This is a genomic window from Rhizobium sp. CCGE531 (assembly GCF_003627795.1).
GTDB lineage: Bacteria > Pseudomonadota > Alphaproteobacteria > Rhizobiales > Rhizobiaceae > Rhizobium.
Genome location: NZ_CP032684.1, coordinates 669,967 through 726,169 on the forward strand (window position 1 = coordinate 669,967; position 56,203 = coordinate 726,169).

General features: G+C 61.7%; 51 protein-coding genes, 1 tRNA gene and 1 riboswitch (2 of these 53 running past the window's edge). Of the genes, 31 read left to right on the plus strand and 21 right to left on the minus strand.

Annotation, left to right across the window (positions count from 1 at the left end):
* A protein-coding gene (gene apaG, locus CCGE531_RS03345) for a Co2+/Mg2+ efflux protein ApaG (RefSeq protein WP_120662911.1) crosses the window boundary here: on the minus strand, positions 1-223 show its 5' portion. The gene continues 170 nt to the left of window position 1, outside the view; the window shows 223 of its 393 coding nt (coding positions 1-223); the start codon lies at positions 221-223; its stop codon lies beyond the left edge, outside the window.
* A gap of 613 nt (positions 224-836) precedes the next feature.
* On the opposite strand from apaG, the gene CCGE531_RS03350 reads away from it, so the two are divergent.
* Positions 837-1,550 (plus strand): DNA helicase, encoded by a 714-nt coding sequence (locus CCGE531_RS03350; protein WP_120662912.1) that lies wholly within the window; start codon positions 837-839, stop codon positions 1,548-1,550.
* Positions 1,551-1,617: 67 nt separating this feature from the next.
* On the opposite strand, the gene CCGE531_RS03355 is transcribed toward CCGE531_RS03350, so the two are convergent.
* On the minus strand, positions 1,618-2,805 hold the full coding sequence (locus CCGE531_RS03355) for an O-succinylhomoserine sulfhydrylase (protein ID WP_120662913.1): 1,188 nt from the start codon (positions 2,803-2,805) through the stop codon (positions 1,618-1,620).
* A gap of 43 nt (positions 2,806-2,848) precedes the next feature.
* Positions 2,849-2,927: riboswitch (SAM riboswitch) on the minus strand.
* Between the two features lie 171 nt (positions 2,928-3,098).
* Between CCGE531_RS03355 and CCGE531_RS03360 the strand changes: the two genes are divergently transcribed.
* Complete coding sequence (locus CCGE531_RS03360) at positions 3,099-4,193, plus strand: 2'-deoxycytidine 5'-triphosphate deaminase (RefSeq protein ID WP_162943841.1); 1,095 nt, start codon at positions 3,099-3,101, stop codon at positions 4,191-4,193.
* Positions 4,194-4,251: 58 nt separating this feature from the next.
* A tRNA-Gly gene (locus CCGE531_RS03365) sits at positions 4,252-4,325 on the plus strand.
* Between the two features lie 11 nt (positions 4,326-4,336).
* Here the strand turns inward: CCGE531_RS03365 and CCGE531_RS03370 are convergent.
* On the minus strand, positions 4,337-5,239 hold the full coding sequence (locus CCGE531_RS03370; RefSeq protein ID WP_120662914.1) for a LysR family transcriptional regulator: 903 nt from the start codon (positions 5,237-5,239) through the stop codon (positions 4,337-4,339).
* A gap of 101 nt (positions 5,240-5,340) precedes the next feature.
* On the opposite strand from CCGE531_RS03370, the gene CCGE531_RS03375 reads away from it, so the two are divergent.
* From CCGE531_RS03375 to CCGE531_RS03385, 3 genes are all read left to right on the plus strand, one after another.
* Positions 5,341-6,567, plus strand: a complete 1,227-nt coding sequence (locus CCGE531_RS03375; protein ID WP_120662915.1) for an MFS transporter — start codon at positions 5,341-5,343, stop codon at positions 6,565-6,567.
* A gap of 114 nt (positions 6,568-6,681) precedes the next feature.
* The gene (locus CCGE531_RS03380; protein WP_120662916.1) at positions 6,682-7,257 is read left to right on the plus strand and encodes an acyltransferase; all 576 of its coding nucleotides are present in this window, start codon (positions 6,682-6,684) and stop codon (positions 7,255-7,257) included.
* 158 nt (positions 7,258-7,415) lie between these two features.
* Positions 7,416-8,261, plus strand: a complete 846-nt coding sequence (locus CCGE531_RS03385; protein WP_245459059.1) for a transporter substrate-binding domain-containing protein — start codon at positions 7,416-7,418, stop codon at positions 8,259-8,261.
* Positions 8,262-8,326: 65 nt separating this feature from the next.
* Here CCGE531_RS03385 and CCGE531_RS03390 read toward each other — a convergent pair whose 3' ends face one another.
* From CCGE531_RS03390 to CCGE531_RS34725, 4 genes are all read right to left on the minus strand, one after another.
* Entirely contained in the window at positions 8,327-8,740 is a 414-nt protein-coding gene (locus CCGE531_RS03390; protein WP_120662918.1) for a tellurite resistance TerB family protein, read from the minus strand.
* A gap of 182 nt (positions 8,741-8,922) precedes the next feature.
* Positions 8,923-10,002 (minus strand): thermonuclease family protein, encoded by a 1,080-nt coding sequence (locus tag CCGE531_RS03395; protein WP_120662919.1) that lies wholly within the window; start codon positions 10,000-10,002, stop codon positions 8,923-8,925.
* Positions 10,003-10,017: 15 nt separating this feature from the next.
* On the minus strand, positions 10,018-10,683 hold the full coding sequence (locus tag CCGE531_RS03400) for a helix-turn-helix transcriptional regulator (RefSeq protein ID WP_120662920.1): 666 nt from the start codon (positions 10,681-10,683) through the stop codon (positions 10,018-10,020).
* Positions 10,684-10,825: 142 nt separating this feature from the next.
* Complete coding sequence (locus CCGE531_RS34725) at positions 10,826-11,221, minus strand: hypothetical protein (RefSeq protein WP_245459061.1); 396 nt, start codon at positions 11,219-11,221, stop codon at positions 10,826-10,828.
* Between the two features lie 138 nt (positions 11,222-11,359).
* Between CCGE531_RS34725 and CCGE531_RS03410 the strand changes: the two genes are divergently transcribed.
* Positions 11,360-11,716, plus strand: coding sequence for a DUF952 domain-containing protein (locus CCGE531_RS03410; RefSeq protein ID WP_120662922.1), 357 nt, complete (start codon positions 11,360-11,362; stop codon positions 11,714-11,716).
* Positions 11,713-12,801 carry a quinone-dependent dihydroorotate dehydrogenase gene (locus tag CCGE531_RS03415; protein WP_120662923.1) on the plus strand — a complete coding sequence of 363 codons (1,089 nt, stop codon included), beginning with the start codon at positions 11,713-11,715 and terminating at the stop codon, positions 12,799-12,801. Before CCGE531_RS03410 ends, CCGE531_RS03415 begins: the two co-directional genes overlap by 4 nt.
* Here the strand turns inward: CCGE531_RS03415 and CCGE531_RS03420 are convergent.
* Genes CCGE531_RS03420 through CCGE531_RS03430 form a run of 3 tightly spaced genes read right to left on the minus strand, consistent with a single transcriptional unit; the run spans position 12,777 to position 14,914 of the window.
* On the minus strand, positions 12,777-14,096 hold the full coding sequence (locus CCGE531_RS03420) for an MATE family efflux transporter (protein ID WP_245458964.1): 1,320 nt from the start codon (positions 14,094-14,096) through the stop codon (positions 12,777-12,779). The genes CCGE531_RS03415 and CCGE531_RS03420 overlap by 25 nt on opposite strands.
* Positions 14,097-14,142: 46 nt before the next feature.
* Positions 14,143-14,646: a CAP domain-containing protein gene (locus CCGE531_RS03425; RefSeq protein ID WP_120662925.1), complete on the minus strand. Its 504-nt coding sequence runs from the start codon at positions 14,644-14,646 to the stop codon at positions 14,143-14,145.
* A gap of 1 nt (position 14,647) precedes the next feature.
* Positions 14,648-14,914 carry a DUF6460 domain-containing protein gene (locus CCGE531_RS03430; protein ID WP_120662926.1) on the minus strand — a complete coding sequence of 89 codons (267 nt, stop codon included), beginning with the start codon at positions 14,912-14,914 and terminating at the stop codon, positions 14,648-14,650.
* Between the two features lie 143 nt (positions 14,915-15,057).
* Between CCGE531_RS03430 and CCGE531_RS03435 the strand changes: the two genes are divergently transcribed.
* Both CCGE531_RS03435 and CCGE531_RS03440 read left to right on the plus strand, forming a co-directional pair.
* Entirely contained in the window at positions 15,058-16,002 is a 945-nt protein-coding gene (locus tag CCGE531_RS03435) for a methyltransferase (protein ID WP_120662927.1), read from the plus strand.
* A gap of 107 nt (positions 16,003-16,109) precedes the next feature.
* The gene (locus CCGE531_RS03440) at positions 16,110-16,745 is read left to right on the plus strand and encodes a YitT family protein (protein WP_120662928.1); all 636 of its coding nucleotides are present in this window, start codon (positions 16,110-16,112) and stop codon (positions 16,743-16,745) included.
* 24 nt (positions 16,746-16,769) lie between these two features.
* Here the strand turns inward: CCGE531_RS03440 and CCGE531_RS03445 are convergent, their stop codons facing one another.
* Positions 16,770-16,961: a DUF2735 domain-containing protein gene (locus CCGE531_RS03445; protein ID WP_120662929.1), complete on the minus strand. Its 192-nt coding sequence runs from the start codon at positions 16,959-16,961 to the stop codon at positions 16,770-16,772.
* Between the two features lie 443 nt (positions 16,962-17,404).
* Here CCGE531_RS03445 and CCGE531_RS03450 point away from each other — a divergent pair, with 443 nt between their 5' ends.
* A complete protein-coding gene (locus tag CCGE531_RS03450; protein ID WP_120662930.1) occupies positions 17,405-18,445 on the plus strand; it encodes a glutamine synthetase beta-grasp domain-containing protein in 1,041 nt (346 codons plus the stop codon).
* A gap of 363 nt (positions 18,446-18,808) precedes the next feature.
* Here CCGE531_RS03450 and CCGE531_RS03455 read toward each other — a convergent pair whose 3' ends face one another.
* Positions 18,809-19,270: a carboxymuconolactone decarboxylase family protein gene (locus tag CCGE531_RS03455; RefSeq protein WP_120662931.1), complete on the minus strand. Its 462-nt coding sequence runs from the start codon at positions 19,268-19,270 to the stop codon at positions 18,809-18,811.
* Between the two features lie 16 nt (positions 19,271-19,286).
* Positions 19,287-19,805 carry an Rrf2 family transcriptional regulator gene (locus CCGE531_RS03460; RefSeq protein ID WP_120662932.1) on the minus strand — a complete coding sequence of 173 codons (519 nt, stop codon included), beginning with the start codon at positions 19,803-19,805 and terminating at the stop codon, positions 19,287-19,289.
* 388 nt (positions 19,806-20,193) lie between these two features.
* Between CCGE531_RS03460 and CCGE531_RS03465 the strand changes: the two genes are divergently transcribed.
* Positions 20,194-22,704: a ligase-associated DNA damage response DEXH box helicase gene (locus CCGE531_RS03465; RefSeq protein WP_120662933.1), complete on the plus strand. Its 2,511-nt coding sequence runs from the start codon at positions 20,194-20,196 to the stop codon at positions 22,702-22,704.
* An 81-nt stretch (positions 22,705-22,785) separates the two neighbouring features.
* The gene (pdeM, locus tag CCGE531_RS03470) at positions 22,786-23,529 is read left to right on the plus strand and encodes a ligase-associated DNA damage response endonuclease PdeM (protein WP_205586468.1); all 744 of its coding nucleotides are present in this window, start codon (positions 22,786-22,788) and stop codon (positions 23,527-23,529) included.
* Positions 23,530-23,632: 103 nt separating this feature from the next.
* Here pdeM and CCGE531_RS03480 read toward each other — a convergent pair whose 3' ends face one another.
* Positions 23,633-24,187 (minus strand): dihydrofolate reductase family protein, encoded by a 555-nt coding sequence (locus CCGE531_RS03480; RefSeq protein WP_120662934.1) that lies wholly within the window; start codon positions 24,185-24,187, stop codon positions 23,633-23,635.
* 113 nt (positions 24,188-24,300) lie between these two features.
* On the opposite strand from CCGE531_RS03480, the gene CCGE531_RS03485 reads away from it, so the two are divergent.
* The gene (locus CCGE531_RS03485; RefSeq protein WP_120662935.1) at positions 24,301-24,804 is read left to right on the plus strand and encodes a helix-turn-helix domain-containing protein; all 504 of its coding nucleotides are present in this window, start codon (positions 24,301-24,303) and stop codon (positions 24,802-24,804) included.
* On the opposite strand, the gene CCGE531_RS03490 is transcribed toward CCGE531_RS03485, so the two are convergent.
* The 3 genes from CCGE531_RS03490 to CCGE531_RS03500 all read right to left on the minus strand — a co-directional run bounded on the left by CCGE531_RS03490 (position 24,805) and on the right by CCGE531_RS03500 (position 30,507).
* Positions 24,805-25,614, minus strand: a complete 810-nt coding sequence (locus CCGE531_RS03490; RefSeq protein ID WP_120662936.1) for a TIGR02186 family protein — start codon at positions 25,612-25,614, stop codon at positions 24,805-24,807.
* On the minus strand, positions 25,611-26,534 hold the full coding sequence (locus CCGE531_RS03495) for a sulfite exporter TauE/SafE family protein (protein WP_120662937.1): 924 nt from the start codon (positions 26,532-26,534) through the stop codon (positions 25,611-25,613). The genes CCGE531_RS03490 and CCGE531_RS03495 overlap by 4 nt, the downstream gene beginning before the upstream one ends.
* Positions 26,535-26,823: 289 nt before the next feature.
* The gene (locus CCGE531_RS03500) at positions 26,824-30,507 is read right to left on the minus strand and encodes a peptidoglycan-binding protein (RefSeq protein ID WP_120662938.1); all 3,684 of its coding nucleotides are present in this window, start codon (positions 30,505-30,507) and stop codon (positions 26,824-26,826) included.
* Positions 30,508-30,986: 479 nt separating this feature from the next.
* On the opposite strand from CCGE531_RS03500, the gene CCGE531_RS03505 reads away from it, so the two are divergent.
* The 4 genes from CCGE531_RS03505 (at position 30,987) to CCGE531_RS03520 (ending at position 37,861) form a co-directional block, all read left to right on the plus strand.
* On the plus strand, positions 30,987-32,783 hold the full coding sequence (locus CCGE531_RS03505) for an acyl-CoA dehydrogenase C-terminal domain-containing protein (RefSeq protein WP_120662939.1): 1,797 nt from the start codon (positions 30,987-30,989) through the stop codon (positions 32,781-32,783).
* 97 nt (positions 32,784-32,880) lie between these two features.
* Positions 32,881-34,089, plus strand: a complete 1,209-nt coding sequence (locus CCGE531_RS03510; protein ID WP_120662940.1) for an acetyl-CoA C-acetyltransferase — start codon at positions 32,881-32,883, stop codon at positions 34,087-34,089.
* Positions 34,090-34,102: 13 nt separating this feature from the next.
* Positions 34,103-36,313, plus strand: coding sequence for a 3-hydroxyacyl-CoA dehydrogenase NAD-binding domain-containing protein (locus CCGE531_RS03515; RefSeq protein ID WP_120662941.1), 2,211 nt, complete (start codon positions 34,103-34,105; stop codon positions 36,311-36,313).
* A 276-nt stretch (positions 36,314-36,589) separates the two neighbouring features.
* Entirely contained in the window at positions 36,590-37,861 is a 1,272-nt protein-coding gene (locus CCGE531_RS03520; RefSeq protein ID WP_162943842.1) for a hypothetical protein, read from the plus strand.
* 6 nt (positions 37,862-37,867) lie between these two features.
* Here the strand turns inward: CCGE531_RS03520 and CCGE531_RS03525 are convergent, their stop codons facing one another.
* A complete protein-coding gene (locus tag CCGE531_RS03525; protein WP_120662943.1) occupies positions 37,868-39,070 on the minus strand; it encodes an MFS transporter in 1,203 nt (400 codons plus the stop codon).
* A gap of 138 nt (positions 39,071-39,208) precedes the next feature.
* On the opposite strand from CCGE531_RS03525, the gene CCGE531_RS03530 reads away from it, so the two are divergent.
* From CCGE531_RS03530 to galE, 4 genes are all read left to right on the plus strand, one after another.
* Positions 39,209-39,775 (plus strand): TetR/AcrR family transcriptional regulator, encoded by a 567-nt coding sequence (locus CCGE531_RS03530; protein WP_120662944.1) that lies wholly within the window; start codon positions 39,209-39,211, stop codon positions 39,773-39,775.
* A gap of 254 nt (positions 39,776-40,029) precedes the next feature.
* Entirely contained in the window at positions 40,030-40,455 is a 426-nt protein-coding gene (gene mscL, locus CCGE531_RS03535) for a large conductance mechanosensitive channel protein MscL (RefSeq protein WP_120662945.1), read from the plus strand.
* Between the two features lie 142 nt (positions 40,456-40,597).
* On the plus strand, positions 40,598-41,764 hold the full coding sequence (locus CCGE531_RS03540; RefSeq protein ID WP_120662946.1) for a pyridoxal phosphate-dependent aminotransferase: 1,167 nt from the start codon (positions 40,598-40,600) through the stop codon (positions 41,762-41,764).
* 409 nt (positions 41,765-42,173) lie between these two features.
* Complete coding sequence (gene galE, locus CCGE531_RS03545) at positions 42,174-43,211, plus strand: UDP-glucose 4-epimerase GalE (protein ID WP_120662947.1); 1,038 nt, start codon at positions 42,174-42,176, stop codon at positions 43,209-43,211.
* Between the two features lie 2 nt (positions 43,212-43,213).
* Here galE and CCGE531_RS03550 read toward each other — a convergent pair whose 3' ends face one another.
* Positions 43,214-44,140, minus strand: a complete 927-nt coding sequence (locus CCGE531_RS03550) for a LysR family transcriptional regulator (protein WP_120662948.1) — start codon at positions 44,138-44,140, stop codon at positions 43,214-43,216.
* 172 nt (positions 44,141-44,312) lie between these two features.
* On the opposite strand from CCGE531_RS03550, the gene CCGE531_RS03555 reads away from it, so the two are divergent.
* The 8 genes from CCGE531_RS03555 (at position 44,313) to mmsB (ending at position 52,660) form a co-directional block, all read left to right on the plus strand.
* Complete coding sequence (locus tag CCGE531_RS03555; protein ID WP_120662949.1) at positions 44,313-45,521, plus strand: ABC transporter substrate-binding protein; 1,209 nt, start codon at positions 44,313-44,315, stop codon at positions 45,519-45,521.
* A 15-nt stretch (positions 45,522-45,536) separates the two neighbouring features.
* Positions 45,537-46,319, plus strand: coding sequence for an ABC transporter ATP-binding protein (locus tag CCGE531_RS03560; protein WP_120662950.1), 783 nt, complete (start codon positions 45,537-45,539; stop codon positions 46,317-46,319).
* Between the two features lie 2 nt (positions 46,320-46,321).
* Complete coding sequence (locus CCGE531_RS03565; RefSeq protein ID WP_120662951.1) at positions 46,322-47,023, plus strand: ABC transporter ATP-binding protein; 702 nt, start codon at positions 46,322-46,324, stop codon at positions 47,021-47,023.
* Positions 47,024-47,026: 3 nt separating this feature from the next.
* A complete protein-coding gene (locus CCGE531_RS03570) occupies positions 47,027-47,914 on the plus strand; it encodes a branched-chain amino acid ABC transporter permease (RefSeq protein ID WP_120662952.1) in 888 nt (295 codons plus the stop codon).
* Position 47,915: 1 nt separating this feature from the next.
* Complete coding sequence (locus CCGE531_RS03575) at positions 47,916-48,899, plus strand: branched-chain amino acid ABC transporter permease (RefSeq protein ID WP_120662953.1); 984 nt, start codon at positions 47,916-47,918, stop codon at positions 48,897-48,899.
* 163 nt (positions 48,900-49,062) lie between these two features.
* Positions 49,063-50,658 carry a GMC family oxidoreductase N-terminal domain-containing protein gene (locus tag CCGE531_RS03580; protein ID WP_120666445.1) on the plus strand — a complete coding sequence of 532 codons (1,596 nt, stop codon included), beginning with the start codon at positions 49,063-49,065 and terminating at the stop codon, positions 50,656-50,658.
* A 39-nt stretch (positions 50,659-50,697) separates the two neighbouring features.
* The gene (locus CCGE531_RS03585; protein WP_120662954.1) at positions 50,698-51,756 is read left to right on the plus strand and encodes an enoyl-CoA hydratase/isomerase family protein; all 1,059 of its coding nucleotides are present in this window, start codon (positions 50,698-50,700) and stop codon (positions 51,754-51,756) included.
* Between the two features lie 22 nt (positions 51,757-51,778).
* Positions 51,779-52,660, plus strand: coding sequence for a 3-hydroxyisobutyrate dehydrogenase (mmsB, locus tag CCGE531_RS03590; protein ID WP_120662955.1), 882 nt, complete (start codon positions 51,779-51,781; stop codon positions 52,658-52,660).
* Between the two features lie 92 nt (positions 52,661-52,752).
* On the opposite strand, the gene CCGE531_RS03595 is transcribed toward mmsB, so the two are convergent.
* Positions 52,753-54,822, minus strand: coding sequence for an ATP-dependent helicase (locus CCGE531_RS03595; RefSeq protein ID WP_120662956.1), 2,070 nt, complete (start codon positions 54,820-54,822; stop codon positions 52,753-52,755).
* Positions 54,823-55,089: 267 nt separating this feature from the next.
* Here CCGE531_RS03595 and CCGE531_RS03600 point away from each other — a divergent pair, with 267 nt between their 5' ends.
* Positions 55,090-55,965, plus strand: coding sequence for an SMP-30/gluconolactonase/LRE family protein (locus CCGE531_RS03600; protein ID WP_120662957.1), 876 nt, complete (start codon positions 55,090-55,092; stop codon positions 55,963-55,965).
* A gap of 112 nt (positions 55,966-56,077) precedes the next feature.
* Here the strand turns inward: CCGE531_RS03600 and secD are convergent, their stop codons facing one another.
* On the minus strand, positions 56,078-56,203 hold the final stretch of the coding sequence (gene secD, locus CCGE531_RS03605; RefSeq protein ID WP_120662958.1) for a protein translocase subunit SecD. 2,433 nt of this gene lie beyond the right edge of the window; 126 of the gene's 2,559 nt are visible here — the last part of the coding sequence; its start codon lies beyond the right edge, outside the window — the gene reads right to left on this strand; it ends in the stop codon at positions 56,078-56,080.

Sequence of the window (56,203 nt, forward strand, 5' to 3'; positions counted from 1 at the left end):
GCGGCTGCTCGCCGACCACGCCGGGGCCTGTCACCTCATCCACGATGCCGTTCATGTCGGTGATGTGCCAGTAGCGCGTTACCAGCTTGACGGCCGTTTTGGAATGATTGGAGATGACGATGCGGTATCCCCAGACATAGCGGTCGTCGTCCGGATCGGATTGCTCCTCCAGATAAAAAGGTTCTACGACCACCTCGATGTCGCGTGTTAGGGCGCGATACATGCCTGATACCTTGCCACTGCCCTGAAGTGTCGAGTGCTTCTTCAAGCCTCATTGCCGCTTCAGCATTTCCAATGCTCGCGGCATATTATCCGCTTTCCACCACACCCGCAAAGTGCAGGACGTCTAGCGGTATCCTATAACCAGCTCGTTCCGTCAAGGAACGGCGTGATGAAAACTTGCGTGAACGGGTAGAGCATCCCGGCACTTAGCTATTACAGCTAATAACGAAGGTTAACGAGGCGTAGAAAGAAGTATCTAAAATGGCCTATCATTTGGTCTTGTCTACCACAAAGCCGCTCTTCCCGTCTTTGGCGAGCGGAAACGCTTGCCGCTATCAAAGGTGCACTTGCAGGTTTCCCATCGTATCTGCAGCCCGCTGACCAAAATCTCCAGCTCATATAATTCCTGAATTCGTCTTATGTTCCCTTGCAAGGGCATGACCGTAATTTTCCTCGGAAAGGATTTCGGCTATCATCTGATTCTGGCATCGCCCGTGCCTCCCCCCTCCATTCGGGAAAGTATATTTCATGCGGGGCCGTCGATAACCGAACCGACTGTTTGAGCGCCTGGCATAAGGAGGGGTTGCGGTCACTGCTCGCAATAGGAGGTTTATATGAGGCTTTCAGTCCCTGTTTATCATTTGAAGCGTAAGGCACGGCTTTTGTCGCGCCAACAGAATATCCCCCTGCATGCTGCATTGGATCGCATCGCGGCCGGTGAAGGTTTTGGAGGCTGGAGCTTGCTTGCAAGCAAAACCAACACAGCCGTACCCGTCGGCGAGTTGTATTCGCGTTCAAGCCCGGGTGATCTGGTGCTGATCGGTGTTCGGCGCGGTCACGGCAAGACCCTGATGAGTCTAAGGCTCGCCGTCGAAGCCATGAAAGCTGGCAATCGCGGTGTCTTCTTCACGCTGGAAGACACGGAAAAGGTCGTTCTGGACCGTTTTCCTGTCATCGGTGCCGATCATGCGGAATTCGCTGATCTATTCGATTTCGACAATTCGGATGCCATCAGCGCCGACTATATCGTCGAGAGGCTGGCCGGGGCGCCGCGCGGCACGCTGGCTGTGGTCGATTTTCTGCAACTGCTCGATCAGAAGCGGGAAAAGCCGGAACTGATGATCCAGGTTCAGGCGCTGAAGGCGTTTGCGCGCGCCAGAGGCGTGATCGTCGTCTTTGTCTCACAGATCGATCGCGCTTATGATCCGGCGCAGAAACCCTTGCCCGATCTTTCGGACGTCCGCTTGCCTAATCCGCTGGATCTCAAGCTGTTCGACAAGATGTTCTTCCTGAACGACGGTCTGGTTGAGTTCAAGGCCGCCAGCTGACGAGCTGTCATTGCCCGATGAGGGCAGGTCGAGCCGCCCAGAGAAAATCTGGGCGGCTCGATTGATATCAGGCGGAAACCTGCTCGAGGGCACGAGCGAAATCCTCGACCAGATCCTGGCTGTCCTCGATACCGGCGGAGAAGCGCACGGTGCCCGGCGAAATGCCGAGCTCGGCGCGGGCCTCGTCGGTAAGGTTCTTGTGCGTCGTGGTGGCCGGATGGGTGATCAGGCTCTTGCTGTCGCCGAGATTGTTGGAGATCTTCACGATGTCCAATGCGTTCTGCAGCTTGAAGGCCGCTTCCTTGCCGCCCTTGAGCTCGAAAGCCACCAGCGTCGAGCCGCCGCTCATCTGCTTGGCGATGATATCGGCCTGCGGATGGTCCTTGCGGCCGGGATAGATCACGCGGGCGACCTTGCTGGTTTGCTCAGCGAGGAAATCGGCAATCTTTGCAGCATTTGCCGTCTGCTGGGCAACACGCAGCGGCAGCGTCTCGATGCCCTTCAGCAGCGTCCAGGCGGTGAAGGGAGACATGGCCGGGCCGGTATGGCGGAAATAGTCCTGCAGGTTCTCGTCGATCCACTGCTTGTCGGAGAGGATGACGCCGCCGAGCGAGCGGCCCTGGCCGTCGATATGCTTGGTGGCGGAATAGACGACGATATGGGCGCCGAGTTCCAGCGGTTTCTGGAAGAGCGGGGTCGCGAAGACGTTGTCGACCACGACCTTGGCGCCGATCTGGTTGGCGAGCGTGGCGACGGCAGCGATATCGACCACTTCCAGCGTCGGATTGGTCGGGCTTTCGAGGAAGAAGAGCTTGGTGTTCGGTCGAACAGCCTTTTCCCAGTTCTCGACGAAGCGGCCGTCGACCAGCGTGCATTCGATGCCGTATTTCGGCGCCAGTGTTTCGACCACCCAACGGCAGGAGCCGAAGAGGGCGCGGGCGGCAACGATATGGTCGCCGGCCTTCAGCTGGCAGAGAATGGCGGCGGTGACGGCGGCCATGCCCGAAGCCGTGGCGCGGGCATCTTCAGCGCCTTCCAGCGCGCACATGCGCTTCTCGAACATGTCGTTGGTGGGGCTGCCGTAGCGGGCGTAGATGAAGCCGTCCGTCTCACCCTTGAAGCGGGCTTCCGCGGCTTCCGAGGTGTCGTAGACGAAGCCCTGGGTCAGATAGATTGCTTCGGAGGTCTCGCCGAATTGCGAGCGGAGTGTTCCGCCGTGAACGAGCTGGGTTGCGGGGCGCCAAGTCTTGCTCATGCCATCACCACTTTCAAAACAAAAAAACCGGCCGCGAAAGCAGACCGGTTTCAACCCGGTCTTTTTAGCCACTTGTTTAACGTGGCTGCAAGCCGACCGGCCAAATCACCACGGGATAAGTTGCAATACTGCCGTTGACCGCTTGCGTCAATTCCCCGAGTTTGGTTTTGTCTGCGGCAAATTACTGGCCGCGCATCCGTCTGGATGCGCAAAAGCCGCAGTAACATTTCGAACGGCGCTCGGCCTGGCAGATCTATTCTCGACTTGCCGGCTTATGCGGCTGGGAAAGAGGCATGATGGCTCGCAATACTGGAATTCTGGCCGATCGCGCCATCGCCGCGCTCTTTGAAACCGGGCGGCTGACGAGCGAGAGGGAACTGGACGTCGATCAGATCCAGCCGGCAAGCCTTGACCTCAGGCTTAGCGCCCATGCTTTCCGCGTCCGCGCCAGCTTCATGCCCGGTCCCTCGCATCTCGTTGCCGACAAGCTCGACCGGCTGAAGCTGCATGTTATCGACCTTTCCGAAGGCGCGGTGCTGGAAACCGGCTGCGTCTATATCGTGCCGCTGATGGAGCGCCTGGACCTGCCCGAGGACATGTCGGCCTCCGCCAATCCGAAGAGCTCGACGGGCCGTCTCGACATCTTCACCCGCGTCATCACCGACCGCGCACAGGAGTTCGACAAGATCCCGGCCGGCTATTCCGGCCCGCTTTACCTCGAAATCAGCCCGCGCACCTTCCCGATCGTCGTTCGCCGCGGTTCGCGCCTGTCGCAGATCCGCTTCCGTGTCGGCAAGGCCTTGCTCACCGAGCCGGAGCTTCTGGCGCTGCACGAAACCGAGACGCTGGTCGCCAGCAAGAAGCCGAACATCACCGGCGGCGGCATTGCGCTGTCGATCGATCTTGCCGGCGACAAGGAAGGGCTGATCGGCTATCGCGGCAAGCACCACACCGCCGTCGTCGATGTCGACAAGAAGGCTCAGCACGATATTTTCGACTTCTGGGAGCCGCTCTACAGCCGCGGCCGCACCGAGCTGATCCTCGATCCGGATGAATTCTACATCCTGGTCTCGCGCGAGGCGGTGCATGTGCCGCCGCATTATGCCGCCGAGATGACGCCGTTCGATCCCCTAGTCGGCGAATTCCGCGTCCACTATGCCGGCTTCTTCGACCCCGGCTTCGGCCATGCGCCGGCCGGCGGCCGCGGCAGCCGCGCCGTGCTGGAGGTGCGCAGCCACGAAGTGCCCTTCATCCTCGAGGACGGCCAGATCGTCGGGCGTTTGATCTATGAACACATGCTGGAACAGCCAAGCAGCCTCTACGGCTCCGGCCTCGGCTCGAACTATCAGGCACAGGGCCTGAAGCTCTCGAAGCACTTCCGGCTCTGATCCGTCACTGACCGGCCTTGACAGAGGCCGTCAAGTGTTGGACATCTCAAGGGTACAGGCGGGTGTAGCTCAATGGTAGAGCAGCAGCTTCCCAAGCTGAATACGAGGGTTCGATTCCCTTCACCCGCTCCAAAATTTTCACGTCAAAAACGGCCTCTTTCTTTCAGCGTTCCCGCCAGCGCTTCGCCGAAGGTCGCAATCGGGCGGGCAAGCCGCCCCGCCGGTGGGCGATGTACCAGCCAGTTGACGACTTTCGGGCTGAAATCCGGCACTTCGACGATCTCGATCGCATTGCGCCAGCGGCTGTGCGCCAATGCGGCAGGCGTGAGGACACCGATGCCGACGCCGCGTGCGACCAGCGATATGCGCAGATCGGCGCTCATCGCCTCGACAGCGACCTCGAAGGGCAGGCGCTCCGCTTCGAAGCGATGGTGAATGAAGGCGCGGAAGCCGCAGCCGCTCTGGTTCATGATCCAGGGAAAGCGGGAGAGGTCTTCAAGCCGCGGCGTCTTGGGAACGCCAAGCGACGGCGCGGCAACGAGGATGACGCTGTGGACCCCAAGCACATCGCCGACGACATTATCAGGCGGCTCGACGCCCTCCGCCAGGCAGACGGTGGCGGCATCCAGCTGGCTATGCGCCACCTGCTCGATGAGCTGCGGCGACCAGCCCGAGACGATGCGCAGCGTCAGTTGCGGAAACTCGTTGCGGAGCTGGTCGAGAGGGGCCGAGAGTGCCGCCTCCGAGAGATAGGGCATGATGCCGAGGCGGAATTCGCCGCTGATCGCGCCACCGGGCGAAACGCCGGCCTTGAGGTCGTCGAGCGAACGCAGGACGCGGCGTCCATGCTCATAGGCCTCGCGTCCCGCCGCAGTCGGCTTGAGCGGTTTGGATTGCCGGTCGAGCAGCGCAATGCCGAGACTGTCTTCCAGGTTCTGGATGCGCCGGGTAATGCCTGGCTGCGTCAGGTTGATGCGTGCCGAGGCAGCAACGATCGAGCCCGTTTCCACCACGGCGACGAAAGCTTCAAGATCATGAATGTTTATGATGAACTCGCATAATCATTATTATTTCATTTCAATTGCCGCATTATGCAGCAAGGCGATAAACATGGCTATCGATATTATCAGAAATCATTGGAGAGGCCATGTCCCAGGTCCCCGAACGCATTGCGAGTGAAGCCGAAGACGATGCGCCAGAGGCGGTCGCCGCTCCCTCGACTTTACTGTTTGCCGTCGCCACCGGTGTCATTATCCTCAATCTCTTCGCGCCGCAGACGCTGGTCGGCATCATCGGCCCATCCCTCGGCTTTTCGGAAAGCGGCGCCGGTCTGGTGGCCATGGCGTCGCTGCTCGGCTATGCCGCCGGCCTGTTTTTCCTGGTGCCGTTGGCCGATCTGATGGAAAACCGCCAGCTGGTGCTGCGCATGCTTTTGTCAGGCTTGGTCATGGCCGTTGCCGCCGCCCTTGCGCCGACGGGTTGGAGCCTCCTGATCTTCCTCTTTCTGCTGGGTGCAGCCTGTTCGGCGATCCAGATCCTCGTGCCGGTCGCGGCAGGCATGGCGCCGCCCGAGCATCGTGGGCAGGTGATCGGCAATGTCATGAGCGGCGTGATGGTCGGTATCCTTGTGTCGCGCCCGTTGGCGAGCCTCTTTGCCGATTTCTGGGGCTGGAGGAGCTTCTATGCCATGAGCGCCGCAACCCTTGCGCTTCTGGCGGCCGTGCTGGCCCTGCGCCTGCCCGAACGGCGGCCTTTGGTCAGCGCCAGCTATGGAGCCCTGATTGGCTCGCTCTTCCAGTTGCTGCGGGAGGAACCCGTGCTGCGGCTGCGCGCCTTCACCGCCGCCCTGATGATGGCGAGCTTCAGCCTCTTCTGGACTTCCGTTGCCCTGCGCCTGGCGCAGCCGCCATTCTCCCTTAGCCAGTCCGGCGTCGCGCTGTTTGCCCTGGTCGGCGCCGGCGGTGCCGCCGCCACCTCCGCCTTTGGCCGCATGGGCGACCGCGGCTGGACGCGGACGGCGACGCTTGTCGCGCATCTGATCGTGCTTGCCGCCATGGCCCTGGCCGCCTGGGTCGGCGAGATGAGGTCCGGCGACTCCGTGGCCCTGCTGATCCTTCTGGGTGCTGGCGCCGTGATGCTCGATGTCGGCGTGACCGGCGACCAGACGCTGGGACGCCGCGCCGTCAATCTTTTGAAGCCGGAGGCACGAGGGCGCATCAATGGCCTCTTCGTCGGCATCTTCTTCCTCGGCGGCGCGCTGGGTTCGGCGCTTGCCGGCACGGCGTGGGATTTCGGCGGCTGGATTGCCGTCTGCGCGGCCGCGGCTGGCTTCGGGCTGATTGCCTTGATCACCGGCCTTGCCGCGCGTGCATGAACTCTGCAGAGGGGGCCGGCACTTGCGGTCCCGCCTCTGCATCGCCATGTCCTAGCCCTTCAGGTGGGTGTCAGACGGATATGACAGAAGGGCGCCCCTCGTAGGAGCGTCTAAATGCGCGGCATTGCATGGTTTTTGAGGTTGAGGGCGATCTTTCGGAGCGGCGTCCTCAAGATCGCCCGCAGTACGAAAGTTCCGCTCGGCACCAGGATCATCTGGAAGCGCGGCGATGTTCGTATTGGCGAGCGGGTGCATTTCCGCAAAGGTGTCGTCATCGATGCGCAAGAGGGCAGCATCGAAATCGGCAATCACGTTTCCTTCAATGATTACAGCATTTTGCTAGGCCGTGGCGGCATCTCCATCGGCAACGACGTGCGCATCGCCGCACATGCGATGATCGTCTCTTTCGATCACAATTTCGATGATGTTTCGCAGCCGATCCGCCTTCAGGGCGTGACGAAGAAACCGATCGTCATCGAAGACGATGTCTGGATCGGTGCGGGAGCCAAGATCCTCGGCGGCGCCCATGTCGCCAAGGGATGCGTCATCGGCGCCAATGCCGTCGTCAAGGGAAAGACCGAGCCCTACGGCATCTATGTCGGAGCTCCGGCAAGACTGCTGAAGCGGCGGGGAGAAGCCGACGACAGCAGATCGGGAAAGGTCGAACAATTCGCCGGCGCGAAAAAGTAGTCGCGGGCGCTGCGGCTGCCGTTGTCGAGCGCGATATTCCCCTCGATATTCCCCCTGCGGCATGACTCTGCTACACCGTATCGGTGAATCAGGAATGTGCATCCACGACGGGAGGCCGGATCAAGACCATGCGTGTTTGCCTTTCGTCGCCGATTTCCATGGCCTGGTCTATGGCGCATGCGGCGCTGGTCGCCATGTCCTGCGCCCTGCCGCTCGCCGCCCAGGAGGCGAAGCCGCCGAACCTGCCGATCCTGTTCGATGCGCGCGAACGCCTGCCGAAACCCGATCTGTCCTCGCTGGTCAGGCTGCGATTCCTGACCTCGATCGATTTTCCGCCCTTCAACTTTCTCGATCAGAACGGCAAGCTCACGGGCTTCCATGTCGAGCTTGCCCGCAAGATCTGCGACGAGCTCGACATAGCGGACAAGTGCCAGATCCAGGCCTTGCCCTTTGGTGAGCTGCAGGGTGCACTGGCGACTTCGCAGGGCGATGCCGTGATATCAGGCGTGGCAGTGACGCCGGAGCTGCGCAAAAGCTTCGCCTTCTCGCGCCCCTTCCTGATGCTGCCGGCCCGCTTTGTGCGCAATCTGAAGGCGTCGATCAGCGGCACCACGGCCGCGTCGCTTTCGGGCCATTCGGTCGGCGTCGTCAGGGGGACGGTGCATGAGGCCATGCTGGCCGCCTTCTTCCCCGCGATCAAGCCGGTGCCGTTCGACGACAAGGATGCGCTGCTGGCAGCGGTCAAGGACGGCAAGGTCGATAACGCCTTTGCCGACGGCTTGCAGCTTTCCTTCTGGGTCTCGTCACCGGCCGCGGAAAAATGCTGCGCCCTGTTCGATGGTCCTTATCTGTCGCAGCAGTTCCTCGGCGAAGGCATGACCATCATGCTGCGCCAGCGTGATGCCGATCTGACGGCCGCGATCAACCATGCCCTTGCCACGCTTTCGCGCGACGGCAGGCTGCAGGAAATCTATCTGCGTTACTTCCCCTATGGGCTTTACTGATCAGAGCAATTCCAGGAAAAGTGCGCGGCGGTTTTCCGTCCGGAATGCGTAAAACAAGAAAATGTCTAGGCCTTGCGATAGCGGGCAATGGCGCTGCGCTCGATGGCGGCGCAGGTGAGCTTGTCCAGGCCGAAGCGATCGCGAAGCAGGCTGAGCAGGCGCAGCTCCTCGGCCTTGACCGACAGATCGGCCGAAGCGACTTCGACGGCAAGCGCATAGGCCGTGTCGTAAAGCCGCGCCGGCAGCGTGTCGCGCACGGTTTCCAGCACGATGTCCAATCCTTCATCGCTTGAAAGAAGCTTGGCGCAATCGCGGGAGACGGAAATCAGCTTTTCGTCGTCGAACCCCTTGAAGACCGGCAGGGCGTGAATGAGCTCGCCAATGCGGCTGAGCTCCCGGTCGTTCATCGTGCGGTCGACGGCCGAGGCCAGTACCATGACGTAGATCAGGGCCTCGTGAGCAGAAAGCGGCTTGTTCATGACAGGCGAAGTCCTTTGAATTTGGCAGACTGAAAAGTCGGGCGTCTCATGGCAAAAGTTACTGCATAATTCCTTAAATCGGAATCGATTTAGGGATAAAATTATGCAGCAGATTTAAAGTGCTACAGCGACCTTCGCGCGTCCTATATGACGCGCGGCGCTGTAATGGCGGAAGCAAGGCGTCAGATCGGATTGAGCGGATCTTCCTTGGCCGGCGGCGGTGCAAGCGTCGATTTCCCGTTCTTGCGTGGATCGTCTCCATATATGCCGCGCTTCTTCTGCCTGGCCTCATCGACAAGGGACGCAAGCGGAGAGCCGGGTTCCGGATCGGCCCAGCCGAAGCGGACGAGCCAGGCGCTGAGATCGACGCGGACATAGCGGCACTCGCCCTTGACCATGCCCTTCCAGGCGGGGTCCGGCACATCGCAATCGATGGAGCGGCCGCGCAGATACATGCGGAATGCCGTGCGCGCGGCCTGGCCGCATGGCCAGCTGTCGCCGCTCGGACCGGTGCACATCCGGCCGACATCGGTCGGAATGATCCCGCTCAGTTGCACGCTCCTGCCGCCAAGGGTCAGTATGCCCACCTGGTCGGCAAAGGGGCGGACAAGCTCGATCGTCGTCGTCTGCCCCTGCGGCTTGGATGCCGGATCGAGTGAAGTCTGTTGCGACTCGGGCTTGGGCTGGGCTTGCTGCTGCAGCTGTGGGGGAAGGGTCCGATGTGCGGCTGCCGACATTTCCCTATCGATCTGGTCGGCCGGGATTCGGTTGTCCGGGATGGGATCGGCGGCGGCCTTGTCCGGGGTGGCGTTCGCGGGCACTGGTTTCTGGGCGGCGGCGATATCCACATCCTTCGCAACGTCACTGGCCGGCATTTTCGCGGTATCATCCGTGGCCGATGCAGGCGATGCCGCCGCCGCAATAGCCGGTAATTCCGGGCTGCTGTCGGAGGCTGTGGCTGGCTGGGTGGTCTTTTCGTTTGTGGCTTCTTGCGTGGAACTGGCCACCTGCACCGTCGACAGGCTCTTTGGTTGCGATTTGCTCGACGCCGTATCGTCCTGCTTGGCCATTTCGACGGCTTTTGCGTCGGCCCTGGCTGCGTCCGTCGGCGCGGTTGCGACGGGCTTGCTTTCAGCCGTCGTGGCGCCGCCGCCTCGGCCGGGTAGGGCAAAGCCATGCTCCCCGATTTGGACCGCGACGAGGGTCAACCAGGAACCGACGACTGCGCCTACCGCGCCTGCAAGCCAAAGATTACGACGCATAACGAGAAAACTTTCCTATTGGCTGGCCCATATGATCCGGGCGATCCATTCCACATCCGCAAGATCGAAGCTGCGATTGGGGTGTTCGGGGTTCAGCGACAAGAGTTCTATCGACTTCGCGCTCTGCCGCAGCAGGACCTTGGCCATCACTTCACCCTCGCGGGTCTTCACAACGACACGGTCATTTTTCCTGATCTGAGCGCCTGGCTCGACGATCAGAATATCCCCGTCGCGATAGAGCGGCAACATGCTTTCGCCCTGAACCTCGAGCGCATAGGCACCAGCCCTTTGCCCGGCCGCGACGGGAAACTCCACCATGTCCCAGCCCTGGCCGGCGGGGAAGCCACCATCGTCGAAGAAGCCGCCGGCGCCCGCCTGGGCAAAGCCGATTAGGGGAATGGCATTTCCAGCCGGCGGAATCCCGTTCATTGCCAAGATGCCCGGCGGCTCGGCCGGTCGGATGAAGCTCAGGAACTGCTCCAGGCTGGCTCCCGTCGCACCCAGGATCTTGGCGATCGATTCCGTCGACGGCCAGCGCAGGCGCCCGTCCTGGCTCAATCGCTTCGACTTGTTGAAGGAAGTGGCGTCAAGCCCGGCGCGGCGCGCGAGGCCGGAAGGGGTCAAGGCATGCCGCTCGGCAAGCCGGTCGATCGCACCCCATATCTGCTCGTGTGACAGCATCGCCGCTCAGCATCCGCGCGCCGGCTCGCCCGGCGCTTAATTCTTCAAAAAAAGGTTAACCGAGGCATTTTGGCGAGTAAAGACCGGCATAGGAATAAGGTCCTTTATCCCCGTGCTTTCATCATGCGGCTTTTCGCCGGCATCACGTCTTCTGCGGCAGCGGCTTGGTGTCCGGCTGCTCATTCTGGAATTCCTTCGCCATGCCCATGAAGCCGCGCATGAATTTCTGCATGATGCCGAGCGTGCGGTCGACCTCGGCATCACTGGGTAGGTTTGAGCCCTTGTTCGAGGCGACGGTCTTTTCCAGTTTCGTCACGCGATCGGCGAGGCGGTCGAGCTCGTCATCATAGGCGGCGCGCTCGTCGGCGGCCATGCGGCAGACAAGGTTGCCGCCCTGGTCCTGGCAAATGGACATGGCGCCCGTCTGCTTGTCGAGGCGGATGAAATGATCGCCGCTGCGCTCCAGCTGGAAGCGTGTCGCATCCGGTTCGGCTGAAAGAGCCGGTGTGGAGAGAAGAAAAGCAGCGGGCACAAGCATGGCTGCAAGGCCGATTTTCAGTTCCTTCGTCATGTCATCCTCCGGATTTTCTGCGTTAAACCTCAAATCCATCACGGAAACCGTGGACATGGGCTGATGTTTTCGTGCAAAGCCCTATCAGCACAGCTTTACATAGGGATGATGACCGCCATGCCAATGGTTTACAAGATCGTGCCGGATGCGCTCTGGCAGCAAGCCAGACAAACCGGCGTTTTTCATGGCGCGGCGATCGATCTGACCGACGGCTTCATTCATTTCTCCACCGCGAAGCAGGCAAGGGAGACGGCCGCACGCCATTTCGCAGGGCAGACCGGCCTGCTGCTGGTAGCGATCGACGGCGAGGCGCTCGGCGACAAGCTGGTGTTCGAACCCTCGCGCGGCGGCGATCTCTTCCCGCATCTCTATGCGCCGCTGCCGCTTTCGGCCGTGCTCTGGGAAAAGCCGCTGCCGCTCGGCGACGACGGCGCCCACGTCTTTCCGGAGATGGCGGAATGATCGGCGCCTTTCGCGATCTCGGCCGGCGCGGCCTGTTCCTGTTCGATCCGGAAACCGCGCACGGCATGTCGATAGCTGCGCTGAAATCCGGCCTCGTACCGGCCTGCCGCATCAGCACCGATCCTCGCCTGCGCCAGACCGTAGCCGGGCTCGATTTTGCCAATCCCATCGGCATGGCGGCCGGCTATGACAAGAATGCCGAAGTGCCGGAGGCATTGCTGAAGCTCGGCTTCGGTTTCACGGAGATCGGCACGGTGACGCCGAAGGCGCAGTCGGGCAATCCGCGCCCGCGCATCTTCCGCCTGGTCGAGGACGAAGGCGTCATCAACCGTCTCGGCTTCAACAATGAGGGCCATGAGGCGGCTTTCCAGCGGCTCAAAGCCATCCGCGGCAATGGCATCATCGGCGTCAATATCGGCGCCAACAAGGATAGCGTCGACCGCATCGCCGATTACGTCGCCGGTATCCGCCGCTTCTATTCGGTGGCGCGCTATTTCACCGCCAATATCTCCTCGCCGAATACGCCGGGCCTTCGTGATCTGCAGGCGCGTGAAAGCCTGTCGGCCCTTTTGTCGGCCGTGCTCGCCGCCCGCGACGAGGAAGCGGCGAAGGCCGGTAAGCTCATCCCCGTCTTCCTGAAGATCGCCCCCGATCTGACCGAGGAGGGCATGGATGATATCGCCGCCGAAACCTTGTCTCATGCGCTCGACGGTTTGATCATCTCCAATACCACGCTGTCGCGCGATGGCTTGAAGGATCAGCGGCAGGCCAGGGAGGCCGGTGGTCTTTCCGGCAAGCCGGTCTTCGAAAAATCGACCACGGTGCTCGCGAAGATGCGCCGCCGCGTCGGCGCTGCGCTGCCGCTCATCGGCGTTGGCGGCGTCTCGTCGGCGGAAACGGCGTTGGATAAGATCAAGGCAGGCGCCGATCTGGTGCAGCTCTATTCCTGCATGGTCTACGAAGGACCGGGACTGCCGGGCCGGATCGTTGCGGATCTCTCGAAGCTGCTCGATCGCGAGCGTGCCGGCTCGATCCGCGACCTGCGCGATGCCAGGTTGGATTACTGGGCGAACCGAAACGTCTGATCGGCTCGTTTCTTCAGGCCGATCGCCAGGAAGATGCCGCGAAACAGCAGGAAGGCGTTCATGGCCATCCAGAGGCCGTGATTGCCGAGCGTCGGCACGAAGACGGCGAGCGCCGCGAGGTATCCACCGAAGGATAGCAGCATCTTGTTGCGCATCTCGCGCGACCATGTGGCGCCGATGAAGACCCCATCCATCAGGAAGGCAAGCGCGCCGGTCAAGCCCGTAATCGCCGCCCACGGCAGATAGGTTTCGGCGGCGGTGCGCACCTCTTCGGAGGTCGTCAGCAGACGGATTATCGCCGGCCCGACGGTAAAGAAGAGGACGGCTGCGGCCAACGCCAGCCCGAAGGACCAGATGGCCGTCAGCTTCAGCCCGCGCTCGAAGGCTGGGCGATAGTTGGCGCCGATCGAACGGCCGGTGATCTGCTCGGCGGCATTCGCCAGCCCGTCGAGATAGTAGCTCGTCAGCAGGAAGAAGTTCATCAGCACCGCATTGGCGGCGAGCATGACGGCGCCGAAGCTGTTGCCGATGCGCGTCATCAGCGTGAAGGCGCCGATCAGCACGAAGGTCCGGATGAGGATATCGCGGTTGAGCGCGAAAAGCTGCGTGAGCTTGGCGCGCGAGAACAGTTCCGCGCGCGCCGGCCGTTCCTCGCCGGCAAAGCTGCGCAGCACGATCGCAAGCCCCAGCAGCATGCCGCTCGCTTCGCCGATCAGCGTGCCCCAGGCAACGCCGGCGACACCCCAGCCGAGCCGGAGGCCGAGCAGGATGGCGAGCACGATATTGACGCCGTTGATGACGGTCTGCAGCAAGAGCCCGATGCGGCCCTGGCCGCGGCCAAGCACGAAGCCGAGCAGTGCGTAATTGGCAAGCGCCGCCGGCCCCGAAAGCATGCGTATGGAGAAATAGGTGCGTGTCGCGTCGGCAATGCCGCCTTGCGGCCCCATCAGCTTGATGCCGATCCAGAGCAGCAGCGGCGACAGAAGGACGATCAGGAAGCCGCAGCCGAACGCCGAGATCAGGGCGCGCCAGAAGACTGCCTGCTGCTCGTGCCGGTCGTGGCGCCCATAAGCCTGGGCGGTCAGCCCCGTCGTCGAGGCGCGCAGGAAGTTGAAGCTCGCGAAAATGAGGTCGAAGAGTACAGCGCCTATCGCAAGCCCTGCCAGGGCGTTTGGCTCACCGAGATGGCCGACGACGGCCGTGTCGACAAGACCGAGCAGGGGTGTCGTCATGAAGCCCAGCGTCATCGGAAGCGCGATCGATAGCACGAGACGATGCGTCACGTCGAAGGGCATAACCCTCCGGCTCCCTTGCTGGATATCCATTTTACCTTACGCCTCCTCAGTTCGAGGAAAGCACCATGGACCAATAAGGCCTGCCGCCGGAAGAGGGGGCATAGGCGAGAGCGACGCCAAGGCCGTCATATTTGCCGAGCATATTGTGCAAATGCTTCGGCGAATTGATCCAGGCCGTCACGGCCGCGTTCGCGTCGCGCTGGCCTTCGGCAATGTTCTCGGCTGCCGGCAGCTTGACGCCGCTCGCCTTGACACGCTTGCCGAAATCGTCGCCGATGCCGATCAGATGCTCCATCTTGCCGGAATCCGCCATGCGTCGCGCCTGATAGACGGCGGCGGTACCGGCGGCGGTATCGATCTTCAATGGCGGCAGGCCGTTCTTGGCGCGAAGCGCATTGACGAGCGGCAGGGCGGAGGCGGTCTGGTCGCTGGCCGGGATATTGGAAACCCGGGCAGGCGGCGTGGCGCAGCTTGCGACGGATGCGGTGAGCGCAAGGGCGGCGAGACGCAGCGCATCGCGGCGCGTGCAGGTCAGTGTCTGGGAGGTCATGTCAGCGGCGATAATTGAACAGGCGGAGGATGATGAAGAGTGGAATGACAATGGATGCGCCAAGCAGCATATAGTCGCCGAATTCGCCGAGAGCAGCGAAGCCGCTGTGCCAGAGGTCGACGATGAAGCGGCGGAAGCCATAGAGGAAATCGAGCGGCCGCCAGCCGAAGAATTTCATCACGAAGCCGACGACGAGCGACACGATGATGAGCTTCACCAGCGTGCGGCCGGGCGAGTCGCCAAGGAATCTGTTCACCTGATCGGACATGCTGACGTCTCCATGATGGCAGTCGGTGGTGTTGAGATAGGGCCGAGGCCCGCGACTCGCAAGCACTTTTGCCTCTGCCTGAAATAGGACTTGAGTTTTTTTGTGGCCGCGTTCAAAGGCGAGCGTCAAACAGGATGAAACCCATGCTGCCGAGCCAGCTTTCCTCCGGCGATGTCATTGCCGACCGCCGCGCCGACTATGCGAAGATGCTTGCCGAAAGCGGCGAGCCGGCGAGCGCCGCCGAGCTGATGGAGCAGGCGCTGGAGCTGGTGCCGCGCTGGGCGGCAGGCTGGTTCACGCTTGCGGCCTATCGCGAGAAGGCTGGCGATGCGTCCGGCGCGATCGCCGCGCTGAACGAAGTGCTGGCGCTCGATGAGGGGGACGTCTTCGGCGCCCGCCTGAAGCTTGCGGTTCTCGGCGGCGCCGAGGTGCCCGACCAGCCACCGAGCCTCTATGTCGAGCGGCTGTTCGATGATTATGCCGACCGTTTCGAAACCTCGCTCGTCGAGAAGCTCGGCTATAGCGTACCCGGCAAGCTCGCGGCGCTGATTGTCGAGACCGCCGATATCCCAAAACATTTCCATCTCGCCGTTGATCTCGGCTGCGGCACCGGTCTTCTCGGACCGGAAATCCGTGCTCATGTCGATCGGCTCGAGGGTTACGATCTGTCGAAGGGCATGCTTGCCAAGGCGGCCGAGAAGCATGTCTACGATCATCTCGGCCAGGCCGATCTGTCGCTGGAGCCGGATCTATCCGGCGTTTTCGATGCCGGGCTGGCGCCGGGCCGCGCCGATCTGATCACCGCCGCCGACGTGCTGATGTATCTGGGCAATCTAAATGGCGTGGCGGCGATCGTGGACAAGCTTTCGGCCGATGACGCTATCTTCGCCTTTTCCGTCGAGGATGCGCAGCAGCCGGCCGGCTATGTGCTGCGCGATTCCCTGCGGTTTGCGCATTCGGAAGCCTATGTCAGGGGGATTTTGGCCGATCACGGTTTTGCCGTGCTGGATCTTACCCGCGACGTCATTCGCATGGATGGCGGAAAACCGGTGCACGGCATTCTGTTCATTACGCGTAAATCGGCTTGATTATTCGAATCTTGCGAATTTCAAATAGGTCAGCATTGCTTACATATTCTCGCTTGATTGTCGCCTGAGCTTTCAGCAAAAAAGCCCCGAAACACAGGGGAAAGCACATGGCGAACGCGAAGAGCGCTTTTGGCGTCTGGAATACGGCCGCGACCCGGCATTCATGGGCCGAGGACGTCCAGGGTATCGTTTGCGGCAGCGTGATTTCGTCGCTCGGGCTGTTTTGCCTTTCCAGCGCCGGCCTTTTGACCGGCAGCACCGCCGGCATCGCTTTTCTGCTGCATTACGCAATCGGCGTGAATTTCGGCCTGGCTTTCTTCGTCGTCAACCTGCCGTTCTTCTATCTTTCGCTGAAACAGCTCGGCCCGGCCTTCACCATCAAGACTTTCATCGCCATCGCGCTGACGTCGCTACTGACCAATCTGCAGCCGCTGCTCTTCGATGTGGCGCATATCAATGCGCTGTGGTCGGCGCTTCTCGGCGGCATCCTGCTCGGCTTCGGGCTGCTTGCGCTCTATCGCCATCGCGCCAGCCTCGGCGGCGTCGGTATTCTGGGGATCTATCTGCAGGAGCGGTTCGGCATCAGGGCAGGGCTGGTGCAGCTTGCGATCGATCTATGCGTGCTCGCGGTCGCTTTTGCGGTGACCACGCCCTTTGTGGTCATCTGCTCGGTGATCGGCGCCATCGCGCTCAATCTCTTCGTCGCGATCAATCATCGCTCGGATCGCTATATCGCTTTATGATTGGGCCTTTAGTCGGCGGGCGCCCTATTGCTTGCGGCCGGGATCGGTCTCGGTGATCGCTTCTTCATGATACCAACTGTCGAACGCAGCCGTCGCAATGGTCGGGCCGATGTCCGGGGTAAGGTTCACCTTCGGGCGTTGACCGGCCGCAACGGCGCGGGCCTTGACGGGAAACTGATAGATCTTTGCCGTTTCGCTTTGAGCACTGATTGCCATTCGATGTCTCTCCCTTTTGGTGTCTAAGCGGACGCGCTTAAAGAGACAGCTCACATATAGCAGAGTCGAACGCTGATTTCAGCATTTTGCTCAAAAAAAATGCTAAAGGTTGAAATTATAGGCAATTTCATCGTCCTTACATTGAATTTATCTAATATGCGCTGCTGATTTTCCGGGCTGGATCGAATTGGCGGCCTGCGACAAGTTGGCAGCTTTCGTCGGTTCTGCGGTTTACGACTCGAAAGGAATCCGGCGTTTAGCTCGCTGAAACCGGTAGAAAACCGGCTGAAACGCGAAATCTTTAACGGTCGTGCGGCATTTCCGAGCGATTTGGCACGGCAAATGCATCTCCCTTGGCAGCCGTTCGTAGTGAGGAATTTTCCGGCGGGCGCGCCGGGCCAAGTTTTTCCTACTTCGCCTGATTAACTGTTATGAGGTGCGTAATGACGAAATTTAAGCTCGAGTATATCTGGCTCGACGGGTACACCCCGGTACCGAACCTGCGCGGTAAAACGCAGATCAAGGAATTCGACGCATTTCCGACGCTCGAACAGCTTCCGCTTTGGGGCTTCGACGGTTCGTCGACGATGCAGGCCGAAGGCCGCAGCTCCGATTGCGTGCTGAAGCCCGTCGCCATCTATCCGGATCCGGCCCGCACCAACGGCGCGCTCGTCATGTGCGAAGTCATGATGCCGGATGGCGTCACGCCGCACGCTTCCAACAGCCGCGCCACCATCCTCGACGATGAAGACGCATGGTTCGGCTTCGAGCAGGAATACTTCTTCTACCAGGACGGCCGCCCGCTCGGCTTCCCGGAATCCGGCTATCCGGCTCCGCAAGGCCCGTACTACACCGGCGTCGGCTACAAGAACGTCGGCGATGTCGCCCGCGAAATCGTTGAAGAGCATCTCGACCTTTGCCTCGAAGCAGGCATCAACCACGAAGGCATCAACGCCGAAGTGGCCAAGGGTCAGTGGGAATTCCAGATTTTCGGCAAGGGCTCCAAGAAGGCCGCCGACCAGATCTGGATGGCACGCTACCTGCTGCTGCGTCTTTGCGAAAAGTACGGCATCGACATCGAGTTCCATTGCAAGCCGCTCGGCGACACCGACTGGAACGGCTCGGGCATGCACTGCAACTTCTCGACCAAGTTCATGCGCGAAGTCGGCGGCAAGGCCTATTTCGAAGCGCTCATGGCTCAGTTCGACAAGAACCTGGATGCCCATATCTCCGTCTACGGCCCGGACAACCATCTGCGTCTGACCGGCAAGCACGAAACGGCTCCGTGGAACAAGTTCAGCTACGGCGTTGCCGATCGTGGCGCCTCGATCCGCGTTCCGCATTCCTTCGTCAAGAACGACTACAAAGGCTACCTCGAAGATCGTCGTCCGAACTCGCAAGGCGACCCCTACCAGATCGCTTCGCAGGTCCTGAAGACCATCTCGGAAGTTCCGACGGCTGGCTCGGCTTCGGCTGCTGCCTAATCGTTTCCGTGCTTGGTTTGCCAAGCACAGTGAAATCAATGACGCGGGGTTTCGGCCCCGCGTTTTTCGTTTTTGTGCCTTGTTCTCGGGTTGTTAATGGCAATCGTCGCCCGGACCTTCGTGTGCCGTCGCTACAAACACCGAACCCGTCATCCTCGGGCTTGACCCGAGGATCCACACCCAAGGGGCGCCTATACGGTGAGGCGTTCACGGGCACTGTCTGAAAGATGCGCTCCCGCCGATGCTTGCCGGCGGCGTTTCTGCTGCGCTGACCTGCTTGCGCCTGGATCCTCGGGTCAAGCCCGAGGATGACGGAGCTCAGTGAGAGAGCTCCGTAACACAACGTGCTCAGAGAAAGTAGACTCAAGCACCCTTGCTAGCCGCGTCGACCGGATGCTGCGAGCGGAAGCCGACGGCAAGACGATTCCAGATATTGATCGTGCCGATCGCGACGGTGATCTTGACGATCTCCTCTTCGCTGAAATGCTGCTTCAGCGGCTCGAAATCGGCATCCGGTATGCCGGTCTGGGCGATCTTGGTGACGGAGTCGACCCAGCGGAGCAGTGCGCGCTCGCGGTCGTCGTAAACGGGCGATTCCCACCAGACGCACATCAGGTTGATCCACTGTTCGCTGAGGCCGTCGTGCCGGGCTTCCTTCACATGCATGTCGACACAGTAGGCGCAGCCATTGATCTGCGAGGCGCGAAGCTTGATCAGGTGGATAAAGCGGGGCTCCAGGCCGCAGGTCTGGACGAAGTTTTCCAGCGCAACGACGGCCTTGTAGGATTCGGGCGAGGCTTTGCCGAAATTGAAACGAGGATGCATGGTCTTCTCCTTGGGTTCAAGTTCTTGAAGGTTCAGCTTTTGTCTTGCGTTCATGAAGCGCGAGAAAGGCGCAGCCTCTCGCGGCTATGCCGCCATCCGTATCCGCGTCAGTCAGATCGGTCAGGATGTCGGCGATGCTCGTCTTGGCCAGTTCGGCCCGGTAGGCGCGCTCGGCCGCCAGCATGACGGCGTTGATGCCGCAGGGCTTGGCGAAATAGCGCCCCGGCAATGGGTTCGGTCCGCGCTGACGGATTTCGGCGCAACGAAACGCCGGGGCAGGGCCTTCGGCGGCGAGCACGATATCGAGCAGGCTGATCGCCTCCGGCTTGCGCGCCAGCCGGTATCCGCCCTTCGGCCCCGGCACGGTGTCGAGAATGCCGGCACCCGAAAGCGCCTGCAGATGCTTCAGAAGATAGCTGACCGAGACACCGTGAAATTCCGCAAGGGCAGCCGCCGAAAGCACGCCGCCATCGGACAATCCCGCCAGCATGCCAACGCAATGGATGGATTGTTCGACACCGTCTCCGAGCTTCATTTCTTTGCCTTTCAAATCATGGATAATTTTTATCCGTGATTATTTCAAGAGTCAATTGTTTTTGAGGCGAGGGTGTATTTGGCGTGAAGTCGGAATATGCCGAGCCTCTGATACCCCCCTCTGTCACTATCGTGACATCTCCCCCACAAGGGGGGAGATTGTTTGGAGTTTGGCGCAGCACTTCAACAAGCATCACGTTTTGGTCTCTGCGGATGCAATGTTTGTTTGAGGTGAGCAGGTGCCGCGGGCTACCGATCTCCCCCCTTGTGGGGGAGATGTCACGACAGTGACAGAGGGGGGTACGCACTCTCCACGAACACCGAACCCAACGATGCGAAGGCAAGCATCCGCCGCTTCTCATCCGCTGCATATCCATTACATTCAGCCTATGGACCAGATCGACCCGGAGCACTCTCTTGCCCTGCCTTCCCCCTTCACCCGCTGGTTTGCGGAAAAGGGCTGGCAGCCGCGCGCCCATCAGCTCGAACTACTCGCCCGCGCCGAGGCGGGCGAAAGCACGCTGCTGATTGCGCCGACGGGCGCGGGCAAGACGCTCGCCGGCTTCCTGCCCTCGCTCACCGATCTCACCCGGCGCGGCAAGATCCCGCCCGGGTCGGCCTTCACCGGCATCCATACGCTCTACATCTCGCCGCTAAAGGCGCTCGCGGTCGATATCGAGCGCAACCTGATGAAGCCCGTTTCGGAAATGGGCCTGCCGGTATCGGTCGAAAACCGCACCGGCGATACGCCCGCTGGCAAGCGGCAGCGCCAGAAGCTCAATCCACCCGATATCCTGCTGACGACGCCGGAGCAGGTGGCGCTGCTGCTTGCCAATCGCGAGGCCGAACGCTTCTTCAAGGATTTGAAATACATCGTCTTCGATGAATTGCATTCGCTCGTCACGTCCAAGCGCGGTCATATGCTGTCGCTTGGCCTTGCCCGCATCCGCAAGCTTGCCCCTCGCGTCCAGACCATCGGTCTTTCGGCGACGGTCGCCGACCCCATGGACCTGCAGAAATGGCTGGTGGCGCAGCAGCCAGAGGAGGAGCGCCATGCCGGCCTCGTCATCGTCGAGGGCGGTGCCAAGCCCGACATATCGATACTCTCAACCGAGCAGCGCATCCCCTGGTCCGGCCACTCCGCCAAGTATGCGATCCTCGATATCTATCGCGAGCTGAAGGCGCATCGCACCACGCTGCTCTTCGTCAACACGCGCTCGCAGGCCGAAATGCTGTTTCAGGAGCTGTGGTCGGCCAACGACGACAATCTGCCGATCGCGCTTCATCATGGCTCGCTCGATGTCGGCCAGCGCCGAAAGGTCGAGGCGGCCATGGCTGACAATAGGCTGCGCGCCGTCGTCGCCACTTCGACGCTGGATCTCGGCATCGACTGGGGCGATGTCGATCTCGTCATCCATGTCGGCGCGCCGAAGGGAGCGAGCCGGCTTGCCCAGCGCATCGGCCGCGCCAATCACCGCATGGACGAACCGTCGAAGGCGATCCTGGTGCCGGCCAATCGCTTCGAGGTCATGGAATGTCAGGCCGCTCTCGATGCCAATTATATCGGTGCGCAGGACACGCCACCGATCGGCGCCGGCGCACTCGATGTTCTGGCTCAGCATGTGCTCGGCATGGCCTGCGCCGAACCCTTCGACATGCTTGAGCTCTACGACGAGGTGCAGAGTGCCGCCCCGTATGCCGATCTTTCCTGGGAGACCTTCGAGCGCATCGTCGATTTCGTTGCCACCGGCGGCTATGCGCTCCGGACTTATGAGCGCTATGCCCGCATCCGCAAGACGGAGGACAGGCGCTGGCGGGTCTCCAATCCGCAGGTCGCGCAGCAATATCGCCTCAACCTCGGCACGATCGTCGAAGAGGCGATGCTGAACATCCGCATGGTGAAGCGCAATGCGCTTGGCTCGCTCGGAAGAGGAGGTGCGCCGCTCGGAAAGGTCGAGGAATATTTCGTCGAGCAGCTCTCGCCCGGCGATACCTTCCTCTTTTCCGGCAAGGTGCTGCGCTTCGAAGGCATCCGCGAAAGCGAATGCCTGGCGTCGCAGGCCTTCTCGCTGGATCCGAAAATCCCCTCCTATGCCGGCGGCAAGTTTCCGCTCTCCACCTATCTCGCCGATCAGGTGCGGGCGATGATTGCCGATCCCGACCGCCGGCACCGCCTGCCGGATCAGGTGCGCGACTGGCTGGAAATCCAGAAGGACAAGTCGCTGCTGCCGAAGCGCGATGAGTTTTTGATCGAGACGTTTCCGCGCGGCAGCCGCGCCTACATGGTCGCCTATCCTTTCGAGGGGAGGCTGGCGCACCAGACGCTCGGCATGCTCCTGACCCGAAGGCTGGAGCGCGCGGGCGCCAAGCCCATGGGCTTCGTCGCGACCGATTATTCGCTCGGCATATGGGGTCTGGAGGATATGGGGCTGATGATCGCAAACCGTCGCCTCAGCCTTTCCGATCTCTTCGACGAGGACATGCTTGGCGACGATCTCGAGGCCTGGCTCGCCGAATCCTTCCTATTGAAGCGGACCTTCCGCAATTGTGCCGTGATTGCCGGCTTGATCGAGCGCCGGCATCCCGGCAAGGAAAAGACCGGCCGTCAGGTGACCGTCTCGGCCGACCTGATCTATGATGTGCTGCGCAGCCACGAGCCCGACCACATTCTGCTGCAGGCGACGAGGCAGGATGCGGCGACGGGGCTTTTGGATATTGGCCGTCTTGCGGATATGCTGAAGCGAATCAAGGGCCATATCACCCATCGCGCGCTGGACCATATTTCCCCGCTCGCCGTGCCGGTGATGCTGGAAATCGGCAAGGTGCCGGTGCCGGGCGAGGCTCACGATGTCCTGCTTGCCGAAGCGGCCGATGACCTGATCCGCGAGGCAATGGAATAGAGTATGATGCCGAGCCGGTAGGCGGCATGGCGCCGTATTCGGACGCGCGCCGTGCGAACAGGCGAATGAGGATGGACTGACGTGATCAACCGGCTGGCGCTGGCGCGGGACTTGAATGGCCAAGACGGCGGTGGACGTGCGTTCGCCGCGGGCGTCGAAACCGTCGTTCAAGGCGTGGCCGCCGTCTGCGATCCGATGGGTGCGCTTTATCTGCCTGATGGCGGCATTCTTGTCGTCTCCGATCTGCATCTCGAAAAGGGCGCGGCCTTCGCCCGTCGCGGCATGCTGCTGCCGCCCTATGATACGTTGGCGACACTGACCGTGCTTGCCGCTGTCATCGGCCGTTACGATCCGAAACTCGTCGTCTCGCTCGGCGACAATTTCCACGATCGGATCGGTTCGCAGCATCTGCCGGAAGAGTTTCGCAGCCTGATCGTCAACATGGCCCGCGGCCGTGAATGGATCTGGATCAACGGCAATCACGATCCGGACGGCACGGTCGATCTGCCTGGGCACTCGGTCGACGAGATGCATTACAGCGGATTGACGTTCCGCCATGAACCGAAGGCGGGACGGCAGGCCGGCGAGGTCGCCGGCCATTTGCACCCCTCCGCCACCGTTCGGCGCCGTGAGAAATCGGTGCGCCGCCCGTGCTTCGCAACGGACGGCGCCCGCCTGCTGATGCCGGCCTTCGGCGTGATGACCGGCGGCCTCGATCTTCGCCATAAGGCGATGGTGGGCCTCTTCGAGCGGGAAAGCCTGATCGCCCACCTGCTCGGCCGCGACCGCATCTATTCCGTGCGATTCGGCAACCTGTCGGCTTAGCGCAATTCCAGGAAAAGTGCGTAGCGGTTTTCCGTCCGGAATTGCGCGAAACCAAAGAGGTAGAGCGTTTCAGAGATTCCGTGAAAAGCTGAACCGCTCTACGCTACTTCGCGGGTTCGTAGCGCAGGACGACGGCCCCGGTCTTGAGGGGCGTGGAGTCGATGAGCTTCATCGGCCGCTGTTCCCCAGCCGGCTTGAAATGTGGATTGCCGGCGCCAAGCACGACCGGAACAAGGCAGATGCGGATCTCATCCACCAGCCCCGCCTTGAGCAGCACATCCGTCACCTCGGCGCTGCCGAAGACGAACATGGTCTTGCCGGGTTCTTGCTTCAGTCTCTTCGCTTCGGCGGCAATATCGCCGACGACGCGGGTATTGTTCCAGTCCGCCTTGTCGAGCGTCCGCGAGGCGGCGATCTTGGCGATGCCGTTCATATAGGCGGCGATGTCGGGTGTTTCCGTCGCGGTCGGCCAATAGGCGGCCATGCCTTCATAGGTCTTGCGGCCGAAGATCAGTAGGTCGCCTTCCTTGCCTAGCTCGGCCGCATAATGTTCCAGCTCGTCGCCCCAGGCGAGCATGTGAAAATCGAGGTCCCAGGGCTTGGTTCCCTCGAAATAGCCGTCGAGCGTCATGAGATTCCAGATAACGAGCTTCCTCATCACTTTTCCTCCGTCGTGATAACCATATCATAATTGAAACTGGTTGCTAAAAGCAAGCAGTTGCAAACTAGTCAGACTGATGGCAAAATGCAAGTGGTTTTTTGGAGATTATCATGGACGCGCTGCATCGTTCTGGCTGCCCGATCAATCTGACGCTGGAAATTCTCGGCGACCGCTGGAGCCTGATCGTCATCAGGGACATCATGTTCGGCAACCGCCGGCATTTTCGCGAGTTGCTGCAGAAGTCGCAGGAGGGGATTGCCTCCAACATCCTCGCCGATCGCCTGAAGCGGCTGGTCGAGCGCGGCCTGTTGACCCGCGAGGATGATCCGACCCACAAGCAGAAGGCCATCTATAGCCTTACGGAAATGGCGATCGATCTCGTGCCGCTCTTTGCCCATATGGGCGCCTGGGGCCGCAAGCATCTTCCGGTGTCGGAGGAACTGTCGATCCGCGCTGAACTCCTGGAAAATGGCGGTTCGAAGCTCTGGGAAGATTTCATGGAAGAACTGCGCGCCAAACATCTCGGCAAGGTGCTGCCGCCCGGCACGCCCTCGGTGCTCGGCCGGCTGACGGAAGCCTATCTCGAGGTCGCCAATCGCAGGAAAAGCGGTTGATCAGTTCTTCCGGAACATGAAGCTCGCACCCCATCCGGTGACGAGCGCCAGCAATACGGAAAACACACCATAGGCGATCGGCTGCTGGTGCGCGGCATCGGTAATGGTCTGTTCTATGCCTGTTTTGATGACGCGCAACGGCAGGGATTTCTCGCTCAGGAACTTGCCGCTCTTGAAGAGATAGGCCCGCACCGTGTGCACGCCATTCGGCACATCGGCGGGAATTCTGAGCGTCGCCTTGAAAAGCGAGGAGCTGACGAAGCGCACGCCGGCCGGGTCGCTTTCATAGAGGCCGCCTGTTTTCTGCAGCCGCCGGAAAGCATTGCGGAATTCCGGTACGTCCCCGACATTGCCGACGAAGCCGAGCGGCGTCAGCGGAATATGGTCGACGCCGATGCCGCGATCGCTGAGTTCGAGCGGCGTGGTGATATTATCGACAGCGCGCGTGCTTGAGAGCGAATAGGCTTCCGGCACATGTTCGAACGTCATCGAGCGGGTATTGACCCAGATGCCGAACACCCGCTCCTTCCGGCGCACCGTGGCGTTTTCGCGCGGACCCTCCAGCACGACGACGATGTCATATTGGCCGATCGCCAGAAGCAGCTGGTCGGTATTGGACAAGGCGCCGAAAATCGTCAGATCGGCGCCGGTGAAATCGGAGGTGATGGCGATCTCGCTCGTCGAGGTGCCGATTTCCATCGTCTCTCGCGCCGTGGTCGAGGTCGTCGGCTGGTCGAGCATCACCTGCGCCTGTCCGGCAAGCGGGGCAAGCAGCACGGTCGCGGCGATGAGCAGTCCGAAACCTCTCATCGGCTCAGGCCTTCCATGACGACCGAATAGATGTCGGCCGGCGTCACCACCAGGGCGATCGCCAGGCGAAGGCCGACGGCAAGGACGAGCAGGCCGAGCAGGGCGCGCAATTGCTCGCCGCGCAGCCTCTGGCCGACGCGCACGCCGTATTGCGCGCCGATCACGCCCGCCACCATCAGCAGGAAGGCCAGTATGACGTCGACGGAATAATTGGTGGCCGCCTGCACGATGGTGGTGAAGGCGGTCACGAAAATGACCTGGAACAGCGAGGTTCCGACGACGACATTGGTCGGTACGCGCAGCAGATAGATCATGGCAGGCACGAGGATGAAGCCGCCGCCGATACCCATCGGCGTCAGCATGCCGACGAAGAAGCCGAGGCCGATCACCGGAATGGCGCTGAGATAGAGCTTGGATTTCTTGAACCGCAGCTTCAGGGGCAGTCGCTGGACCCAGTTGTGATGGCGCGGCTTGCCGGTCGAGGGCGGCAGTTTGCCGGCTGCCCGGCGCATGGCCCGCACGCTCTCCCACAGCATCAGCGTTCCCACGGTGCCGAGCAGCAGCACGTAGATCAGGGAAATGATCAGGTCGATCTGGCCGAGTCGGCGCAGCAACACGAACAGCCATAGACCGAATGTCGCGCCCGCCAGACCGCCGACAAGCAGGATCGCGCCCAGCTTCAGGTCGAGCGAACCGCGGCGGAAATGCGTGAGCGCGCCCGACACCGAGGAGGCGACGACCTGGTTGGAGCCGGTGGCGACCGCGACAACAGGCGGGATATTGTAGAAGATCAGGAGAGGCGTGATGAGGAAGCCGCCGCCGACGCCGAACATGCCGGAAAGAAACCCGACGGCGGCGCCCATGCCGAGAATAATGAGGATATTCACCGACAGTTCTGCGATCGGCAGATAGATCGTCACGCGCTGTTCCCACCTGCAGGCGGCCGATGGCCGAACCTGAACCATTTTCCCCTTTAAACGGCGGATTCTAATCTGAAATCCTTGCCAGAGCCTTAGGAAAAGCCGTGTCGTTCCAGTTTTCGAATAGCCGGCCTCACTCTAGCGCGGCTTTTTCCGCATTTCTGTGACGTTGCGTTCGGAGGGGAAGAATGGCGTGGAGCAAGGTTGTGGGAGCCCTGCCTATCGAACATGCCGGCGTGGTCGCACCGGCATGTTCGATAGGCTGATTTTCGTAAAGAGCCGCTAAGGCCTACTTGTTGCGGGCCAGAAGCTCCTTGACCACGTGATCGGTCACCCGTCCGTCCGGCGGCAAGCCCACGGATTTCTGGAAGTTCTTCAGGGCGGTCACGGTCTTGTCACCCATGGCGCCATCGGGCGCACCGGCGTCGAAGCCGTTTTTGTTGAGGATGGCCTGGATATTGCGGATGGCCTTTTTCATGTCGATGGAGGCCGTGTTCACGCCCTTGCCCGTGGTCCATTCGTCGGGAATGTCGGTGCCGTTGGCCTTGGCATCGGCCGGCTGTGCCTTCCAAAGGTCGACCTTTGCGCGAGCGCTTTCGAGGTCGGCGGGCTTCATGGCATTGGCAACTTCGTCCCGTTTCTGGGCGGCGTCCTTGTCGCCGCTCCTTGCGGCGATCGCGAACCACTTGTAGGATTCCTGCAGGTCCTGTTTCACGCCGTTGCCGCGTGCATAGAGGATCGCGAGGTTGAACTGGCTGTCGGAAACGCCGAGATCGGCGGCGCGGATAAACCAGCTTGCGGCGGAATCATAGTCCTGCGGTCCGGCCGTGCCCGAAGCGTAGAGGACGGCGAGATTGTGCATGGCGCTGGCATTGCCCTGATTGGCCGCCTGCTCGTAATATTGCTTGGCCTTGACGAGATCGCGATCGACGCCGTTGCCCTTCTCATACATGCTGGCAAGGCGGTACTGCGCGGGCGCATAGCCCTTGTCGGCCGAAAGCTGATACCAGCTTGCAGCCTGTTTCATGTCAGCGGCAACGCCGCGGCCATCCGTATAGCGTGCGCCGATTTCGAAGAGTGCCACGGGGTCGGCCGATTTGGCGGCTGCGACGAGCGATGGCGGCTGGATGCCGTCGGCCACCGTGATCTCGGGCGCCGTCGGGGTAGCAACGGGAGCCGCGGCGGCCTTGTCCGGCTGGACGAAAGCAGCCGCCTGTTGTGCGGGCGCGCTGTCGGCAGTGGATAAGGTCCCGCCTACCGCCTGATTGCCGTCGAGCGGCGCTGCTGCCGTCAGGCGATCGATTGCAGGCGCAGCCGCCGGATTGGCGGGCGCGGTCGCGGGTTGCGTGTCAGCCGTCTCGGTCGAGAGCGCCGGTGTTGCGGCCTGGTTTACCGCAGGCTGCTGATTGTTGTCGGCCGCGTTCGCAGCCGCGACGACGCTGTTGCCTGCGGCATTGGCCGGCGGCGCGATCATCGTGGAGATTTCGGCGGGCGGAGGTGCCTTGTGGCCGCGTGTCAGCGTGTTGACCAGCGGGAAGGCCATGATGGCGAGAAGTGCCGCACCGACGGCCAAGAGGATCGGCCGGCGGAAGCGCGAGAACGCGCCGCCTTTTTTCGCATCCTTCTTGGAGGCGGGAGCCGAGCGCTGCGTCTGGTCGATTTCCATGGCCGCCGCCTGCGCGGCGCGCCGGGCTGCCGCGATATAGTCGGCCCGCTCGTTTTCGGTCGGCTGGCGCGCGTTTCCGCTACGCGACGCATTTTGGCTGGCGCGCACGCGCTCGAGGATCTTCTTGATGTCGGGCGCGCCGGAGCCCGGTTCCAGCAATTCGTTGGCCTCTTCGCCGGGCATCAGGTCGGCCGGATCGATCGACGGCGCCTGCGCGATCACGGGGCGGTCCGGCGGGAAGATCGGCTCGGCCTTTTCCGGCGTGAAGAAGCGCTTGCCGAGGCTGACGAAGAGGCTGGCCGTGCCGCCCGTCTTGGCCGCGGCTTTGATTTCAGCCTTCGTATTGGCCTCGATCGCCTGTGCGACCACGGCTTCGGAGGAGATAGCGGGTTCGGCGGATGCGACCGTGCGGATAATCGGCCCGGCCTTCTGCTGTTGCGCGGCCATCGGCGGCTTTATGGCCGGAGCATCCTCTTCGGCGAAGAGGTCGCTTTCGAATGCCGCAGCCGGCATGAGCGGCGCCGGCCTGCGATGTTCCATGTGGTCGAGCCGATCGGCGATCTGCAGCAGAGTATCGTGCAGCGCTTCGAAGGTGCGGTGCGTGCGCTCGTCGCTGGCGCGGCTGATGTCCTCGAGATGGCGAAGGTCCTCGGCAAGCGCAGTCAGCGCGGACATGTCGGCGGCATGCCCGCCATTGCCCGTCATGCCTTGGCGCGAATAGGCCTCGACGACGGCTTCCGCCGCATGGCGTGCCGCCTCGATGATGTATTCGTCGTTGGTCGCCATATAGTCTTCGATCGCGCCCATCCGGCGGTCGAAGTCTGAGGGCATGTGATCGGCGACAGCCCGGGGCTCGTTCGTCAACAATGTCGAGAGGTGGGCGATCTGCTCTTCGAGACTGCGCAGCGCCTGCGTATCCGTGGGCGGCGCGGCCGTGCTGGCCTCCAGCCGTGCCGCAATCTCGGAGAGGCGTCCCTCCAGCCGGCGCACTATGCCGTCGTCGATGCCCGCGGCCGGCACCGGTGGATGAAAATCCATCTCGTCGATGCGGCGGGCGAGATAATCCAGCCGGTCCGCCAGTACGTTGCCCACGGACCCATGTTCCAGCGCATCGATCTTGTGGGAGATGTCGGCGAGGTAGCTGACGAGTTCCGGCTGCGGTGCCGCCTTCTGCGAGCGCTCCATCAGATAGGAGAGCTGGTCCAGGCGTTCCTCGAGGCGGGCGACGGTCTTGGCGCTGCCCAGCTCCTCGATACGCATGGCGAGCGCTTCGAGCCGGCCCGAAAGGTCGTCGGCCGGTTGGCGCCGCGCCGCATCGCGGCCCATCAGGTCGATCTGGTCGGCAAGGCCGCTCAAGCGGCCTTCCAGCCGTTGCATGGCCTGGTCCTGCGGCTGCATCATGCTGCCGAAGCTCTCCATCGCGGTCGCGATCGTCAGCAGCTTGTTTTCCAGCGCATGCACGGCAGGGCTGTCGTTCATGCCGCCGAGCTGCTGCTTGATGTCGTCAAGGCGATAGGCGAGCGAAACGAGTTCGTCCTGCAGGGCCGTCGTATCGATCGCCTTTACCTGGCGCCCGACGTGATGCAGGGATTCTTCGCGGGCGAGGCCATCCATCAGCGAGCGCAGCTCGTCGAATTCGGCTTTCAGGCCGGCGGTTTCCGGCTGACCGGCGAGCTGGCTGATGCTGTCGGCAAGCCGCGCCATGTCTTCGCGGACATCGGCGACGAAATGCTTGTCCTCGGCATTCTCGCGAATATCGCGGATTTCGGCGCGCAGGGTGTTGACCTCGCGGGTCACGCTCTCGGCGATGTCGCGCTTCAAATCCTGACGAAGGTTCACGAGCGCCTGTGCGATATCGACGGAATTTTCGGCGGAAGGGCGCGTTGGCTGGCGCTGGGCATGGGAATCGAGCGGCCGCCGGGCCGGCTGTGGTTCGGCATGTGCAACGTCCTCGCGGCGGGCCTGCAGCCGCTCGCGGTTTGCTTCCAGCGCGCGCTGACGCTGACGGATCTCGGCAAGCGGATCGGAGCGAAGGTCGCTCTCGTTGCGTTCGTTGCGCTGTGGGCGTTGTTCATGGGGTCGGCTGGGGAGCTGCTCGCGTTCGCTGCGCGGCGGCATCCGCGCCGCTGCGGCGGCGCGTTCGGGTGCGGGCGCATAGCCGGCGACGGCGCGCTGGCGCGTATCGCGCGAGGCGGCCGTGCCCATCAGCCCCTCGATGCGCGCTTCCAGTCCTTCGATCGTGCGGCTCAGAGCATCCAGCGACGCCCAGTCGCCCGTGCCGGTAGGATTTGATCGCGATCCGCTCATATCTTTGCTCGCTTCGAACTATGGACCACCCGGGCCAACATGCTGACGGAAAGAAGACGTCGTGGCTTTGCCGCACCGCCCGCATCCCACCATTCGGAAAGGGATAAATGTATTGGCTTTCCTCAAACCGAGCTGCAGGACCGCGCGTCTTCAAAGGATAAGCGGAAGAAACGCGAAGCACTGCTGCTCAACTCGTACAATTTACGAAACGTGGTAAACAACTCGTTAAGTTTGTCGGAAGTCTTAACCTTTTATTTCGGTTCTGCTGTCTCATGGCCCGATATTCTTGTGAGCGGGTAGTACCTGCCGCGTGTCGGAGAGGGGTTCGCATCGCGTGCGTATCGGTTGTTTTCTCGATCGCCTTCACCAAAATTTCAACATGCGTTCTAAATTTGACGTTTACGCAAACGTCAATATTTTGTAAGGATAGCCAGCGGCCGGAATCTGAGGTCCGGCGGCGAATTGGAGGAATTCGAAATATGCCAGTCTACAAGGCCCCGGTGAACGATACGCTCTTCGTCCTGAACGATATGCTCGGGCTGGAACGCTACAACAATCTCCCGGGCTATGCCGATGCTACGCCCGACATGATCGAGGCGATCGTCGGCGAGGCGGCCAGGATGGCGGAAGAGGTGCTTTTCCCGCTCAACTATTCCGGCGATCAGGAAGGTTGCGTGCGCCATGACGACGGCACGGTCTCGACGCCGAAGGGCTTCAAGGAAGCCTATCGCGCCTATCGCGAGGGTGGCTGGCTGGGTCTCGCCGTGCCGGAGGAATATGGCGGGCAGGGGCTTCCCTATGTGCTGCACTGCGCCGTCGGCGAATATACCTCCGCCGCCAACATGTCGCTGATGATGTATCCGGGCCTGACGCAGGGCGCGATCGCCGCCATCCTCGTGCACGGCTCCGACGCGCAGAAGCAGACCTATCTTCCGAAGATGGTCGAGGGCACCTGGTCCGGCACCATGAACCTCACCGAGCCGCATTGCGGCACAGATCTCGGCCTGCTGCGCACCAAGGCGGTTCCGCAGGCCGACGGCAGCTACAAGATTTCCGGCCAGAAGATCTTCATCTCCGCCGGCGAGCACGACATGACCGATAATATCGTCCATCTCGTTCTTGCCCGCATCGAAGGCGCGCCCGAGGGCACCAAGGGCATCTCGCTGTTCATCGTGCCGAAGTTCCTCGTCAAGGAAGACGGTTCGCTCGGCGCGCGCAATCCGGTCTCCTGCGGTGCGATCGAGCACAAGATGGGCATTCACGGCAACGCCACCTGCGTCATGAACTATGACGAGGCCACGGGCTTTCTGATCGGCGCCGAGAACAAGGGCCTCAACGCCATGTTCGTCATGATGAACGAGGCGCGCCTCGGCGTCGGCCTGCAGGGCCTCTCTGTCGCCGAAATTGCCTATCAGAATGCCGCCAACTATGCCCGCGAGCGCATTCAGGGCCGCTCGCTCTCCGGCCCGAAGGCGCCGGACAGACAAGCGGATCCGATCATCGTCCATCCCGATATCCGCCGCTCGCTGATGACCATCCGCGCCTTCAACGAGGCCGGCCGCGCCTTCCTGCTCTGGACGGCGCTGAAGTCCGATATCGCCCATCGCTCCCCGGACGAGAAGGAGCGTCAGTCGGCTGACGATATCCTCGGTCTGGCAACGCCGATCCTCAAGGGCGTCATGACCGACAAGGGCTTCGACCATGCCGTCATGGCGCAGCAGGTCTTTGGCGGTCACGGCTATATCGAAGAACACGGCATGAGCCAGTATGTCCGCGATGCCCGCATCGCCATGATCTATGAAGGCGCCAACGGCATCCAGGCGCTCGATCTCGTCGGACGTAAATTGGCGCTGAACGGCGGCCGCGCCGTCATGGCTCTGTTCAAGGAGATCGGTGATTTCTGCGAAGAGAACCGCAATGATGAGCAGATGTCTTTCTACACCAAGCATCTGAAGAAGGGCTTGAACGATGCCCAGGCCGCGACCATGTGGTTCATGCAGAACGCCATGGCCAAGCCCGACAATGCCGGTGCCGGCTCGACGGACTACATGCACCTCTTCGGCCTCGTCATCCTCGGCTATATGTGGGCGAAGATGGCGAAGGCGGCGCAGACAGGCCTTGCGGGCGACGACAGCGCGCGCGCGGATTATCTGAAGAACAAGCTTGTCACGGCGCGGTTCTACATGGAGCGCATCATGCCGGAAACGGCACTGCGCAAGGCCCGCATCGAAACCGGCGCCGACACGATGATGGAACTGGCGGCGGAAGCGTTTTGAGTTTTACCTTCTCCCCCCGGGGGAGAAGGGGGAATTCGCGGCTTTGGTCGCTATATACTGACTTGGAAGGCGGCTTGCCGCCGCAGGGAGATGAGACATGACCGAGGTTTTCATTTACGACCATGTGCGTACGCCGCGCGGACGCGGCAAGAAGGATGGAGCGCTGCACGAAGTGCCCTCCGTCCGTCTCGCCGCCAAGACGCTGGAGGCGATCCGCGACCGCAACGGCCTCGACACCGAAACGGTTGACGACATCATCATGGGCTGCGTCGATCCCGTGATGGAAGCCGGCGCTGTCATTCCGAGGGGTGCTGCCTTCGAAGCCGGTTATTCCACCAAGGCACCCGGCATGCAGATCTCGCGCTTCTGCGCCTCGGGCCTCGATGCCGTGAATTTCGGCGCGGCCAAGATCGCGCAAGGGGCTGACGATATCGTCATTGCCGGCGGCGTCGAAAGCATGTCGCGCGTCGGCTTGGGCATGTCCGGTGGCGCCTGGTTCATGGACCCTTCCGTCAACTTCCCGGCCTATTTCATGCCGCAAGGCGTATCGGCCGATCTCATCGCCACCAAATACGGCTTCTCCCGCGATGACGTCGACGCCTATGCCGTCGAAAGCCAGAAGCGCGCGGCTCATGCCTGGGAGAAGGGCTATTTCCAGAATTCCGTCGTGCCGGTGAAGGATATCAACGGTCTCACCATCCTTGCCAAGGATGAGCATATGCGTCCGGGCACCGATATGCAGGCGCTGGCCTCGCTCAATCCGTCCTTCCAGATGCCCGGCGAAATGGGCGGCTTCGAGGCCGTCGGCATCCAGGCGCATCCGGAAGTCGAGCGCATCAACTATGTCCATCACGCCGGCAACTCCTCCGGCATCGTCGATGGCGCCGCCGCCGTGCTGCTTGGCTCCAAAGCGGGCGGCGAGAGCATGGGGCTGAAGCCGCGCGGCCGCATCAAGGCCTTCGCCAATATCGGCTCCGATCCTGCGCTGATGCTGACCGGTCCGGTTGACGTTACCGAGAAGCTGCTGAAGCGCAGCGGCATGACGCTTGCCGACATCGATCTCTTCGAGCTCAACGAAGCCTTCGCCGCCGTCGTGCTGCGCTACATGCAGGCTTTCGAGATTCCGCATGACAAGATCAACGTCAATGGCGGCGCCATCGCCATGGGCCATCCGCTCGGCGCGACCGGCGCGATGATCCTTGGCACGGTACTCGATGAGCTGGAACGCCGCGATCTCAACACCGCACTGGTGACACTCTGCATCGGCGCCGGCATGGGCACCGCCACGATCGTCGAACGCGTCTGAGGGGAGGAAACCAATGGCCTACACGAATTTCACTGTCGAAACAGATGCAGACGGCATCGCCCTCGTCACTTGGGACATGCCCGGCAAGTCCATGAACGTCTTCACCGCCGAGATCCTGGAAGAGCTGAACGCCATCATCGATGCGACCGTTGCCGATGTGGCGGTCAAGGGCGTGGTCTTCACCTCGGGCAAATCCTCCTTCTCCGGCGGCGCCGATCTCTCGATGATCAAGTCCATGTTCTCCTTCTATCAGGACGAGAAGGCGAAGGATCCGGTCGTGGCTACCCAGAAGCTCTTCGATCTCGTCGGGCGCATGACCGGCCTATTCCGCAAGCTTGAAACCTGCGGCAAGCCGTGGGTGTCGGCCATCAACGGCACCTGCATGGGCGGCGCTTTCGAACTGTCGCTGGCCTGCCATGGCCGTGTCGCGTCGAGCGCCAAGAGCGTCAAGATCGCGTTGCCCGAGGTCAAGGTCGGCATCTTCCCCGGCGCCGGCGGCACGCAGCGCATCTCGCGCCTGACGGATGCGCAATCCGCCTTGCAGATGATGACGACGGGCCAGTCGCTGACGGCGGCGCGCGCCAAGGCGATGAACCTTTTGCATCAGGTGGTCGAGCCGGATCAGCTGATCCCCGCCGCCAAGCAGATGATCAAGGACGGATTGAAGCCCGTCGCCCCCTGGGACGAGAAGGGCTTCAAGGCGCCGGGCGGCGGCATCTGGACGCCGGCCGCAGCCCAGCTCTGGCCGGCGGCACCCGCCATCCTGCGCCGCGAGACGTCGGGCAATTATCCAGCAGCCCTCGCCATCCTCAAATGCGTCTATGAGGGCCTGCAGGTTCCCTTCGATACCGGCCTGAAGATCGAGCAGCGCTATTTCACCCATGTGCTGCAGACCACCGAAGCCTATTCGATGATCCGCTCTTTGTTCATCTCCATGCAGGAACTCGGCAAGGGCGCCCGCCGCCCGGCCGGCCAGCCGAAGACGGAGCTGAGGAAGATCGGCGTTGTCGGCGCCGGCTTCATGGGCGCCTCCATCGCCTATGTCACCGCGGCCGCCGGCATTCCGGTCACGCTCATCGATCGCGACCTCGAAGCGGCGACCAAGGGCAAGGGCGTCGGCGAGGGGCTGGTCAAGGATTCGATCGGTAAGGGAAGGCTGACGCAGGATGAGGGCGCCGCCCTGTTGTCCCGCATAACGCCGTCGGCCGATTACGCCGATCTCAAGGATGCCGATCTCGTCATCGAGGCGGTGTTCGAGGATCGCGAGGTCAAGAAGGCCGTCATCGAGGCCGTCGAAGCCGTGCTGCCGGCCGGCACCGTCTTTGCGTCCAACACGTCAACGCTGCCGATCACGGGCCTTGCGAAGAATTCCAAGCGCCCGGCCGATTTAATCGGCATCCATTTCTTCTCGCCGGTCGAGAAGATGATGCTGACCGAAGTCATCCTCGGCAAGGAAACGGGTGACCATGCGCTGGCCGTCGCGCTCGATTATGTCGCCGCCATCAAGAAGACGCCGATCGTCGTCAACGACACGCGGGGCTTCTTCGTCAATCGCTGCGTCTTCCGCTACATCCATGAAGCCTATGACATGCTGATCGAAGGCGTGCCCGCGGCCATGATCGAGAATGCCGCCAAGATGGCCGGCATGCCCGTGGGACCCCTGGCGCTCAACGACGAAGTCGCCATCGATCTGTCCTACAAGATCCTGAAGGCGACCGTCGCCGATCTCGGTGGGAAAGCTGTCGACCCGCGTCACATGCAGCTGATCAGCGGTCTCGTGGAAGGCGAGGGGCGTCTGGGCCGCAAGAATTCCAAGGGCTTCTATGACTATCCGCCAAAGCCGGCCAAGAAATCGCTCTGGCCGGGCCTGAAGGATCTCTATCCACAGAAGAAGGCCGATGAGGTCGATGTCGGCGTGCTGAAGCAGCGTTTCCTCGCCACCATCGCGCTCGAGGCGTCCCGCACCATCGAAGAAGGCATCGTCACCGATCCGCGCGAAGCCGATGTCGGCTCCATCCTCGGCTTCGGCTTCGCCCCCTATACCGGCGGCGCGCTGTCCTACATCGACGGCATGGGCGTCAAGGTCTTCGTCGAGCTCTGCGAAAAGCTGGCGGCCGCCTACGGCCCGCATTTCCAGCCGACGGCGCTGCTGAAGGATATGGCCGCAAAGGGCGAGACCTTCTACGGACGCTTTGATCCGTATGGCGTTGCGAAAGCAGCGTAAGACAATAAGTTGCTACTGACGACAAATAGACGGGCCGCTTCTGTTGGGAGCGGCCCTTTTGTTTGCCATTTGCGTGCAGCTGATCGGCTGCAATCAGACGATGTCGTGAGCCGCTGGAAAAATCGAGGTAAGAGGTCATCTCGGCCGGAGTGATGTATGGGAGCGCGCTTGACCGCTCATGGTTGTGGATATCGGAATTATCGCTGTGCAGAGAGGCTGTATTGTTAAGCTCTGCGGCTGGTAGTCTTCACCATCGCAACAAAGATAGGTCGATAGATGTCGCTGAAAGCAGTCCGGATGTTTTTGACTGGGCGGCGGGGCCAGGTTGCCCTTGCCGCGCTGGCATGGCTAGCCTACGGGGCGTTCTTGTCATCACCGCTCTTGGCTCAGGATGCAACGGTCGTGCCGTCCAAGCCAGCTGAGCTGAGTGCCGGCGCGCGTGTGCAGGCTATCACCGATGGGCTGGTGCGGGCATTCGACATCGGCCCGGATTTGAATCCGCAAACCCTCTTCAAGATACTGCCCGGCGACTGGACCAATATACCGCCGGATTTCTATCCCGGCGATGTTCCCGCAGACGGTCCGAAGATGCTGTGCGCGGCCATAAGAACGCACTTCAACCAACCTCGCTCGGGCAATCCGATCTTTGACGGCTGGATAGGCCGGGAAGGCTCAAGTCGGTTTGAGCTGCGTCTGACAGGTGGCGGCAATTTCTATTGGATATCCAACGTTCAAGATGAGATGCAACGACTCGGTCTCGATAAATCCACGGACGCAGCGATGGCACTCCAGCGCGGACTGCTGATGCAAAGGAGCGTTCAAGAGGGAGGCATCTTGCCGCTCAGTGATGACGTCGTCGGCATCACAAATACGGCTGAACCTTCCAGGATCAGTTTTTGGGTGCGATGCCCTAGCGACCCGGTAGATAGCGCGAGAAACGTGCGGAATATTCAACTCGTGAATACGATGAAGAAAAGAATGACAGAGCAGGCCGCATTTCTATCCTATGGCGCGGATGGATCGGTGCCCTTCATACAGAAAATGCAAGGTGCTTGGACAATAGTCGACGAACTCTCTCGCTCCGATATCAGGAACAGGACGGTCTCGGATCTCTGCCATATCCGCCGTATCGAAATGAGGGCGGAGCATCAGCCCCTGCCGATCCTGACGGCGCACGTCGCAGATACCTCCTCTTCAGAAGATCGCCCGGTGCCACCGGCGCAGGATGAATTTGAGCTGCGGCTTGCGGGTGACCGCGAGCTTCTGCGCGTACCACTTCACGATCCGATGCTGGACGTGAAGCAGCATCCGGAACGTTTCCATGTTCCGCCTGCCGATGGGACAAGCGTCATCGCTGAGCGGCAGCGAAAGGAGGCCACTGCGTGGTATCGTCGGGCGGCTTTGTCGTCAGCGTTACCAGTTCATCTTGTTCCTGTTGACGAGGATACTTTGGTGGAAAGCGCGACCAGCGCATGGGGCAAGATGCGCGAGCCGTACGGCACTGGTATCGAAGTCTTCAAGCGCTATTGGCTGCGTTGTCCGACCTGATCCAACTCAAGCTGCTTTCTCTTGCCGCGTCCTCAGCGCAACGACGCCCCAGCCGACGAGAAGAAGGATCGCCGCCGCGTAGATATCGGCGGCTTCGGCAAATCCGAGCGCCTTCGACAGGAAGCCGGCCAGGATGGCGGGCAGGCTGAAGGCGAGATAGCTCTGGATGTAGAAGGCTGAAAGTAGCCCGGCGCGCTCGTCGGGCTTTGCCAATGGCATGATGCTTCTGACCGTGCCGAGGAAAGCTGCCCCGAAGCCCGAGCCAGCGATCAGCGTTCCCAAGGCGAGGATCGACACCGCAGCCGCATGCATGCCGGCGACAACAGTCAGTATGCCGAGCGTCATGCTCGGTATGCCGAACCTCATGAGCATGGTGGTGGATCTCTTGCGCAGCAGGAACACGCCCGCCGCACCGCTGATCGTCAAGGCCGCGACCACGGAGCCGCCGACCAGCGGCGCCGTGCTGCCGGTCGTCGCGCTGACGAGTGAAGGCACCAGCGACAGATAGAAGCCGGCGAGCGCCCAGACGGCGACGTTGATCGGCGTCAACGCAAGCAAGGTGCGGCGCACCTGCTGGGGAACGGCGACTTCCGGCTTCAGCGACGCAACCAACCCATTCCGCCGGCGCGTCGTCTCCGGCACCAGCCAGAGCAGTACGGCTTGCAGGATAAGAAGGATGAGCGTGACGATGTAGACGAGCAGGGTCGGCGCCGGCGCAAACTGGACCAGGAAGCTCGTGCCGAGCGCGCCGATCGCCATGCCGACAAGCGGCGCAAGACTGTTGGTGATCGACCCCTTGATCGGATCGAGATCGACAAGAGCCGCCCCGATGGAGCTTGCCGCGGCGCCCGTTGCCAGGCCCTGCACGATACGGGCGGCAATCAGCCAATCCGGACCCCTGGCCATTAAAAACAGCACCATCGCCACCATATTGAGGAGAATCGATGCGAAGATCACCGGCCGGCGTCCGAGATGGTCGGAAATCGAGCCGACGATCAAGAGCGAGGCGAGGAGGGCAAAGGCATAGACGGCGAAGATCACCGTGATCAGCACCGGCGAGAAGGCGAAGGCCTGCTGGTAGAGGCGGTAGAGAGGCGTCGGCGCGGATGAGGCGGCAAAGAACAGCGCGCTCGTCGCAGCGTAGTAGAACGGCGCCAGACGTCTGGCCGATGAAATCGGTGCACTGGCGGTGGAATTGGGCTCGGTCATCGACTATATCCTAGTCTAAAGCTAAAAGATTGCGTTAGGCGCATATAGGATGCCCAGCGCACAAAAGCAAATAATTTGCCTTAGTGAATGGCGCCTGGTCATTCGCCAGCGGCAAAAGGGAAAGATTGGCAAAGGCTTATGGGCTACAGAGAAAATCCCCGCCCCGGCGGGCGCAGTGCCAGAGTGCAGGCGGCCGTGCATCAATCCATCCGCGAGATGCTGGCGACGATGGATCGCGCCGACATCACCATCCCTATGATCGCGCAACGCGCCAACGTCACGCCTTCTACGATCTATCGTCGCTGGGGCGATCTTCAAGAGCTTCTGGCCGACGTCGCCGCCTCGCGCCTGCAGCCGGAAGGCGAGCCGGCGAGGATCGGCAGCCCCCGCGAGGATCTGGAAGCCTGGGCCGAGCAATATGCCGACGAAATGGCCTCCGGTGTCGGGCGGCAAATGCTGCGCGACATTCTTTCGGCCGCCGACGCGGCAAATGCCGAGAAGTGCAGCGGTTATACGCAGCAGCAGCTGGCTGTTTTCGTTGCCCGTGCCATGGAACAGGGCGAGCCGTTTCCGACCCTGACGGAGCTGATGGACCACGTCATCTCACCGGTCATCTATCGCATCCTCTTCGACCAGGCGCCCGGCCCGGATTATGTTCGCAAGCTGGTTGCGAAAGTGATGCCGGAGGGAGCCCTCAAAACCTGAGGCATGGTCGCCGGCGCCAAACGACTCATCAACGGTTGGTTCAATTGTCATAGGCGGCGACCCCGGTTGCGTTGCCCGCAACTGACGAACAAGTAGCCGGTGATATGCGCGGATAAATTGCTTAACCCATGGAATTACCTTGGGATACTCGCGCCTGGGTAAGAGTGGGCGCCAATTTGCTGTTGAAAAATAAGGAAAAAGATGGTGCTAATCACCACTAGTGAATTCAACGGCAACGCGAAGGGGACTGCTCAATGCTTAATGAATTTAAGGCATTCATCGCCCGCGGCAATGTCATGGATCTCGCGGTCGGCGTGATCATCGGCGGCGCTTTCGGCGGCATCGTGAAATCGCTGGTTGACGATATCATCATGCCGATCGTCGGCGCGATCTTTGGCGGCTTCGATTTCTCGAACTACTTCGTAGGTTTGTCCTCGGCGGTCAATGCGCCGACGCTGACGGCCGCCCGTGCCCAGGGCGCGGTTTTCGCCTACGGCAATTTCATCACCGTCCTCATCAACTTCCTCATCCTCGCCTGGATCATCTTCCTGATGGTCAAGGGCGTGAACACGCTGCGCACGCAGGTCGAGCGCAAGGAAGACAAGATTGCCGAGGCAGCACCGCCGCCGGCCGACGTCCAGCTGCTCACCGAGATTCGCGATCTTCTCGCGAAACGCTGACGGCTTCGCTCACCCTGTTTAAAAGCCTCGGTCCCGCAAGGACCGGGGCTTTATTCATCACCAAAATCGATCATTCGCTAAGGCAAAGTCATGGGATTTGTCCGCCGCTCTGCTTTATGAAGGCAGAAAACGGAGACTTTGCATGTCGATACTAGATAGCCTCAGCCCGCGCGCGCTCGCAGCACCCGAAAGCGGGATCGTCGAAGTGGTCAATTATGCCCGTGGCCGCGAAGGCCTGCTGCCGCTTTGGGTCGGCGAGGGCGATCTGCCGACGCCGGATTTCATAAACAGGGCCGCCATGGCCTCGCTCAATGCCGGCGAAACCTTCTACACCTGGCAGCGCGGCATTCCGGAGCTGCGCCAGGCACTCGCCGATTATTATGGCCGGCATTTCGGCACCTCGCTGCCGATGGAGCATTTCTATGTCGTCGGCTCCGGCATGCAGGCGATCCAGCTTTCCGTGCAGGCGATCACCTCTCCCGGCGACGAAATGATCTATCTCTCTCCGGCCTGGCCGAATATCGCCGCAGCGCTGGAAATTGCCGGCGCCCGCTCGGTCGCCGTGCCGCTGCAGTTCGAGCACGGCAAATGGTCGCTCGATCTCGGGCGCCTGGAGGCGGCAATCACGCCGAAGACCAAGGGCCTGTTCATCAATACGCCGTCCAATCCGACAGGCTGGACGGCGACCCACCAGGATCTCAGGGATATTCTCGCTTTGGCGCGCAAGCATGATCTCTGGATCATGGCCGACGAAATCTATGCGCTTTACTATTATGCCGGCGGCCGCGCGCCGAGTTTCCTGGACATCAAGGAAGCCGACGACAAGATCCTCTTCGTCAATTCCTTCTCGAAGAACTGGTCGATGACCGGCTGGCGCGTCGGCTGGATCGTCGCGCCCGCCGAACTCGGGCAGGTCATCGAAAACCTCGTGCAATATTCGACCTCCGGCGTCGCTCAATTCATGCAGAAGGGCGCGGTCGCGGCGCTGAACGAGGGCGACGATTTCGTCCGCTCCAACATCGCCAAGGCGACCCGCTCGCGCGATATCCTCTGCGACGCGCTGATCGCCACCAATCGCGTGCAGACGCTGAAGCCGGATGGCGCGCTCTATTCCTTCCTGAAGATCGACGGCGTCACCGACAGCCGCAAGACCGCCATCGACATCGTCGACAAGACCGGCGTCGGCCTGGCGCCTGGTACGGCCTTCGGAAAGGGCGGCGAACTCTTCATGCGCGCCTGCTTCCTGCGCGATCCGGTGCAGGTGGCGGATGCTGGGGAGAGGTTGAGCCGGTATATTTTGGGGTTGTAGGAGTGGCCTGTGTGCTGCAGCTGGCAGCTTTCGACTTGGCTGGTCCTGATACCCCCCTCTGTCGCTTTCGCGACATCTCCCCCACAAGGGGGGAGATTGGAAACGCGTGGCGGCCTCTCGCATCAAACCAAAATCGTATCTGCTGAAACCAAAGCTTATTGCCTGTGCCGGACGTACGGCAAACTCCCAACGATCTCCCCCCTTGTGGGGGAGATGTCACGACAGTGACAGAGGGGGGTGAACACTCTCCGTATCAAGCAGTGCCGCCAATCCATAAAATGCAATCGATCCGCGAAAGCCCACCCTAACCATTCCCGCAATCTTTCCCGCCAGCCCTCCCGTTTTTAATCAATTTCGCAGGGGAAGCGGCCTCATATGGGGCCGATAAGACTTGGCGGGGACGCGAAGAATGACTGTCTTGGTGACGGGCGGGGCCGGTTATATCGGCAGCCACATGGTCTGGAGATTACTTGATGCGGGCGAGGACGTGGTCGTCCTCGATCGCCTGTCGACCGGTTTCCGCTGGGCCGTTCCACCGGCGGCGCGCTTCTATCTCGGCGATATCGCCGATGAAGCGCTCCTGCAGACGATTTTCGCCGAAAACCATATAGAGGCCATCATTCATTTTGCCGGTTCGGCCGTTGTTCCCGTGTCGATCGAGGATCCTCTTGCCTATTATGAGAACAACACCGGCAAGACCCGCATCCTCATGAGCGCCGCCGTCAAGGCCGGCATCCGCCATTTCGTCTTTTCGTCCACCGCCGCGGTCTACGGCCAGCAGCCGGCGGATAAACCGGTCGGTGAAGACGCGCCGTTGCGGCCGGAATCTCCTTACGGCCAATCCAAGCTGATGTCCGAACTGATGCTGCGCGATGCCGCCGCGGCCTATGATTTCCGCTATGTGGCGCTGCGTTATTTCAATGTGGCCGGCGCTGATGCCGAGGGGAGGGCGGGGCAATCGACCAACGGTGCCACCCACCTTATCAAGGTCGCCTGCGAGGCGGCACTCGGCCGTCGCGCCCAGGTGGAGATTTACGGCACCGACTATGCGACGCATGACGGTACCGGCGTTCGCGACTATATTCACGTTAGCGATCTGGTCGAAGCGCATCTGACGGCGCTGCGGCATCTGCGCGGCGGCGGTCGCTCACTGGTCGCCAATTGCGGCTATGGTCAGGGCTACTCGGTGCTGGATGTGCTCAACATGGTGATGCGTGTTCATGGCCGTGCCTTCCGCATCCATATCGCGCCGCGCCGGCCCGGCGATATGGCCAGCATTGTCGCGGATACGGCGATTGCCCATCGCGAACTGGGGTGGACGCCGCGATATAATTGCCTGGAAACGATCGTGCGCTCGTCGCTGGATTGGGAGCTTCGCCTTGCCGAACGCTCGGGCTTCGACGCGGCCGGGCTCCAGAAGATCTACGCCGCCCCGAGCATCCTGTAGCCTCAGCTCTCCACGCCTCTCCAGGGTCCCAGAAAGGCGGGCGCGTTCTTGCGCACGGCTTCCGCCAGAAAATCGATGACGGTGCGCACGCGCGGCGACTGGCGCAGATCGCGATGGCATGTGATCCAGTAGTGGCGCCGGAGATCCACCTCGTGCGGCAGGACGACCTGCAGATCGGGGTGCTTGCCGGCGATGAAAAACGGCAGCACGCACAGCCCCTGGCCGTTCTTCGTCGCCGTTAGCTGCGCAAAGATGCTCGAACTCTGGAATTGCGGCCTGATGCGCGGATGGACATCGTCGAGATAATCCAGTCCCGGCGCGAAGATCATATCCTCGATGTAGCCGATGAAGGCGAAGTCAGGCAGGTCGTCGCGGCTTTCGATCGGCGGATGGCGGGCGAGATAATCGCGCGATCCGTAAACCTGCAGATGATAGTCCGTCAGTTTCTCGGTGAAGTAGGGTCCGGCCTTCGGTGGGTCGAGCACCACGACGATATCGGCTTCCTTGCGCGAGAGCGACATGATCTGCTGGATGGTGATCAGCTCGAGCGAAATGTTTGGATGCCTGGCGGCGAATTCGGGCAGCACGCCGGTGAAGAAGAAATTTGAAAAGCCCTCCGGCGCGCTGATGCGCACAACACCGCGTTGTGCCGCGGGTCCCGCGGAAAGATCGGCGCGAAGGCGTTCCGTTTCCTGTTCCATGCGTTCGGCCGTGTCGATGAAGCGCTGTCCCATGCCGGTCAGCATGTAGCCGCGCGGATTGCGCTCGAAGAGCTTGACCTTGAGGGCGAATTCCAGCCGGTCGATGCGGCGCGAAACCGTGGCATGGCTGGTGCGCAATTGTCGGGCGGCGGTGGAAAGCTGCCCTGTCCGCGCAACGGCGAGGAAGAACTGCAAATCGTCCCAGGTAAAGTGCGGCGTGCGCTTCATGCATCCTCCTCTGTTCAAAAATGAACAGACCCTGTTTGGAATTAATTGCAATCGCGACTTGCGTCAACGCGCGAATTCCGTGATCCTGCCCGTTGGGGAAAGTCGTTTTGAGGAAAGCGGCTGGCCAATTTTGAACAGATTCGTTTTTGCCAAATCTCTGGGAGGAGAGGACATGCGAAAGAGTCTTATTGCATCCTTTGCATTTTTGCTTGCGGCCAGCACCGCGGCTTTCGCCGCCGGCCCGTCCGATGGTGTCGTCAAGATTGGCATCCTCAACGACCAGTCCGGCGTCTATGCGGATTTCGGCGGCAAATCGTCAGTAGCGGCCGCCAAGATGGCCGCCGAGGATTTCGGCGGCAAGGTGCTCGGCGTGCCGATCGAGATCGTCGACGCTGATCACCAGAACAAGCCCGATATCGCCTCCAACATTGCCCGCCAATGGTATGACCAGGACAAGGTCGACGCCATCATGGAGCTGACGACCTCTTCAGTCGCGCTCGCCGTGCAGGCGGTCGGCAAGGAAAAGAAGAAGATCGACATCGTCACGGGTGCCGCGACGACGGATCTCACCGGCAAGCAATGCTCGCCCTATGGCTTCCATTGGGCCTATGACACGCATGCCCTCGCGGTCGGCACCGGCGGCGCGCTCGTCAAGCAGGGTGGCGATACCTGGTTCTTCCTGACGGCCGATTATGCCTTCGGCTATTCGCTGGAGCAGCAGACGGGCGATTACGTCAAGGCGAGCGGCGGCAAGATCTTGGGCTCCGTTCGCCATCCGCTGTCGACCAACGATTTCTCGTCCTTCCTGCTGCAGGCGCAATCCTCCGGCGCCAAGGTCATCGGTCTTGCCAATGCCGGCCTCGATACCGCCAACGCCATCAAGCAGGCCTCCGAATTCGGCATCACCCAGGGCGGCCAGCATCTGGCGGCGCTGCTCTTCACGCTGGCGGAAGTGCATGGCCTCGGCCTCCAGGCGGCACAGGGGCTGACGCTGACGGAAGGCTATTACTGGAACCTCGACGACAAGAGCCGCGAATTCGGCAAGCGTTTCTTCGCCCGCACCGGCAAGATGCCGAACATGATCCACGCCGGCACCTATTCCGCCGTCATGCAATATTTGAAGGCGGTACAGAAGGCCGGCACGGATGATACCGATGCCGTCGCCAAGCAGCTGCACGAAATGCCCGTCGACGATTTCTTCGGTCGCGGCGGCACGGTCGGCGCCAACGGCCGCATGATCCACGACATGTATCTGCTTCAGGTCAAGAAACCCGAAGAGAGCAAGGAGCCTTGGGATTATTTCAACGTGCTGGCGACGATCCCGGGCAAGGAGGCCTATATCGATCCCGCCAAGAGCGGCTGCGACCTCGTCAAGCAATAGGGCTCAGACCAGCTTATGGCGATGTCCGCGACAGATCAGCAGGAAGAACCCCGGGTGGTGCTATCCGCCCGGGGACTGCGCCGCGATTTCGGCGGCTTCACCGCCGTCAAGAATGTCGATCTCGATGTGCATCACGCCCGCGTCCACGCGCTGATCGGCCCGAACGGCGCGGGCAAGACGACGGTCTTCAATCTGCTCACAAAATTCCTGCAGCCGACGCACGGTACGATCACACTGCTCGGCACCGACATTACCCGCACGAGACCCGACAAGGTCGCGCGCATGGGCCTCGTGCGCTCCTTCCAGATTTCGGCCGTCTTCCCGCATCTGACCGTGCTGGACAATGTGCGCGTCGCCCTGCAGCGGCCGAGCAATCTCGCGCACCAGTTCTGGCGGCCGCTTGCGGCGCTCGATAGCCTCAACGCCCGCGCCGAACAGCTTCTGGCGTCGGTGGGGCTCTCGAAGGAACGCGATGCCATCGCCGCCGATCTTTCCTATGGCCGCAAGCGCGTGCTGGAGATCGCAACCACGCTTGCGCTCGATCCGAAGGTGTTGCTGCTGGACGAGCCGATGGCCGGCATGGGGCTGGAGGATGTGAATACCGTCTCCGCCATCATCCGCGATGTCGCGCGCGACAGGGCCGTGCTCATGGTGGAGCACAATCTCTCCGTCGTTGCCGATATCTGCCACCATGTCACTGTTTTGCAGCGCGGCGAGATTCTGGCCCAGGGCGACTATGCCACGGTCAGCCGGGACCCCCGCGTCCGGGAAGCCTATATGGGCACGGAGGAGGCTTGACGATGGCGCCGCTTCTGGACGTTCAGGGCCTCAATGCCTGGTATGGCGAAAGCCATATTTTGCATGGCGTCGATATGCGCGTGGGCGAGGGGGAAACCATTACCATCCTCGGCCGCAACGGCGTCGGCAAGACGACGACGCTGCGCACCATCGTCGGCATCGTCCGCGCCCGCAAGGGTAGGATCACATTCGCAGGCAAGGACATGATGCAGGTGCCGCTGCACAAGACGGCACATCAGGGCATCGGTTTCGTGCCGGAGGAACGCGGCATCTTCTCGACCCTCAGCGTCTATGAAAACCTGATGCTGCCGCCGGTCGTGGCAGCCGGCGGCATGACGCTCGACGAGATATTCGAACTGTTTCCCAACCTGCATGAGCGGCGCAACAGCGTCGGCACCAGGCTTTCCGGCGGTGAGCAGCAGATGCTCGCCATGGCACGCATCCTGCGCACCGGCGTTCGCATGCTGCTGCTTGACGAGCCCACCGAGGGCCTTGCCCCCGTCATCGTCCAGCGCATCGGCGAAGTCCTGCAGAAGCTGAAAGGCCGCGGCATGACCATATTGCTCGTCGAGCAGAATTTCCGTTTCGCCAGCCGCATCGCCGATCGCTTCTATGTGATGGATCACGGCCAGATGGTCTCTGAATTTCCGGTCGGCGAATTGTCCGAGCGCATGGATATGCTGCACAAGGTTCTGGGGGTCTGAGCCATGACGACGATATTCGGCATCCCCGCCCAGGCCCTTCTTGGTCAATTGCTGATCGGCCTCATCAACGGCTCCTTCTATGCGCTGCTGAGCCTCGGCTTGGCGATCATCTTCGGCATGCTCAGGGTCATCAATTTCGCCCATGGCGCGCTCTATATGCTCGGCGCCTTCACGGCCTATCTGCTGTTCGCCTATGCTGGCATCGGCTATTGGCCGGCTCTCGTTCTGGCGCCGCTGATCGTCGGCCTGTTCGGCGCGCTGGTCGAGCGTCTCTGCCTGCGCCGGCTCTACAGGATCGATCCGCTCTATGGATTGCTCTTCACCTTCGGCATGGCGCTGACCATCGAGGGGACCTTCCGCTATCTCTACGGCTCCTCGGGTCAGCCCTACGCCGTGCCGACGGAGCTGGCGGGCGCGCGCAATATCGGCTTCATGTTCCTGCCCGTCTATCGCGGCTGGGTGGTCATCGCCTCGCTGGTCGTCTGCATCGGCACCTGGCTGCTGATCGAGAAGACCAAGCTCGGCGCGTATCTGCGCGCCGCGACCGAGAATTCCGTGCTCGTGCAGGTTTTCGGCGTCAATGTTCCGGTACTTTTGACGCTGACCTATGGTTTCGGCGTGGCGCTCGCCGCCTTTGCCGGCGTGCTCGCCGCGCCGATCTACCAGGTCTCGCCGCTGATGGGATCGAACATGATCATCATCGTCTTCGCCGTGGTCGTCGTCGGCGGCATGGGCTCGATCATGGGCGCGATCGTGACAGGTTATATGCTCGGCATTGCCGAGGGCCTGACCAAGGTCTTCTATCCGGAAGCCTCCAACATCGTCATCTTCGTCATCATGGCGATCGTGCTGCTTCTGAGGCCAGCCGGCCTCTTCGGTCGGGAGGCGTGATATGGCTGGATTGATCACCTTGAGTTCCAAGGAGCGGCCGAAGCTTTCCGTGCAGAAGCTGCTTCTGGTCGTCGGCCTCGTCGGGCTGATCTGGGCGCCGTTCTTCATCTATCCGATCTTCGTCATGAAGGTGCTCTGCTTCGCGCTGTTTGCCTGTGCCTTCAATCTGCTGCTCGGCTATGCCGGCCTGCTCTCCTTCGGTCACGCCACCTTCTTCGGCGGCGCGGCCTATTTCACGGCCCATGCGGTAAAGGAATGGGGCGTCCCGCCCGAGCTCGGCATCCTGATCGGCGTCGCCGGTGCGGCGCTACTCGGCCTGGTGATGGGCTTCGTCGCCATCCGGCGGCAGGGCATCTATTTCGCCATGATCACGCTGGCGCTGTCCTACATGTTCTATTTCTTCTGCCTGCAGGCGGGATTCACCCATGGCGAGGATGGCATTCAGTCGGTGCCGCGCGGCTATCTCTTCGGCATCCTCGATCTCAACAACTCCTTCAACATGTATTACTTCGTCCTTGCCGTCTTCCTGATCGGCGTGCTGATCATCTGGCGTTTCATCAATTCGCCCTTCGGCATGATCCTGAAATCGATCCGCGAGAACGAGCAGCGGGCGATCTCGCTCGGCTATTCCGTCGCCCGCTACAAGCTTGGCGCCTTCGTCATGTCGGCGGCGCTGGCGGGGCTGGCCGGCGCTGTCAAGGCGCTGGTCTTCCAGTTCGCGACGCTCACCGACGTCGCCTGGCAGATGTCCGGTGAGGTCATCCTCATGACGCTTCTCGGCGGCATCGGTACGCTGATCGGCCCGCTTTTCGGCGCGGGATTCGTGGCGACCCTCGAGAACTACCTCGCGACCTCGGAATTCCCGGTCACCGTCATCACCGGCATCGTCTTCATGGTTTGCGTCCTGCTCTTCCGCCGCGGCGTCGTCGGCGAGTTTTATGCCTCGCGGCTGGGACGGAAACTGGGGTTTGAATATCGGCGGTGAAGATTAGGCTCATGCGTTTTTGTGGTGCACCCCCTCACCCCAGCCCTCTCCCCGAGGGGAGAGGGGGAGTTGTTCCCAGAAATCACCGGATTGGTGGGCGAGGCAAACGCCGAAATGGTTCCCTCTCCCCTTGGGGAGAGGGTGAGGGTGAGGGGGCATGCAGATGGATCGCTTCGACTACATCATCATCGGTGCCGGCAGTGCCGGATGCGTGCTGGCCAACCGGCTCTCGGCCGACCGCAACAATCGCGTGCTGCTACTGGAAGCGGGCGGCAATGACAATTACCACTGGATCCACATCCCGGTCGGCTATCTCTATTGCATCAACAATCCCCGTACCGACTGGTGTTTCACCACGGCGCCGGAAGCGGGCCTCAACGGTCGGTCGCTGAACTATCCGCGCGGCAAGGTGCTCGGCGGCTGCTCCTCCATCAACGGCATGATCTACATGCGCGGCCAGGCGCGCGACTACGATATGTGGCGGCAGCTCGGCTGCGCCGGCTGGGGCTGGGACGATGTGCTGCCCTATTTCATCAAGTCCGAGGATCATTATCGCGGCAAGGACGAGATGCACGGCGCCGGCGGCGAATGGCGGGTCGAGAAGGCGCGCGTGCGCTGGGCCGTACTCGATGCCTTCCAGGCCGCTGCCAGGGAGGCCGGCATTCCCGAGACGCCGGATTTCAACCGCGGCAACAATGAGGGTTCGGGCTATTTCGACGTCAACCAGCGCTCCGGCATTCGCTGGAACACGACGAAAGCCTTCCTGCGGCCGGCCATGAAGCGCGGCAATCTGATTGTTTACACCAAGGCGCAGGTCCGGCGCCTGATCGTCGAGGGCGATGCCGTCACCGGCGTCGAATTCCAGCATGACGGCGTGGCTAAACGCGCCTATGCGAACAAGGAAACCGTACTATCAGCCGGCTCGATAGGCTCGCCGCATATCTTGGAGCTTTCGGGCATCGGCCATGGCGATGTGCTCAGCAAGGCCGGCATCGACGTCGTGCGCGAGGTCAGCTCCGTCGGCGAAAACCTGCAGGATCATCTGCAGCTTCGCCTCGCTTACAAGGTCACCGGCGTCCCCACACTGAACGAGAAAGCGACGAAGTTGATCGGCAAAGCGGCGATCGGTCTGGAGTATCTGATCCGCCGCTCTGGTCCGATGGCGATGGCGCCGAGCCAGCTCGGCATTTTCACCCGCTCCGGACCGGACAAGGAAACACCGGATCTGCAATATCACGTGCAGCCGGTCTCGCTCGACAAGTTCGGCGATCCCGTCCATCCCTTTCCGGCGATCACCGCCAGCGTCTGCAATCTCCGCCCCGAAAGCCGCGGCTCCGTGCACTTGCGCAGCCCGGATTTCGCCATGCAGCCGGCCATCAGCCCGAATTATCTCTCGGCTCAGCGCGACCGGGAAATTGCCGTGCGCTCCATTCGCCTGACGCGGCGGATCGTGGAGCAGCCTTCCTTTGCCCAATTCAAGCCGGAGGAATTCAAGCCGGGGCCGGCCTATGAGACGGATGCGGATCTGGAACATGCCGCCGCTGATATCGGCACGACGATTTTCCATCCCGTCGGCACTTGCCGCATGGGCGGCGACGCCCAAAGTGTTGTGGATCCCCGTTTGCGGCTGCGGGCATTGGCAAGGCTGCGCATTGCCGATGCCTCCATCATGCCGTCGATCACATCGGGCAACACCAATTCGCCAACCATCATGATCGCCGAAAAGGCAGCCGAGATGATCCTTGCCGACAACCGATGAAGGCCTATTGATGGACGGGAGCGGAGACAGGAGATTTGCATGGACAGCACGGACGAGGTCATCATCGAGCGGCGCGGATCGGCTGGGATCATCCGGCTCAATCGCCCGAAGGCGCTGAACAGCCTGACGTTGCCGATGGTGCGGGTCATCGCCTCGGCATTGGAAGATTTCGCCGCCGATCCCTCGCTCGCAAGCGTCATCGTCGTGGGTGAGGGGGAGCGCGGCTTTTGTGCCGGCGGCGATATCCGCCTGCTGCACCAAAGCGGCAAGGAGGGTTCCGATGGCGCGGAAACCTTCTGGCGCGAGGAATTCCGGCTCAACCATGCCATCTCGCGCTATCCGAAGCCCTATGTCGTGCTGATGGATGGCATCACCATGGGCGGCGGCGTCGGCCTCTCGGCGCATGGCAGCCATCGTGTCGTCACCGAGCGCACGCGCCTCGCCATGCCGGAGACAGGCATCGGCTATTTCCCGGATGTCGGCGCAACCTGGCTGTTGCCGCGCGCGCCGGGCGAAGCCGGAACATGGATGGGGCTGGCCGGCCTTGTTATCGGCGCCGCCGATGCAATCCATGCGCGCTTCGCTGATCACTGCCTGCCGTCCTCGGACTTGCCGGTTCTGGTCGATGCAGTCGCTTCACTTCCCCTCTCGGTCTCTGCCGCAGACGTGCATGCGCTGATCAAGACAATGGCCGTGGAAGCAGGCGGGAGCCGGCTTGCGGCAAACCGCGATGTGATCGACCGCGCCTTTGCAAGCGATACGGTTGAAGGCATCCTGCAGGCATTGGCGAGCGAACCGTCAGAGTTTGCCACTGAGGCCGCCGGCGTGATCGCCAGCCGCTCGCCGACCAGCCTGAAATTGACGCTGCGGCTGCTGCGGGCGGGGAGGGCAAGTGCCGACCTCGCCGAATGCCTCGATCGTGAACTCGGCGCATGCATGGGCATATTGTATAATCACGATTTCTACGAAGGCGTGCGCGCTGCCGTCATCGACAAGGATCGCAATCCGAAATGGTCGCCGGCCACTCTTGCCGAGGTGACGCCGGGTGATATCGACCGCTTCTTCGTGCCGGCGCAACCGCCGCTTTTCTCGAATTAACGGATTATGGGAGGAAAACGTCATGTCACGGATCGCATTCATCGGCCTCGGCAATATGGGAGGCCCGATGGCCGCCAATCTCGTCAAGGCCGGCCATGCCGTCACCGGTTTCGACCTTTCGCATGATGTGCTGAAGGCAGCCGAAGCGTCCGGCGTGAAGGCCGCCAACGTGCTGACCGAGGCCCTGGCCGATGCAGAAGTGGTCGTGACGATGCTGCCGAAGGGCCAGCATGTCCTGACCGTCTGGACTGATGTGCTGCGGTCCCTGCCGAAGGGGACCCTGCTGATCGACAGCTCCACCATCGATGTCGACAGCGCCCGCAAGGCGCATGCGATGGCCGGTGAAGTTGGCTGCCTTTCGCTCGACGCGCCGGTGTCCGGCGGGACCGGCGGTGCCGCCGCCGGCACGCTCACCTTCATGGCCGGCGGCTCCCCAGAGAGCTTTGCGGCCGCCAAGCCGCTGCTTGAGGTGATGGGCAAAAAGATCGTCCATTGCGGCGATGCCGGCGCCGGCCAGGCGGCGAAGATCTGCAACAACATGATCCTCGGCATTTCCATGATCGGCGTCTGCGAGGCCTTCGTGCTCGGCGAAAAGCTCGGCCTTTCGCATCAGGCCCTCTTCGATGTCGCCTCCACCTCGTCAGGCCAATGCTGGTCGATCAACACCTATTGCCCGGTGCCCGGACCCGTACCGACCTCGCCCGCCAACAACGATTACAAGCCCGGCTTTGCGGCAGCCTTGATGCTCAAGGATCTGCGCTTGTCGCAGGAGGCCGCCCTCTCCAGCGGCGCATCCACGCCTTTGGGGGCGGAGGCGGCGCAGCTCTACGGGCTCTTTGAAAAGCTCGGCAATGGTAATCGCGATTTTTCGGCCATTATCGAGATGTTTCGCGAGGCGAATTGAGGATTGCCCGATAGTTGGCCGGGGTGAGGGGCGAGGCACTAGGAGGCGGCGTCAACGAACATGCCTGACCTGCCGATCTCAATCGCTTCAACTCACCGCCACATGCCGCGCATCCGCGCACCCACATCGACGCGCACCTGTCGCGCCCGGATGGCGGCGGGGCTTTCGGCTTTCGCTTGTGGCCAGCCGCAAACCTCGAAAAACTGCAGCAATGTCGCCGGGATGAAGCGGGTGCGTGAGGCGAAGACATGTTTATCGCCCTGCGCATGCTGGCCATGCACGAAAAACCGTTGCGGGGTGACGAGGTCGAGATTGTCCTTCGCCCGGGTCATGGCGACATAGAGCAGCCGCCGTTCCTCTTCGATCTCGGCGGATGATCCGACGGCGAGATCGGCGGGGATGCAGCCGTCGACGGCGTTGAGGATGAAGACCTTCGTCCATTCCTGCCCCTTGGCGGAATGGATAGTCGAAAGGATCAGATAATCCTCGTCGAGCAGTGGCGCGCCTGCCTGATCGCTGGTCGCGTCAGGCGGATCGAGCGTCAGTTCGGTGAGGAAGCGCTCGCGCGAGCCGTAGCCCGCGGCAATCTGTTCGAGCTGGACGAGATCCGCCTGGCGCGTCGCAGCATCCTCATGCACGCGTTCCAGATGCGGCTCATACCATTGGCGAACCAGGCCGATTTCCGCCGGCCATCCGGCCTTGCCGCTTTTGACGTCCCGCATCGTCTCGACGAAAGCGGTCCAGTCGTCTCCCGTGCGCGGAGGCGGGGGAAGCTGCGTCAGCGCCGTGATCGGGCTTGCCTCCTCGCCGATCTGATCGAGCACGCGCTGTGCCGTGGAAGGACCGACGCCGGGCAGAAGCTGCATCAGGCGGAAGCCGGCCACGCGGTCTCGCGGGTTCTGGGCGAAGCGCAGCGCCGCCAGCATGTCCTTGACATGGGCGCTGTCGAGAAACTTCAGCCCGCCGAATTTGACGAAGGGAATGTTGCGCCGGGTGAGCTCCACTTCCAAGGGGCCGCTGTGGCTGGAGGTGCGGAAGAGCACGGCCTGCTGCTTCAGCCTTGCGCCGCCCTCGCGATTTTCCAGCACCTGGTCGGCGATGTAGCGCGCCTGATCGGCCTCGTCGCGCACCGTCACCAGCCGCGGGCGTTCCGTGCTCTGCCGCTCGGTGCGCAGGTTCTTGGTGAAGCGCTCCGAGGCAAGATCGATCACGGCATTGGCGGCGGCCAGAATGGGCTGTGTCGAGCGATAGTTGCGGTCGAGCGTGACGATATCGGCCGATGGCGTGAAAGCCTTGGGGAAATCGAGAATGTTGCGTACGGTCGCGGCACGGAAGGAGTAGATCGACTGCGCGTCGTCGCCGACGACGGTCAATCCTCGGCCATCCGGTTTCAGGGCCAGCAGGATGGAGGACTGCAGCCGGTTGGTGTCCTGATATTCATCAACAAGCACATGATCGAAACGGCTGCCGATATCCTCCGCGATCAGCGGCTCCTGCAGCATATGCGCCCAGTAGAGCAGCAGGTCGTCGTAGTCGAGCACGTTCTGCACCTGCTTCGCCTCGACATAGGCGGCAAAGAGATCGCGCAGCTGCTGCTCCCACATGGCGCACCAGGGGAAGAAGTCGCGCAGCACGCCGTCGAGCGGCGCTTCCGCATTGACGGAGCGCGAATAGATGGCAAGACATGTCGCCTTGGTCGGAAAGCGGTTCTCGGTCTTGGAGAAGCCGAGGTCGTGGCGCGCGAGGTTCATCAGGTCGGCGCTGTCTTCCCGATCGTGGATCGTGAAGGCCGGGTCGATGCCGATCTGTTCGGCATAGTCACGCAGCAGGCGCGCGCCGATGCCATGGAAGGTGCCGCTCCAGGCAAGCGCATCGGCGTTGATGCCGGCATTCGCACCCAGCACCTCGCGGCAGATCCGCTCGACGCGGCGGCCCATTTCGGCGGCGGCACGGCGCGAGAATGTCATCAGCAGGATCCGGCGCGGGTCGGCGCCCTTGACGATCAGATGCGCCACGCGATGGGCAAGCGTATTCGTCTTGCCGGAGCCGGCGCCTGCGATGACGAGCAGCGGTCCGGCGACATGGCCGTTGCCTGCGGTCGTGCCGTGTTCCACCGCCAGCCGCTGCTCCGGGTTCAATTTTTCCAGATAGGCGGCAGTCATCAATTCTCCTGGATGGACGAGGAAGCCGGGCACGATCCGCGACGAATCGCAGCCATGAAAATATCTGAGCGTTCTATGGATGTTCCGAATCGACCGGACCTGTCAAGCTTGGGGAAATTCCCTCGTCGATGCGAAGTTTTGCGTAAGAATTTCATTCGGATTTGGCCGAGGTGGCTCGAAAAGGACTTTGTTCGTTCTTATGTATCATGATGGCGCGGCAGTCTTGAGCATGGGTGTTAGTAGTGCGTTGAGTGAAGGTTTCCGAATATGAACGAAACGATCGCCACTGGGCTGCGCCTGCCTGGCGGACTGGTGGCTCTGCCGGATGGGCGCATCGCGCTTGTTGAGACGGATCCGAGTCGCCGCTATCTGAAGCTTTTAAGCACGAGCGGCGCCTATGAGGAGCTGTGTCGGATCGGCGGCAGCCCGACCGGAATTGCGATCGATGGGGACGGCTGCTTCTGGGTGGCCGGCGGCCCGGAGAATTCGCTCATCAGGCTCTCGCCGCAAGGCCGGATCCGCCAGGTGATAGAAGGGAGTGCCGACGGCCCGTTTCTCTATCCGAACGCGCTCGCTTTCGGTCCCGACGGCCTGCTTTACATGACCGATTCGGGCATTCGCCTCACCGACCTGCTGGAAAGAGGGCATATCCATCCAGATTTTTTCAAGGCTGCCTATAATGGCTGCGTCTATCAGATCGATCCCGCCGAAGGCCGGGTGATCCGCGTCCTGGCCGCCGGCCTGCTGCTTGCCAGCGGCATCGCCTTCGGGCCTGACGGGCTGCTTTACTACAGCGAGACGCTGACCGGAAAAATCCATCGGCAGATCGTCGGCGGACGGCAGGAGATGTTCGCGCAATCGATGACGTCGCCCGCGGTAAACGTGCTGCGCGGGCCATCGGGCCTGGCCTTCGATCGCAGCGGCACGCTTTATTGTGCCATGTCTGGCCTTGGCGAAATTTGTCTGATCGATACCGAGGGCAAGATGGCCGGCCATATCCGAACCAATGGCGCGCGACCGGGCGGCATCGCCTTCACCGTCGATGGCAAGCACCTGCTCGTCAGCGAACAGGAAAAGGGTGTCGTGGAGAAGATAACGGCGCCCCGTCCGGGCCTGCCGTTGCATATGCCGTCCATTTCCTGAAGTGCTTTACGATCTTCGGGTGGCGCTCGCGTGCATTTTGCTCGGTCTGCTTTCGTCCTGCTGACGGACATGCCCGGCGCCCGGGCATGTCCTGTTCTCATATATTGGCTGCTTATTCGGCCGCGGGGATCTGCTTGTTGTCCTTGCCGGACTTGTCGTCCGCCGGCTTGGCGTCGTTGGCGACAGCCTTGGCATGACGGCGGCGCCAGTCGCCGAGGAAGAGCAGGATCGGCGCTGC

Excerpts from the sequence above, each read along its gene's own strand:
- CCGE531_RS03350 (WP_120662912.1), top strand. The coding sequence starts at position 837 with ATGAGGCTTTCAGTCCCTGTTTATCATTTGAAGCGTAAGGCACGGCTT.
- CCGE531_RS03355 (WP_120662913.1), bottom strand. The coding sequence starts at position 2,805 with ATGAGCAAGACTTGGCGCCCCGCAACCCAGCTCGTTCACGGCGGAACA.
- CCGE531_RS03360 (WP_162943841.1), top strand. The coding sequence starts at position 3,099 with ATGATGGCTCGCAATACTGGAATTCTGGCCGATCGCGCCATCGCCGCG.
- CCGE531_RS03375 (WP_120662915.1), top strand. The coding sequence starts at position 5,341 with ATGTCCCAGGTCCCCGAACGCATTGCGAGTGAAGCCGAAGACGATGCG.
- CCGE531_RS03380 (WP_120662916.1), top strand. The coding sequence starts at position 6,682 with ATGCGCGGCATTGCATGGTTTTTGAGGTTGAGGGCGATCTTTCGGAGC.
- CCGE531_RS03385 (WP_245459059.1), top strand. The coding sequence starts at position 7,416 with ATGGCCTGGTCTATGGCGCATGCGGCGCTGGTCGCCATGTCCTGCGCC.
- CCGE531_RS03390 (WP_120662918.1), bottom strand. The coding sequence starts at position 8,740 with ATGAACAAGCCGCTTTCTGCTCACGAGGCCCTGATCTACGTCATGGTA.
- CCGE531_RS03395 (WP_120662919.1), bottom strand. The coding sequence starts at position 10,002 with ATGCGTCGTAATCTTTGGCTTGCAGGCGCGGTAGGCGCAGTCGTCGGT.
- CCGE531_RS03400 (WP_120662920.1), bottom strand. The coding sequence starts at position 10,683 with ATGCTGTCACACGAGCAGATATGGGGTGCGATCGACCGGCTTGCCGAG.
- CCGE531_RS34725 (WP_245459061.1), bottom strand. The coding sequence starts at position 11,221 with ATGCTTGTGCCCGCTGCTTTTCTTCTCTCCACACCGGCTCTTTCAGCC.
- CCGE531_RS03410 (WP_120662922.1), top strand. The coding sequence starts at position 11,360 with ATGATGACCGCCATGCCAATGGTTTACAAGATCGTGCCGGATGCGCTC.
- CCGE531_RS03415 (WP_120662923.1), top strand. The coding sequence starts at position 11,713 with ATGATCGGCGCCTTTCGCGATCTCGGCCGGCGCGGCCTGTTCCTGTTC.
- CCGE531_RS03420 (WP_245458964.1), bottom strand. The coding sequence starts at position 14,096 with ATGCCCTTCGACGTGACGCATCGTCTCGTGCTATCGATCGCGCTTCCG.
- CCGE531_RS03425 (WP_120662925.1), bottom strand. The coding sequence starts at position 14,646 with ATGACCTCCCAGACACTGACCTGCACGCGCCGCGATGCGCTGCGTCTC.
- CCGE531_RS03430 (WP_120662926.1), bottom strand. The coding sequence starts at position 14,914 with ATGTCCGATCAGGTGAACAGATTCCTTGGCGACTCGCCCGGCCGCACG.
- CCGE531_RS03435 (WP_120662927.1), top strand. The coding sequence starts at position 15,058 with ATGCTGCCGAGCCAGCTTTCCTCCGGCGATGTCATTGCCGACCGCCGC.
- CCGE531_RS03440 (WP_120662928.1), top strand. The coding sequence starts at position 16,110 with ATGGCGAACGCGAAGAGCGCTTTTGGCGTCTGGAATACGGCCGCGACC.
- CCGE531_RS03445 (WP_120662929.1), bottom strand. The coding sequence starts at position 16,961 with ATGGCAATCAGTGCTCAAAGCGAAACGGCAAAGATCTATCAGTTTCCC.
- CCGE531_RS03450 (WP_120662930.1), top strand. The coding sequence starts at position 17,405 with ATGACGAAATTTAAGCTCGAGTATATCTGGCTCGACGGGTACACCCCG.
- CCGE531_RS03455 (WP_120662931.1), bottom strand. The coding sequence starts at position 19,270 with ATGCATCCTCGTTTCAATTTCGGCAAAGCCTCGCCCGAATCCTACAAG.
- CCGE531_RS03460 (WP_120662932.1), bottom strand. The coding sequence starts at position 19,805 with ATGAAGCTCGGAGACGGTGTCGAACAATCCATCCATTGCGTTGGCATG.
- CCGE531_RS03465 (WP_120662933.1), top strand. The coding sequence starts at position 20,194 with ATGGACCAGATCGACCCGGAGCACTCTCTTGCCCTGCCTTCCCCCTTC.
- CCGE531_RS03480 (WP_120662934.1), bottom strand. The coding sequence starts at position 24,187 with ATGAGGAAGCTCGTTATCTGGAATCTCATGACGCTCGACGGCTATTTC.
- CCGE531_RS03485 (WP_120662935.1), top strand. The coding sequence starts at position 24,301 with ATGGACGCGCTGCATCGTTCTGGCTGCCCGATCAATCTGACGCTGGAA.
- CCGE531_RS03490 (WP_120662936.1), bottom strand. The coding sequence starts at position 25,614 with ATGAGAGGTTTCGGACTGCTCATCGCCGCGACCGTGCTGCTTGCCCCG.
- CCGE531_RS03500 (WP_120662938.1), bottom strand. The coding sequence starts at position 30,507 with ATGAGCGGATCGCGATCAAATCCTACCGGCACGGGCGACTGGGCGTCG.
- CCGE531_RS03505 (WP_120662939.1), top strand. The coding sequence starts at position 30,987 with ATGCCAGTCTACAAGGCCCCGGTGAACGATACGCTCTTCGTCCTGAAC.
- CCGE531_RS03510 (WP_120662940.1), top strand. The coding sequence starts at position 32,881 with ATGACCGAGGTTTTCATTTACGACCATGTGCGTACGCCGCGCGGACGC.
- CCGE531_RS03515 (WP_120662941.1), top strand. The coding sequence starts at position 34,103 with ATGGCCTACACGAATTTCACTGTCGAAACAGATGCAGACGGCATCGCC.
- CCGE531_RS03520 (WP_162943842.1), top strand. The coding sequence starts at position 36,590 with ATGTCGCTGAAAGCAGTCCGGATGTTTTTGACTGGGCGGCGGGGCCAG.
- CCGE531_RS03525 (WP_120662943.1), bottom strand. The coding sequence starts at position 39,070 with ATGACCGAGCCCAATTCCACCGCCAGTGCACCGATTTCATCGGCCAGA.
- CCGE531_RS03530 (WP_120662944.1), top strand. The coding sequence starts at position 39,209 with ATGGGCTACAGAGAAAATCCCCGCCCCGGCGGGCGCAGTGCCAGAGTG.
- mscL (WP_120662945.1), top strand. The coding sequence starts at position 40,030 with ATGCTTAATGAATTTAAGGCATTCATCGCCCGCGGCAATGTCATGGAT.
- CCGE531_RS03540 (WP_120662946.1), top strand. The coding sequence starts at position 40,598 with ATGTCGATACTAGATAGCCTCAGCCCGCGCGCGCTCGCAGCACCCGAA.
- galE (WP_120662947.1), top strand. The coding sequence starts at position 42,174 with ATGACTGTCTTGGTGACGGGCGGGGCCGGTTATATCGGCAGCCACATG.
- CCGE531_RS03550 (WP_120662948.1), bottom strand. The coding sequence starts at position 44,140 with ATGAAGCGCACGCCGCACTTTACCTGGGACGATTTGCAGTTCTTCCTC.
- CCGE531_RS03555 (WP_120662949.1), top strand. The coding sequence starts at position 44,313 with ATGCGAAAGAGTCTTATTGCATCCTTTGCATTTTTGCTTGCGGCCAGC.
- CCGE531_RS03560 (WP_120662950.1), top strand. The coding sequence starts at position 45,537 with ATGGCGATGTCCGCGACAGATCAGCAGGAAGAACCCCGGGTGGTGCTA.
- CCGE531_RS03565 (WP_120662951.1), top strand. The coding sequence starts at position 46,322 with ATGGCGCCGCTTCTGGACGTTCAGGGCCTCAATGCCTGGTATGGCGAA.
- CCGE531_RS03570 (WP_120662952.1), top strand. The coding sequence starts at position 47,027 with ATGACGACGATATTCGGCATCCCCGCCCAGGCCCTTCTTGGTCAATTG.
- CCGE531_RS03575 (WP_120662953.1), top strand. The coding sequence starts at position 47,916 with ATGGCTGGATTGATCACCTTGAGTTCCAAGGAGCGGCCGAAGCTTTCC.
- CCGE531_RS03580 (WP_120666445.1), top strand. The coding sequence starts at position 49,063 with ATGGATCGCTTCGACTACATCATCATCGGTGCCGGCAGTGCCGGATGC.
- CCGE531_RS03585 (WP_120662954.1), top strand. The coding sequence starts at position 50,698 with ATGGACAGCACGGACGAGGTCATCATCGAGCGGCGCGGATCGGCTGGG.
- mmsB (WP_120662955.1), top strand. The coding sequence starts at position 51,779 with ATGTCACGGATCGCATTCATCGGCCTCGGCAATATGGGAGGCCCGATG.
- CCGE531_RS03595 (WP_120662956.1), bottom strand. The coding sequence starts at position 54,822 with ATGACTGCCGCCTATCTGGAAAAATTGAACCCGGAGCAGCGGCTGGCG.
- CCGE531_RS03600 (WP_120662957.1), top strand. The coding sequence starts at position 55,090 with ATGAACGAAACGATCGCCACTGGGCTGCGCCTGCCTGGCGGACTGGTG.